Annotated in this window: 59 protein-coding genes and 1 pseudogene (1 of these 60 cut by a window edge); 59 read left to right on the top strand and 1 reads right to left on the bottom strand. The window is 62.6% G+C overall.

Annotated features, from left to right (window positions below; translation table 11 throughout):
* Positions 1–60: 60 nt before the first annotated feature.
* The 43 genes and pseudogenes from ACGHIZ_RS07245 to ACGHIZ_RS07035 all read left to right on the top strand — a co-directional run bounded on the left by ACGHIZ_RS07245 (position 61) and on the right by ACGHIZ_RS07035 (position 38,349).
* Positions 61–519 (top strand): hypothetical protein, encoded by a 459-nt coding sequence (locus ACGHIZ_RS07245; protein ID WP_271737997.1) that lies wholly within the window; start codon positions 61–63, stop codon positions 517–519.
* A 25-nt stretch (positions 520–544) separates the two neighbouring features.
* The gene (locus ACGHIZ_RS07240) at positions 545–1,432 is read left to right on the top strand and encodes a phage major capsid protein (protein ID WP_195234083.1); all 888 of its coding nucleotides are present in this window, start codon (positions 545–547) and stop codon (positions 1,430–1,432) included.
* A gap of 11 nt (positions 1,433–1,443) precedes the next feature.
* Positions 1,444–1,641, top strand: coding sequence for a hypothetical protein (locus tag ACGHIZ_RS07235; RefSeq protein ID WP_273378167.1), 198 nt, complete (start codon positions 1,444–1,446; stop codon positions 1,639–1,641).
* Positions 1,642–1,643: 2 nt separating this feature from the next.
* On the top strand, positions 1,644–2,039 hold the full coding sequence (locus ACGHIZ_RS07230) for a Gp19/Gp15/Gp42 family protein (protein WP_390447126.1): 396 nt from the start codon (positions 1,644–1,646) through the stop codon (positions 2,037–2,039).
* Positions 2,036–2,377: a hypothetical protein gene (locus ACGHIZ_RS07225; protein WP_390447123.1), complete on the top strand. Its 342-nt coding sequence runs from the start codon at positions 2,036–2,038 to the stop codon at positions 2,375–2,377. The genes ACGHIZ_RS07230 and ACGHIZ_RS07225 overlap by 4 nt, the downstream gene beginning before the upstream one ends.
* Positions 2,370–2,660 carry a hypothetical protein gene (locus ACGHIZ_RS07220; protein ID WP_390447120.1) on the top strand — a complete coding sequence of 97 codons (291 nt, stop codon included), beginning with the start codon at positions 2,370–2,372 and terminating at the stop codon, positions 2,658–2,660. Before ACGHIZ_RS07225 ends, ACGHIZ_RS07220 begins: the two co-directional genes overlap by 8 nt.
* Positions 2,660–3,001, top strand: coding sequence for a hypothetical protein (locus ACGHIZ_RS07215; protein WP_368142581.1), 342 nt, complete (start codon positions 2,660–2,662; stop codon positions 2,999–3,001). Before ACGHIZ_RS07220 ends, ACGHIZ_RS07215 begins: the two co-directional genes overlap by 1 nt.
* Before the next feature lie 9 nt (positions 3,002–3,010).
* A complete protein-coding gene (locus tag ACGHIZ_RS07210) occupies positions 3,011–3,613 on the top strand; it encodes a hypothetical protein (protein WP_368142580.1) in 603 nt (200 codons plus the stop codon).
* Positions 3,613–3,906, top strand: a complete 294-nt coding sequence (locus ACGHIZ_RS07205; protein WP_271759476.1) for a hypothetical protein — start codon at positions 3,613–3,615, stop codon at positions 3,904–3,906. The genes ACGHIZ_RS07210 and ACGHIZ_RS07205 overlap by 1 nt, the downstream gene beginning before the upstream one ends.
* A 116-nt stretch (positions 3,907–4,022) precedes the next feature.
* Positions 4,023–4,256, top strand: a complete 234-nt coding sequence (locus ACGHIZ_RS07200) for a hypothetical protein (RefSeq protein ID WP_118205769.1) — start codon at positions 4,023–4,025, stop codon at positions 4,254–4,256.
* On the top strand, positions 4,246–6,717 hold the full coding sequence (locus tag ACGHIZ_RS07195) for a hypothetical protein (protein ID WP_390447115.1): 2,472 nt from the start codon (positions 4,246–4,248) through the stop codon (positions 6,715–6,717). The genes ACGHIZ_RS07200 and ACGHIZ_RS07195 overlap by 11 nt, the downstream gene beginning before the upstream one ends.
* Positions 6,714–7,412 carry a distal tail protein Dit gene (locus ACGHIZ_RS07190; protein ID WP_390447112.1) on the top strand — a complete coding sequence of 233 codons (699 nt, stop codon included), beginning with the start codon at positions 6,714–6,716 and terminating at the stop codon, positions 7,410–7,412. Before ACGHIZ_RS07195 ends, ACGHIZ_RS07190 begins: the two co-directional genes overlap by 4 nt.
* The gene (locus ACGHIZ_RS07185) at positions 7,413–10,676 is read left to right on the top strand and encodes a phage tail protein (RefSeq protein WP_390447109.1); all 3,264 of its coding nucleotides are present in this window, start codon (positions 7,413–7,415) and stop codon (positions 10,674–10,676) included.
* A 21-nt stretch (positions 10,677–10,697) separates the two neighbouring features.
* The gene (locus ACGHIZ_RS07180; protein WP_368134995.1) at positions 10,698–11,096 is read left to right on the top strand and encodes a hypothetical protein; all 399 of its coding nucleotides are present in this window, start codon (positions 10,698–10,700) and stop codon (positions 11,094–11,096) included.
* Positions 11,093–11,830: a hypothetical protein gene (locus tag ACGHIZ_RS07175; protein ID WP_390447106.1), complete on the top strand. Its 738-nt coding sequence runs from the start codon at positions 11,093–11,095 to the stop codon at positions 11,828–11,830. Before ACGHIZ_RS07180 ends, ACGHIZ_RS07175 begins: the two co-directional genes overlap by 4 nt.
* A 9-nt stretch (positions 11,831–11,839) precedes the next feature.
* The gene (locus ACGHIZ_RS07170) at positions 11,840–12,748 is read left to right on the top strand and encodes a DUF6273 domain-containing protein (protein ID WP_390447103.1); all 909 of its coding nucleotides are present in this window, start codon (positions 11,840–11,842) and stop codon (positions 12,746–12,748) included.
* 104 nt (positions 12,749–12,852) lie between these two features.
* Complete coding sequence (locus ACGHIZ_RS07165; RefSeq protein WP_390447100.1) at positions 12,853–13,323, top strand: hypothetical protein; 471 nt, start codon at positions 12,853–12,855, stop codon at positions 13,321–13,323.
* A gap of 52 nt (positions 13,324–13,375) precedes the next feature.
* The gene (locus ACGHIZ_RS07160; protein WP_006235543.1) at positions 13,376–13,495 is read left to right on the top strand and encodes a hypothetical protein; all 120 of its coding nucleotides are present in this window, start codon (positions 13,376–13,378) and stop codon (positions 13,493–13,495) included.
* 192 nt (positions 13,496–13,687) lie between these two features.
* The gene (locus ACGHIZ_RS07155; RefSeq protein ID WP_390447097.1) at positions 13,688–14,923 is read left to right on the top strand and encodes an RNA-directed DNA polymerase; all 1,236 of its coding nucleotides are present in this window, start codon (positions 13,688–13,690) and stop codon (positions 14,921–14,923) included.
* Positions 14,924–15,041: 118 nt separating this feature from the next.
* Positions 15,042–15,368, top strand: a complete 327-nt coding sequence (locus tag ACGHIZ_RS07150) for a hypothetical protein (protein WP_161160238.1) — start codon at positions 15,042–15,044, stop codon at positions 15,366–15,368.
* Between the two features lie 92 nt (positions 15,369–15,460).
* Positions 15,461–15,535 (top strand): annotated as a pseudogene (locus tag ACGHIZ_RS07145) (XkdX family protein); the annotation flags it as partial.
* Between the two features lie 20 nt (positions 15,536–15,555).
* Positions 15,556–15,969 (top strand): hypothetical protein, encoded by a 414-nt coding sequence (locus ACGHIZ_RS07140; RefSeq protein WP_161160240.1) that lies wholly within the window; start codon positions 15,556–15,558, stop codon positions 15,967–15,969.
* Between the two features lie 10 nt (positions 15,970–15,979).
* Positions 15,980–16,285, top strand: a complete 306-nt coding sequence (locus tag ACGHIZ_RS07135) for a hypothetical protein (protein ID WP_161160241.1) — start codon at positions 15,980–15,982, stop codon at positions 16,283–16,285.
* The gene (locus tag ACGHIZ_RS07130) at positions 16,285–17,349 is read left to right on the top strand and encodes an N-acetylmuramoyl-L-alanine amidase (protein ID WP_368134990.1); all 1,065 of its coding nucleotides are present in this window, start codon (positions 16,285–16,287) and stop codon (positions 17,347–17,349) included. The genes ACGHIZ_RS07135 and ACGHIZ_RS07130 overlap by 1 nt, the downstream gene beginning before the upstream one ends.
* A gap of 304 nt (positions 17,350–17,653) precedes the next feature.
* Entirely contained in the window at positions 17,654–20,371 is a 2,718-nt protein-coding gene (locus tag ACGHIZ_RS07125) for an HAD-IC family P-type ATPase (RefSeq protein WP_390447093.1), read from the top strand.
* A 101-nt stretch (positions 20,372–20,472) separates the two neighbouring features.
* Positions 20,473–21,630 (top strand): zinc ribbon domain-containing protein, encoded by a 1,158-nt coding sequence (locus tag ACGHIZ_RS07120; protein WP_390447090.1) that lies wholly within the window; start codon positions 20,473–20,475, stop codon positions 21,628–21,630.
* Between the two features lie 91 nt (positions 21,631–21,721).
* Positions 21,722–22,264: a peptidylprolyl isomerase gene (locus tag ACGHIZ_RS07115; protein WP_006236059.1), complete on the top strand. Its 543-nt coding sequence runs from the start codon at positions 21,722–21,724 to the stop codon at positions 22,262–22,264.
* Between the two features lie 11 nt (positions 22,265–22,275).
* Complete coding sequence (locus ACGHIZ_RS07110; RefSeq protein WP_229107788.1) at positions 22,276–23,580, top strand: tetratricopeptide repeat protein; 1,305 nt, start codon at positions 22,276–22,278, stop codon at positions 23,578–23,580.
* Between the two features lie 127 nt (positions 23,581–23,707).
* Complete coding sequence (locus ACGHIZ_RS07105) at positions 23,708–24,739, top strand: rod shape-determining protein (protein WP_006236061.1); 1,032 nt, start codon at positions 23,708–23,710, stop codon at positions 24,737–24,739.
* A 78-nt stretch (positions 24,740–24,817) separates the two neighbouring features.
* Positions 24,818–25,759, top strand: coding sequence for a rod shape-determining protein MreC (gene mreC / locus ACGHIZ_RS07100; protein WP_195568698.1), 942 nt, complete (start codon positions 24,818–24,820; stop codon positions 25,757–25,759).
* An 11-nt stretch (positions 25,760–25,770) separates the two neighbouring features.
* A complete protein-coding gene (locus ACGHIZ_RS07095) occupies positions 25,771–26,337 on the top strand; it encodes a rod shape-determining protein MreD (protein WP_022094761.1) in 567 nt (188 codons plus the stop codon).
* 13 nt (positions 26,338–26,350) lie between these two features.
* Complete coding sequence (gene mrdA / locus ACGHIZ_RS07090) at positions 26,351–28,420, top strand: penicillin-binding protein 2 (protein ID WP_195568687.1); 2,070 nt, start codon at positions 26,351–26,353, stop codon at positions 28,418–28,420.
* Between the two features lie 9 nt (positions 28,421–28,429).
* Positions 28,430–29,656, top strand: coding sequence for an FtsW/RodA/SpoVE family cell cycle protein (locus ACGHIZ_RS07085; RefSeq protein ID WP_195568686.1), 1,227 nt, complete (start codon positions 28,430–28,432; stop codon positions 29,654–29,656).
* Positions 29,657–29,674: 18 nt separating this feature from the next.
* The gene (locus ACGHIZ_RS07080; RefSeq protein ID WP_035138588.1) at positions 29,675–30,604 is read left to right on the top strand and encodes a YcjF family protein; all 930 of its coding nucleotides are present in this window, start codon (positions 29,675–29,677) and stop codon (positions 30,602–30,604) included.
* A 10-nt stretch (positions 30,605–30,614) separates the two neighbouring features.
* A complete protein-coding gene (locus ACGHIZ_RS07075) occupies positions 30,615–32,492 on the top strand; it encodes a TIGR03960 family B12-binding radical SAM protein (RefSeq protein WP_161144681.1) in 1,878 nt (625 codons plus the stop codon).
* Positions 32,489–33,301 carry a TIGR03936 family radical SAM-associated protein gene (locus ACGHIZ_RS07070; RefSeq protein ID WP_117745946.1) on the top strand — a complete coding sequence of 271 codons (813 nt, stop codon included), beginning with the start codon at positions 32,489–32,491 and terminating at the stop codon, positions 33,299–33,301. The genes ACGHIZ_RS07075 and ACGHIZ_RS07070 overlap by 4 nt, the downstream gene beginning before the upstream one ends.
* 67 nt (positions 33,302–33,368) lie before the next feature.
* Positions 33,369–33,743, top strand: coding sequence for a 50S ribosomal protein L21 (gene rplU / locus ACGHIZ_RS07065; protein WP_035138585.1), 375 nt, complete (start codon positions 33,369–33,371; stop codon positions 33,741–33,743).
* A 33-nt stretch (positions 33,744–33,776) separates the two neighbouring features.
* Complete coding sequence (gene rpmA / locus ACGHIZ_RS07060) at positions 33,777–34,034, top strand: 50S ribosomal protein L27 (protein ID WP_006236075.1); 258 nt, start codon at positions 33,777–33,779, stop codon at positions 34,032–34,034.
* An 85-nt stretch (positions 34,035–34,119) separates the two neighbouring features.
* A complete protein-coding gene (gene obgE / locus ACGHIZ_RS07055) occupies positions 34,120–35,586 on the top strand; it encodes a GTPase ObgE (RefSeq protein WP_195568685.1) in 1,467 nt (488 codons plus the stop codon).
* Positions 35,587–35,589: 3 nt separating this feature from the next.
* Positions 35,590–36,267, top strand: a complete 678-nt coding sequence (gene nadD, locus ACGHIZ_RS07050; protein WP_089573445.1) for a nicotinate-nucleotide adenylyltransferase — start codon at positions 35,590–35,592, stop codon at positions 36,265–36,267.
* An 87-nt stretch (positions 36,268–36,354) separates the two neighbouring features.
* Complete coding sequence (gene yqeK / locus ACGHIZ_RS07045) at positions 36,355–36,888, top strand: bis(5'-nucleosyl)-tetraphosphatase (symmetrical) YqeK (protein WP_192923881.1); 534 nt, start codon at positions 36,355–36,357, stop codon at positions 36,886–36,888.
* Positions 36,889–36,916: 28 nt separating this feature from the next.
* Positions 36,917–37,372 (top strand): ribosome silencing factor, encoded by a 456-nt coding sequence (gene rsfS / locus ACGHIZ_RS07040; RefSeq protein WP_138374982.1) that lies wholly within the window; start codon positions 36,917–36,919, stop codon positions 37,370–37,372.
* A 227-nt stretch (positions 37,373–37,599) separates the two neighbouring features.
* Positions 37,600–38,349 carry a transposase gene (locus ACGHIZ_RS07035; protein ID WP_390447080.1) on the top strand — a complete coding sequence of 250 codons (750 nt, stop codon included), beginning with the start codon at positions 37,600–37,602 and terminating at the stop codon, positions 38,347–38,349.
* 218 nt (positions 38,350–38,567) lie between these two features.
* On the opposite strand, the gene dinB is transcribed toward ACGHIZ_RS07035, so the two are convergent.
* Positions 38,568–39,821, bottom strand: a complete 1,254-nt coding sequence (dinB, locus tag ACGHIZ_RS07030; protein WP_390447077.1) for a DNA polymerase IV — start codon at positions 39,819–39,821, stop codon at positions 38,568–38,570.
* A 201-nt stretch (positions 39,822–40,022) separates the two neighbouring features.
* On the opposite strand from dinB, the gene rpsP reads away from it, so the two are divergent.
* The 16 genes from rpsP to ACGHIZ_RS06950 form a co-directional block, all read left to right on the top strand.
* Positions 40,023–40,364 carry a 30S ribosomal protein S16 gene (rpsP, locus tag ACGHIZ_RS07025; protein ID WP_022094749.1) on the top strand — a complete coding sequence of 114 codons (342 nt, stop codon included), beginning with the start codon at positions 40,023–40,025 and terminating at the stop codon, positions 40,362–40,364.
* Positions 40,365–40,406: 42 nt separating this feature from the next.
* The gene (locus ACGHIZ_RS07020; RefSeq protein ID WP_171021534.1) at positions 40,407–40,652 is read left to right on the top strand and encodes a KH domain-containing protein; all 246 of its coding nucleotides are present in this window, start codon (positions 40,407–40,409) and stop codon (positions 40,650–40,652) included.
* Positions 40,653–40,686: 34 nt separating this feature from the next.
* Positions 40,687–41,178, top strand: a complete 492-nt coding sequence (rimM, locus tag ACGHIZ_RS07015) for a ribosome maturation factor RimM (protein WP_226812527.1) — start codon at positions 40,687–40,689, stop codon at positions 41,176–41,178.
* A 10-nt stretch (positions 41,179–41,188) separates the two neighbouring features.
* Positions 41,189–41,947: a tRNA (guanosine(37)-N1)-methyltransferase TrmD gene (gene trmD, locus ACGHIZ_RS07010; protein WP_390447072.1), complete on the top strand. Its 759-nt coding sequence runs from the start codon at positions 41,189–41,191 to the stop codon at positions 41,945–41,947.
* Between the two features lie 2 nt (positions 41,948–41,949).
* Positions 41,950–42,513 (top strand): signal peptidase I, encoded by a 564-nt coding sequence (gene lepB / locus ACGHIZ_RS07005; protein ID WP_390447069.1) that lies wholly within the window; start codon positions 41,950–41,952, stop codon positions 42,511–42,513.
* Positions 42,514–42,572: 59 nt separating this feature from the next.
* Positions 42,573–43,484, top strand: coding sequence for a glycine--tRNA ligase subunit alpha (locus ACGHIZ_RS07000; protein WP_390447068.1), 912 nt, complete (start codon positions 42,573–42,575; stop codon positions 43,482–43,484).
* 3 nt (positions 43,485–43,487) lie between these two features.
* Entirely contained in the window at positions 43,488–45,584 is a 2,097-nt protein-coding gene (gene glyS / locus ACGHIZ_RS06995; RefSeq protein ID WP_390447066.1) for a glycine--tRNA ligase subunit beta, read from the top strand.
* A 34-nt stretch (positions 45,585–45,618) separates the two neighbouring features.
* The gene (locus ACGHIZ_RS06990) at positions 45,619–46,494 is read left to right on the top strand and encodes a pyruvate, water dikinase regulatory protein (protein WP_390447063.1); all 876 of its coding nucleotides are present in this window, start codon (positions 45,619–45,621) and stop codon (positions 46,492–46,494) included.
* 342 nt (positions 46,495–46,836) lie between these two features.
* Positions 46,837–49,587: a pyruvate, phosphate dikinase gene (ppdK, locus tag ACGHIZ_RS06985; RefSeq protein WP_138374167.1), complete on the top strand. Its 2,751-nt coding sequence runs from the start codon at positions 46,837–46,839 to the stop codon at positions 49,585–49,587.
* A 209-nt stretch (positions 49,588–49,796) separates the two neighbouring features.
* The gene (gene rplS / locus ACGHIZ_RS06980) at positions 49,797–50,138 is read left to right on the top strand and encodes a 50S ribosomal protein L19 (protein WP_006236098.1); all 342 of its coding nucleotides are present in this window, start codon (positions 49,797–49,799) and stop codon (positions 50,136–50,138) included.
* Positions 50,139–50,231: 93 nt separating this feature from the next.
* On the top strand, positions 50,232–51,020 hold the full coding sequence (locus ACGHIZ_RS06975) for a ribonuclease HII (protein ID WP_138374168.1): 789 nt from the start codon (positions 50,232–50,234) through the stop codon (positions 51,018–51,020).
* Between the two features lie 189 nt (positions 51,021–51,209).
* On the top strand, positions 51,210–51,695 hold the full coding sequence (locus ACGHIZ_RS06970; protein ID WP_055285132.1) for a YraN family protein: 486 nt from the start codon (positions 51,210–51,212) through the stop codon (positions 51,693–51,695).
* Positions 51,695–53,218, top strand: coding sequence for a YifB family Mg chelatase-like AAA ATPase (locus ACGHIZ_RS06965; protein ID WP_138374169.1), 1,524 nt, complete (start codon positions 51,695–51,697; stop codon positions 53,216–53,218). The genes ACGHIZ_RS06970 and ACGHIZ_RS06965 overlap by 1 nt, the downstream gene beginning before the upstream one ends.
* Positions 53,215–54,150 (top strand): DNA-processing protein DprA, encoded by a 936-nt coding sequence (locus ACGHIZ_RS06960; RefSeq protein WP_349110276.1) that lies wholly within the window; start codon positions 53,215–53,217, stop codon positions 54,148–54,150. The genes ACGHIZ_RS06965 and ACGHIZ_RS06960 overlap by 4 nt, the downstream gene beginning before the upstream one ends.
* A gap of 14 nt (positions 54,151–54,164) precedes the next feature.
* Positions 54,165–55,502, top strand: coding sequence for a methylenetetrahydrofolate--tRNA-(uracil(54)-C(5))-methyltransferase (FADH(2)-oxidizing) TrmFO (gene trmFO / locus ACGHIZ_RS06955; protein WP_195239256.1), 1,338 nt, complete (start codon positions 54,165–54,167; stop codon positions 55,500–55,502).
* 74 nt (positions 55,503–55,576) lie between these two features.
* Positions 55,577–56,256 carry the 5' portion of a tyrosine recombinase gene (locus tag ACGHIZ_RS06950; RefSeq protein WP_390447058.1) on the top strand. 163 nt of this gene lie beyond the right edge of the window, so 680 of the gene's 843 nt are visible here — the first part of the coding sequence; it begins with the start codon at positions 55,577–55,579; the stop codon falls past the right edge of the window.

Genomic DNA, 56,256 nt, shown 5'->3' with positions numbered 1-56,256 from the left:
CTAAGGGGCTCGGCCGCACGGCTGGCCCGACGGGCCGCACGGTCCGGGAAAGGACGCGACATGGCAGCAGAGACCAACACGGAGCCCACGGGCGGTACGGAGCCGACCGGGGGCGAGGAGCCCGATTACAAGGCGCTCTACGAGGCCGAGAAGGCGCACTCCCGCAAGTGGGAGAAGCAGGCCAAGGCCAACAAGAGCGCGGCAAGCGCACTCGACGAGGCCAACCAGGCGAAGAAGACCGCCGACGAGAAGGTCGCGGAGCTCGAGAAGCGACTCGACGCCAAGGAGAAGGCCGAGGCGCGAGCCAAGACCGCCGCCAAGGTCGCGCAGGAGAAGGGAGTCCCCGCCGAGCTCATCGTCGGCGAGGACGAGGAGAGCATGGCCGCATGGTGCGACAAGATGCTCGCCGCATTCAAGACAAAGCCCGCGCCGCGAGTGGAGAAGCCCGGCAGCTTCGACAAGGGCGGCAAGGGCGGGGACGAGGCGCTGCGAGACTTCGCCAAGCGCCTCCTGAAGTAAGCCAAACCCGAAGAAAGGCACAGAAATGGCTGCAAACGACACCCAGAAAATCAAGCTGCCGTCCAGCGTGGTCTCCACCATCATCGGCAAGGTGAAGGACACCTCCACCATCGCCACGCTGAGCCCCAGCACGCCGCAGAAGTTCGCCGACACGACCTATCTCGTGTTCAACCCGACCGCAGAGGCCGAGGTCGTCGCCGAGGGCGGCAAGAAGTCCGGCTCCGAGATCTCCACCGACCCCGTGGTCGCAAAGCGCGCCAAGATCGTCACGACCACGCGCGTCTCCGACGAGCTGAAGTGGGCCGACGAGGACAACCAGCTGGAGATCATCTCCAACATCATCGCCGACCAGACCGCCGCCGCGGGCCGCGCGCTCGACTACATCGTCTACCACGCCATCAACCCCAAGACCGGCCTCGGCCTCACGGGCTACACTGCCCTGACCGCTGACAAGGACGTCCACAGCGTCGCCAAGACCGACTCCCCGGTCGACGACATTGACTCCCTCTCTGACGCCCTGCTCGACTACGGCATCAACGGCATCGCCATGAGCCGCCAGTTCGCCTCCGAGCTGCGTAAGCTGCGCGTGCCCGCCACCGGGCAGCGCCTGTACCCCGAGGTGCCGCTGTCCCTCAACGTGGGCAACCTCGACGGCATCCCCGCCTCCGTGTCCGGCACCGTGAACGGCCGTCTCGCCAAGACCCCGACCAAGGTCTCCGCGATCATGGGCGACTTCTCCGCCATCAAGTGGGGCATGGTCCGCGACATCACCGCCGAGGTCATCGAGTACGGCGACCCCGACAACACCGGTCAGGACCTGAAGGGTTACAACCAGATCGCCTACCGCACCGAGGCCGTCCTCGCATACGCGGTACTCGACCCGAAGGCCTTCGCCGTCCTCAAGAGCGCCTAGGGGGTACCGAGATGGCTCATCTAGTCCAGAAGTTCATCGTGGAGGACGCTGGCAAGGCGTCCAGCATCCTCCCGCAGCACGTTGCGCTCGTCTCGCCCGACGGCAAGCCGCTCGTGCTGCCCAAGAAGGTCGCCAACCCCGGCGCCGGCCCGACCGTCGCGAAGGTCGTTCAGGCCCTCGTCGACGCCGGGATCATGGAGGCCGAGTAGCCATGGCCGCGCTCGCCAGCGTGGACGACTACAAGGCCCGCTACGGCGAGCCCGCGGACGAGGCCCGCACCGGGGTGCTGCTGCAGGACGCATCGGACCTGATGCTCGCGGCATTCGAGGACCGAATCGGCGAGTACACCGAGGGGGCGTGCCCGGCGTTCGACCGCGCCGCGCCCGCCGTGTGCTGCCTGCTCGTCAACCGCGTGCTCTCCGCCCCCGCCGCCATGACGGGGGCCACCCAGTACAGCCAGGGGGCGGGCGGATACACGGCATCGGTGACCTACGGCTCGGCGCTCGGCGAGATGTACCTCGGGAAGAGCGACCTCAGGCGTCTCGGCCTCACCGGTCAGGCGCTCGGGGCGCTCACGCCTCTGGAGAGGGGAGGGGTGGCCGAATGACGTGCCTCATCTCCGGCGAGACCGTGACCGTGCGCAGTGCGGCCCAGTCGTTCGACGAGCTGGGAGAGCCGACCGGCGAGACGGTGACCGAGACGGCGGTCGAAAACGTCGTGGTCTGCCCCGGCGCGACCGCCGACCTCGACTCGACGCGCCCCAATGGCGTGACGGTCGCCTACACGCTCTGCTTCCCGAAGGGCGCGGACGTTGACCTCAAGGACGCGACGGTCACGGTGCGCGGCACCGACTACAAGGTGATCGGCGACCCCAAGCGATACACCGCGGCCAACACGCCCGGCCCCTGGGACCTCACCTGCGAGGTGACCCGAACCGATGGCTAAGGCGAAGTGCGAGGTCAAGATCAAGTGGAAGGGCTGGAACCGCGGCGGATACGCCGAGGTCATGAACGGCGGGGGCGTGCAGACCATGCTCACCGAGAAGGCCAACGCCGCCGCGGCCGCATGCAACTCCACGTTCACGCCGAAGTACGGCGAGAACGGCTACAGCACCGCGGTCGCAGGCGGTTCGCTTGCGAGGGGCCGCGTCGTCTACACGGATAGCAAGCACGCCAACGTGAGCGAGCGCAAGCACAACCGCCTGCAATCCGTCTTCGGGGGTGACTGATGGACATCGAGAGGGTAGTGGCCCAGCGCCTTATGCACGCGACCGGCATCAAGTGCGTGCCGGACGTTCCGCGCGAGAGACCCGATGAGTTCGTCCAGGTCACCCTCGCAGCCACGAGCGCGACGCGGTTCATCCAGTCGCCGCGCGTGCTCGCCACGTCGTGGGCGAAGACCCGCAGGCGCGCACGCGAGATCGCCGAGGCCGTCGAGCGGGCGTGCTCCGCCATCGAGGACGAGCCGAACGTGTTCTCCGCCGTGCCCGACGGCACCTACCGATGGGACGACCCCGACACGGGGACTCCCAGATACCAGACGAACATCAACCTGACCATCTGCGAATAAGGAGCAATCATGGCAGAAAGCAACAAAAACAACGTCGCCAACGTCTCCAGCGCCAAGGGAGTCAAGGGCGGCTACATCTTCACCGCTCCCGTCGGAACGGCGCTGCCGACCGACTACACGACCGCGCTGCCCGAGGCGTGGAAGTGCCTCGGCTACATCAGCGAGGACGGCTACGTCGAGACGCTCGACACCGACTCCGAGGACATCAAGGACATGAACGGCGACCTCATGGCGTCGCCGCAGACCTCTCGCGTCGAGAGCGCGCAGCTCACGCTCGCCGAGATCAAGGCCGCGACCCTCAAGGTCATGTACGGCTCCGGCAACGTCAAGGACGAGGCCGGCATGATCACCGTCAAGCACAACGGCGACTCCACCGAGACGTGGCCCGCCGTGCTAGAGCTCGTGCTCAAGGACGGCCGCCGCTGGCGCAAGGTCGTGCCGCTCGCCCAGTCCTCCGAGCTGGACGACCTCACCCTCGCCGTGGGCGAGCTCGCCGCGCGCGCCCTCACGGTCAAGTACCTCACCGACGATGCCGGCAACACCTGCTACGACTACATCCAGTCCACCGAGACCGCGACCGCCAAGGCCGCTGAGACCGCGGAGGGCAAGTAATGACCGAGCTCACATTCACCATCCCCGGCATCGACGGCGAGTTCACCGCCGACCTCGACGAGCTGCTCAGCTACAAGACGAACAAGCAGTTCGCCAAGAGCGAGACCGAGCCCGCCGGGATGTTCGAGGCCTTCGAGCGCGTCTTCGCGGGCCGCGACGAGGAGTACATGGAGCGCCTCGGCGGCTCCGTCGAGTCCACGGGCGTGCTCATGCAGGCCGCATTCGAGGCGGCGAAGGCAAAAAACTCCCAGGATTCGTCCTCGAGCTCGAAGGGCACCGCTCAGAAGTCGTAGCGGACTTCCGCCAGTACTACGGCATCGACCTCCCGCTCGAGGGCGGACCGGACGACCTCCGGCGCGCCGCCCTCCTGTGGGAGCAGCTGCCGAAGGAGTCGAGGTGCGCGCGCCGCATGTACCCGGAGCTCAAGTGGAGCGAGGAGACGTACATGCTCTGGCGCATCGAGCACCAGCTCAGGAGCCTCGCGTGGGGGCTGAGCGACAAGAAGCACCGGCCGCCGCAGGAGCCGCAGCCGCTCAAGACGCCCGGGCAGCTCGCAGAGCTCAAGAGGCACCAGCGCAACGCCCTCGCGAACAGGGCGGAAATCGACGAGATTCTAGGATTAGGAGGACGGGATGGCGACTAGCGTAGGCTCGGCATGCATTACGCTCATGCCGTCCATGAAGGGCTTCGCCGGCAGCATCTGCTCGGAGTTCGGCGACACGGGCTCCAAGGCCGGAAAGTCATTCGGCGACTCGATGACCTCCGGCGTGGACGGCGGGGTCAAGCGCTCCAGCGGGCTGCTGAGCGGGCTCGGCACCGTCGCCAGGGGCGTGGGCACCGTCGCCGCGGCTGGCATGGGCGCGCTCACCACGGCGGTGACCGCAATCGGCGGCGCTGCGGTATCCGCATACGCCGACTACGAGCAGCTGGTCGGCGGCGTCGACACGCTCTTCGGCTCCGCGTCCGGCAAACTGCAGGGATACGCCGCGGAAGCGTACAAGACGTGCGGCATGAGCGCAAACCAATACATGACCCAGGCGACCAGCTTCGCCGCATCGCTCGTGAGCTCGTGCGGCGGCGACGTGGCGAAGGCCGCCGAGTCCGCCAACACGGCGATGGGCGACATGGCGGACAACGTCAACAAGATGGGCTCGGACATGGCCGACGTCCAGAACGCCTACCAAGGTTTTGCCAAGCAAAACTACACGATGCTGGACAACCTGAAGCTGGGCTACGGCGGCACGAAGTCCGAGATGGAGCGACTCATCGCGGACGCCAACAAGCTGCGCGCGGCGCAGGGCAAGACCGCCGACCTCACCATCGACAGCTACGCCGACGTGGTCGAGGCTATCCACACCGTGCAGTCCGAGATGGGCATCACCGGCACGACCTCCAAGGAGGCCGCGACGACCATCTCCGGCTCCATCGGCATGGCCAAGGCATCATGGGAGAACTTCCTCACCGGTCTGGGCCGAGACGACGTGGACTTCTCGCAGCTCACCGAGCAGCTGCTCACGTCCGTCGGCGCGGTCGCCAAGAACATCGCGCCGCGCGTCGCGCAGATCGGGCAGGGCATCATCAAGGCGCTCCCCGCGGCGCTCTCCGGCATCGCGTCGGTGCTCACGCCCATCGTGTCCGAGGCGCTCGCCACGGCGTGGAACATCGCCGTCGGGGCGCTCGCCGGCATCGGTATCAAGCTGCCGAAGCTGGACTCCTCGCAGATCTGCTCGGCGCTTCAGGCCATCCTTGGCGTGGCCACGTCCGTCGGTAACGGCATCAAGGCGGCAATCGGGTTCATCGCGCCGCTCATCGCGCCAATCGGCACGGCGCTGCTCAACATCGCGCAGGCCGTGCTGCCGGTGCTCTCCACCGGCATACAGGTGGTGCTCGGCATCGTGCAGGCGCTGTCGCCGGTCATCGGCTTCCTGGTCGGTGTCATCGCGGACGTAATGACGACCGTCTCGCAGCTCGTCGCAATCGCCATGCCCGCCGTGCAGTCCGTGCTGTCCGCCGTGCTGGCGGCGATGCCGCTCATCCAGGGCGCGATTCAGGTGGCGATGGGCATCATCTCCGCCGTCTGGAACGCGGTCTGGTCTGCGATCTCCGCTGTCCTGACTGGCGTGATGGGCGCAATCTCCACTGCCGTTCAGGTCGCGATGGCCGTGGTGCAGACAGTCATCTCCACGGTCACCGCCGCGATAAGCGGCGACTGGGATACGGTCTGGAACACCATCAAGTCGGTAGCCGAGCTCGTCTGGTCGCAGATAGAGTTCGCCGTGCGGGCGGCCATAGGAATCGTCGAGTCCGTGATAACGTCCGCGCTCGATGGAATCAGCTCGATTTGGTCAAGCGTGTGGGGCACCGTCCGTGATTTCGCCGAGGTGGTCTGGGGACGCATCAAGTTCGCCGTCAACTCTGCGATAAATCAGGTCAGCGGCGTGATCGGCTCCGTGCTCAACAGCATCAGCTCCACGTGGTCGAGCATGTGGGGGAGCATCAAGAGCGCCTGCTCGTCCATCTGGGAGGGCATCAAGAGCGCGGCGTCCAACGGAATCAACTCCGTCTACAGGACCGTCACGAGCATCAAGGGCAAGATCACCGGGTTCTTCTCGGGCGCGCGCAACTGGCTCTTCAACTCCGGCAAGTCGATACTCAACGGCCTGAAGGACGGCATCATGTCCGCTATCGGCTCGGTGACCTCGGCGGTCTCCGGTGTAGTCTCCAGAATCCGCTCCTTCTTCCCGTTCTCGCCGGCAAAGGTCGGCCCCTTCTCCGGGCACGGCTACACGACCTTCTCGGGCAAGGCCCTCATGCAGGGCTGGGCGCAGGGCATCGGCTCCGGCACCGGCACCGTGGTCTCCGCCATCAGCGGCGCCATGGACACCGCGCAGGGGATGCTCTCGACGGGCCTGACCGTCGCGCCGTCCGCTGTCTACACTCCGGCGCGTCCCGAGGAGGATTCCGACGACGCCCTCGCCGGCATCCTGTCCGTCCTCGAGCAGATCAGGGACAAGGACGGAAACCTGTACATCGACTCGGAGCGCGTCTCCTCCGCCATCGCGATGCGCGGCAGGCACACGCTCGCCGCAAGGGGGTTCGCATGATATTCGGCGGAATCGACCTAACGCCGTACCTGCTGGTGACCAAGGTCACGAGACCGATTGTCCCCAAGGTGCGGCTCGATGAGACCGAGGTCCCCGGCATGGACGGCACACACGTTCGCGCCACGGGCCTCGAGCCCGTCGAGATAGCGGTCGACTGCAACATCGTCGGCGGCTCCCTCGACGAGGTCGCCGAGGCAAGGGCCGTGCTCGCCTCGGCGCTGTCCGGCGGCGAGAAGGCCCTCGTGCTCGACGACGCTCCCGAGCGCTACATGCTCGCGCGCTACAGGGGAGGGGCGGAGCAGGGGCGCAACGCGCACATGCCGAATCTCACGCTCGGGTTCTACTGTGCAGACCCCGCCGCCTACGGGCAGCGGCGCTCCGAGCAGGTGTCGGCATCCCAGCGCGCCGTCGCCGCCGGGGGCAACTACAGGGCCTACCCTACGGTCACGTGCAAGCCCCCGGCAGGCTCGAGCTGGACAATCACCAACGTATCGACCGGGCAGTTCGTCCGCGTCGAGGCGTCGTTCACGGGCGCACAGACCGTCGTGCTGGACATGCGCGCCGAGCGCTGCACAGTCAACGGCGCGGACTGGCCCGTGACCGTCGCGAGCGACTTCTTCTCGCTTGACGGCGTGCAGCAGATTAAGACGAGCGGCGGCACCGCGACGCTCGAATGGGAGGAGAGGTGGCTCTAGGTGCGAATTGACGTATACACGTGGCAGGACGCCTACGTATCGACAATCGGCCCCGAGGAGCTGCTCTCCCTCACCCATACCGACGAGCTCAACGGCGAGGACAGCGTGGACATCGTCACGACCTTCGCGCTCAAGCAGGGCTACCGCCTCGTGTGGGTCGACCGCCTCGGCAAGGTCCACGAGCACGTCTGCCAAGACCCCAAGGGCCTCCACGCCGGAGGCGATACGGTCTACACGGACACGGCGATCAACTCAATCTGCGAGACGTACGGCGACTATATCGAGGACAAGAGGCCCTACGGCTACGGCTTCCTCCAGGCGCTGAACGTCTGCCTGGAGCCGACCCGCTGGACCGCCGGAACTGTCGACCAGCCCGGTACCGTCGACAAGGGCCTGACCTTCTACCATACCAACTCACGCGAGTCGCTCAAGTCCATCCTGGAGTGCGGCGGCGAGCTGGAGACGGAGATCGCGGTATCCGGCGGCAAGGTGTCCTCTCGCAAAGTGGGCGTCCGCTCGCATCGCGGCGCGAAGGGCGGTCACCGCCGATTCACCTACACCAAGGACCTCGCGTCAGTCTCGCGCACCGAGCACTACGGCGCGATAACAGCCTGCTATGGTTACGGCAAGGGAATTGAGACGGATGCTGGCGGCTACGGCCGCAAGCTGACCTTCGGCGAAATCAACAACGGCAAGAACTACGTGGAGGACGCGACCGCGCTCAAGCTCTACGGTCGACCCGACGGCAGGGGCGGTCACGCCCACGTCTTCGGGCAGTATGAGAACTCGAACTGCGAGGACGCGGCGACCCTGCTCGCCGAGACCCGCGCATATCTCGACTCCCATAAGGAGCCGGGAATGACCTATGAGGCCGACGCCGTCGACCTCGTGCAGTTCGGCCGCGACTGGGAGGGCGTGACCGTCGGCGACGACGTCCAGATCGTCGACATGTGCTTCAGCCCGGCGCTGCGCTGCGAGGGCCGCGTGACCAAGCTCGTGACCGACGAGCTGGGCGGCGCCATGCGCGTGACGCTCGGCAACATAACCGAGACCATGACGGACATGTGGCTGGCGCAGCAGAAGCAGGTTTCCAGCCTGTCGCGGCGCTCGTCCAGCTGGGACGTGGCGGCATCCACGCCGCCGTCGTACCTCCAGCAGGTCATGGACGCGATGAACAACCAGTTCAACATGTCCGGCAGCAGCTACACCTTCACTAGCTTCGAGCAGGGGACAATCTACGCGTCCGTCCCGATGGACGCGAACGGCCGCTCGACCACGGGCAAGGGCAGCGCCATGCAGCTGTGCTCGCAGGGCTTCCGCATCGCCTCCGGCTGCAAGGCCGACGGCTCGTGGGACTGGCGCACCTTCGGCACCGGCGCGGGCTTCACAGCCGACCTCATCACGGTCGGTACGCTCATGGGCGACCTGATCAAGGCCGGCACGATTCAGGACAGGGCGGGCAAGAACTACTGGAACCTCGACGAGAGCAAACTGCATATCGGCCCCGGCGCGAAGCTCGGCGACAAGGACATCGCCACGACCGACGCCGTCATCGCGTCTGTCGATGTTGAGTACGCGCAGGGCTCATCGCGCGTCACCGAGCCGCAGGGCGGTTGGCAGACCACCGCTCCTCAATGGGTGTCCGGCAAGTACATCTGGACGCGCACCAAGACCATCATGCAGTCTGGCGATATTGAATGCAGCGAGCCCGTGTGTATCAGCGGCAGGGACGGCATCGATGGTGCCAAGGGGGACAAGGGCTCCACCGGCACCGGCGTGAAGGGCATCGTCGAGCAGTACTACCTCTCCACGAGCTTCACGGCGCAGTCCGGCGGCAGCTGGTCGGAGGCGCAGCCCGCGTGGGCGAAGGGCAGGTACATCTGGACGCGCAGCAAGGTCACATGGACGGACGGCTCGACCACATATACCGCGCCGTGCCTCGCCAAGGCCATCAACGGCAGCAACCAGATGGCCGGCAGCGCCATCGCGGCGCGCGTGAAGCTCTACGCCAAGAATCAATCGGACAGCGTGCCGCCGATTAACGCGCAGAACCCCGAGCTGGGGTGGTCCGAGGACCTCCCGCAATGGTCGAACGGATACTTCGTCTGGTCGATGGAGCGCGTCACCTACGGCGATGGCTCCGTGACCCACACGGCGCCGGTGCTGGAGGCCGCGTACAACAAGGCCTACCAGAGCGCGCACGACCTGACGGGCTCGCTCAACGGCCTCGACACGACGGTGCAGGACCTCGCAAGGGACGGTGTGGTGACCGAAGCGGAGAAGGCCGCGGTCAAGAAGGCCAAGCAGGACGTGGACAAGGAGCGCGAGGAGCTCACGAGCCAGTACAACGCGCTGAAGTCGAACAAGGCCCTCAGCGCCCAGTTCCTCTCGTCCGTCCTCGGCCCCCGCTACACCAAGGCCTTCGGCACGACCGACGAGGGCGGCACGTACGGCTCCTACGCCGACAAGGTCGACAAGGTGCTCCAGTGCAAGACCGCCGAGGAGCTCAAGGCGGCGATGTACGAGTACGACGCCGCATTCGGAGCCTACTCGACCGCCGTGAAGGACTACGCCGAGGCGGCCACCAGAGCCCGCCACGCCATCGAGCAGCAGAACGCATCGGACTACGCCGACGGCATCCTGAGCGCCTACGACGAGCAGATGGACCAGAAGGCCATCTTCGACCGCCTGACGAACGGCGGCGCAGACCAGGGGCTCTACATGAGCAACAACAGGGTCTACGTCAACGCGACATACATCGCAACCGGGACTCTCGCGGACGCAAAGGGGCGCAACTCGTGGAACCTCAAGGAAGGCGTGCTGACGACCAACTACATGACGGCGAAGAACATCACGGCGACCGGAAGCTTCACCGGTGGAAACCGCAGCAGCGGGTACGCCATGGAACTCGACTCGAGCGGGAAGCTGGCTGGGTTCAAGGACGGCACGCAGTACGGATACATCGAATGCTCCTCAACGTCACATGACATCGACAATCCGTCGATTATCTACCACGGACTGCAGCTGCAGGGACAGGGCGTCGTGCGAGTCTCGACACCGAGGCTCAGCGTGAGCGGCAGCGCCGACACGAGCGTCACGACGTGGTCAGGCCTGACGACCAAGGTCGGAGCGGCATACCACCCGCTTTACACGGAGAACGGCAAGAAATATTTCAACGACCAGTCCCAGACATCGTCGGTGCTCGAGTTCAGGAACGGCCTGCTGATCGGCGTGTCGACCATGCCGTCCGGGTGGAGCGGATAAGAGATGAAAGGACAAGAAGGAATGGAAGCAAGCAAGAAGATCGTCGTGGGCTATGCCGTCCACGACATCATCGGAAACAACGAACAGTGCCTGACGGAGTACGACCCGGAGGTGCTCCAGAGCGCCGAGGACGCCGGCCTCGTGTTCGTCGCCCAGTACGACGACGGCACGCGCGAGGTCGTCAAGGCCGCAGACGTCCGCAAGCCCGACCCCACGGTCAACGGCATCCCACTGGCGACCGCCGGGTACGTCGATGAGCGCACCGCCGCCACGGTCGCCGTGTTCGACGCGCTCTCGGCCATCGTCGACCCGCAGCCGGCCATGGCGGACGAGACGGAGGAGGGGGCCAAGGCCGTCGACCCGGTCGAGGCCTTCAAGGCCGCGCTCGCCGTCCTCAAGGCGTTGGAGGCCAAGGAATGATCAACCACGGGATAGCGCTCGACATGCGCAAGCGCCCGGGCACAGTCCCGCAGCGTGTCACCGTGCGCAGGGGTGAGACGCAGACCCAGAAGATAACGGCGTCGCTCACCGTGGACGGCACCGCCTATACGCCGACCTACCAGTCCGCGCGCCTGTGCGTGCTCCACGCCGATGGAACGTGGGCTCGCTGCGCCGCCACCGTCGGCACGGCATCGGTGAGCGCCACGCTGGCGCCGGAGGTCGTCAACGGGGTGGAGAAGTGCCGCCTGGCCTACTTCGAGTTCTACAACGCCAACGGGGCCTCCGAGACTACCGAGGACTTCGCGCTCGTAATTCTGGGAAATGTGGACGGGACAACAGGGCCTGCCGTCAGCTACGACCAGGAGCTCGACGAGCTCTACAGGAAGTGGAGCACTGAGCTATCTAGGCTCGGTCAATCCGCGTACGATGCGGCATCCGCCGCTAGCGGTGCGACGTCGAGGGCCGATGCGGCGGCAAGCGCGGCATTGCAGATCGCGAACGCGGCGGCGCAGGGCGCCGCCGGCGAGTCCGACATCGCCGAGCTGCGCCGCCAGAACGGCCAGCTCGCGACGATGCTCGCCGACGCGACAGACAAGTTCATCTACATGGACGGCACAGTCTACTGCCCTGCCGGCAAGGCGTCGGTATCCGGGGACACGGTGACGTTCGGCAGCACGTGCTCGGTATCGGGCAGCACGGTAACCCTTTCCTAAGGAGGATAAATGGCAAATGCAAAGACGCTGGTCGTAGGCGGCCAGCCGCTCAACGTCATCGACGATACCGCGCGCAGCAACGCGCAGACGGCACTCAACAACGCCGAGTACAACCGCCAGAGCCTCATCGGCAAGTACGGCGGGCAGAACATCGCCACCATCCTGGCGGGAGAGATCGGCAGCGGCAGCGTGTACGACGCGCTGCACAAGCGAGCCGCCAACGGCAACTTCGCGGGCCTGCGCGTGGGAGACTACATCGACGTGCCGCTGGTAAGCGCGTCGGGCGTGGCGGCCCAGCAGTCCGTGCGCTTCCTCCTGGCGCACTTCGACCCGTACTACCGCTGCGGCGACAGCTCCAAAGGCCACCATATCGCGTTCGTGGCCTCCGCGCCCATCGCCGTGGCCAAGACCGTGACCGGCGTGGCAAACGACAGCTTCCTGATGTGGAACACCACCAACACGAACCAGGGCACCGCCGACCAGAAATGCCCCTACCCCAACAGCAACCTCAAGGCGTGGGAGACGGCCTTCGAGGCGTGCCTGCCCGAGGGGCTGACCAAGTACCTGCTTACCCAGCGCGTGCTGCTTGAGGAGCGGTACAGCGCCGGCGGCGCGCTCAACGACTCCAACTCGTGGAGCTGGCAGGATATCGGCAAGGTGTTCTCGCTGTCGGAGATGGAGGTGTACGGCTGCCCCGTGTGGGGGACGAAGGGCTACAGCGTGGGCTTCGACTGCCAGTTTGACCTGTTCCGAGACACGGCGCACCGAGTCAACGGAAATCGGTGCGGTTGGTGGCTGCGTTCCGTCATGGGTGGCTCGTCGTCCGACGTGTGCTACGTCAACGGCGACGGCACTGCCGGCTACAACTCGGCGGCGGACGTCTGGGTTCGCCCCCGCCCCGGCTTCCTCGTCGGCTAGCCAGCCGAGTGCTCTATACTCTGCTTTTAGGCGACCGCCTTGCGCGGTCGCCTCCTGCCCGCGAAGCGGGCCGGTTTTTCCGCCAGTTTCCCCAGGAGGTGCACGTGAGCGGCGTCTACCAGCGCAACCGCGAGGTTTCCGAGTACAAGTTCTTCACGCAGGCCATCGCCATCCGCGTGGAGGTCAACAAGCTGATGGCGTCGTCCTCCGTGGTTCCGAAGACCTATCGTCTGCTGAACGCGGTGCCGACCGTGGAGACGGCGCGCAGCATCGTGTACAACGTCAACCGCGCCGACTGCTTCTATCCCAACAGCTCGTTCAACGCGCTGGAGAGGAAACGCTACCTGACGCTGGCCATAGCGGACTGCGAGCAGCTGATGCTGGACATGCAGTGCCTCATGGATATCGGCCTGCCGGTGAACGCCAACCGCTTCGAGGAGCTGGCGGCCATGGTCGAGGAGGAGATCAGGCTGCTGAAGGGCGCACGCAAGAACGTGCGGGTGACCGGCAAGAAATCCGCCGAGGAGCGCATAGCCGAGGCCGAGGCCGAGCTAGAGCGCCTGCGTTCGCTATAATGGGCGGCGGTCGCGCCTTGTTTATCGGTACAATTGGTGGCTGCGTTCCGTCATGGGTGGCTCGTCGTCCAACGTGTGCTACGTCAACAACAACGGCAATGCCAACTACAACTCGGCGACGAACGTCTGGGTTCGCCCCCGCCCCGGATTCCCTTACTGCCAGACCGAGTAGGCCCCAGAGCCGAAAGCAGAGCGCGAAGAGGAAGGAAGGCGCGACCGTCGGGCTCACGCCCGTAAATACGCACCCCGCGAGGGTGGCCGGACGCTGCTTGCATGGCGCGGCGCTCCGTGGCTTCGCCGCGTTTCATGGCCATACCTCAAGCGGCTGCCAGAGCCACATTGAAAGCCGTGCGGGGTGCCTCCTGTGAACTCCGAGCAAAGGCGGGCGGCGCGCCGGAAGCGCCGCGAGGAGAAGCGGGCCAAGGCCAAGGCCGAGCGCGTCAAGGCGTGCACGCTTGAGACCGTGGCCGACCTCAACAGCCTGTGCAAGGCTTCCAAGCAGGCCGCGCGCGGCGTGATGTGGAAGGCGTCCACGCAGCGGTACATGAAGGACTACCTGCGCAACGCCGTCCTGTCCCGCCGCGACCTTTTGGAGGGCCGCGACATATGCCGGGGCTTCATCCGCTTCGACCTATGGGAGCGCGGCAAGCTGCGCCACATCAGCGCCGTGCACTTTCCCGAGCGCGTGGTGCAGAAGTCGCTGTCGCAGAACGCGCTCGTGCCCGCGATCGTGCCCACCCTCATAGCCGCGAACTCCGCGAACATAAAGGGGCGCGGCACCGACTACGCCCTGAAGCTGCTCAAGCGCCACCTGGCCGACCACTGGAGGCGGCACGGCCGCGAGGGCTACATACTGCTCGGCGACTTCTCCGACTACTTCGCGCGCATAGCGCACCAACCCGTCAAAGACCAGGTGGCCTCCGCGCTGCTAGATCCGCGCGTGGTCGCCTTGGAGCACCGCCTGATAGACGCGCAGGGCGATGTGGGCCTGGGGCTGGGCAGCGAGCCGAACCAGATATGCGCCGTCGCGCACCCCAACCGCATTGATCACTACGCAATCGAGATGCTGCGCCCCGAGGCCTACGGTCGATATATGGACGACTTCTACCTGATACACGAGTCCAAGGACTACCTGCAGGTGTGCCTGCTGCTCATAGAGCGCAAATGCGCCGAGCTGGGCATCGAGCTGAACCCGCGCAAGACCCGCGTGGTGAAGCTCACGCGCGGGTTCACGTGGCTGAAGAAGCGCATCTTCTACACGGACACGGGCCGCATAGTCGTGAAGCCGTGCCGAGACTCCATAACGCGGGAGCGCCGCAAGCTCAAGAAGATGGCCCGCATGGTCGCCGATGGCATCATGACCCCCGAGCAGGTGGAGCAGAGCTACCAGAGCTGGCGCGGAGGCATGAAGCGGCTGGACGCGCACCGCAGCGTGCGGGCCATGGACGCGCTGTACCGAAGCCTGTTCGGAAATCTCGCGCAGGGGGGGGGTGCTCAATGCAGGCCAACCAGAGGGACGATTCAAGCGGAAGCAAGCCCTCGCAATAGCGGAGAACCGGCAACTCAAAGCAGCGGCCTAAGCGAAGCGGCTGCGAAATAACAGAAACATCGAAGGCGTGCCGCGGCGCGCCTTCTTCCTTTGCGCCCATCAAAGCGGCTCGGCATTCTCACGGCGCCAATACGATGGCGGCACATTCCCCGACAAGAGAGGAGTCCGCATGGACACTGAGGAAGACACGCCGCGCCCCAACGATCTTCAAGATGGCACCATGGCCGAGGTCAACGCCCTGCGCGATCTGCTGTCGCAAATCGGCGACCCCGACGCGGCGCACGACGCGGGCGTTATCGACGATGACGAGTACGCTGAGCGGAAGGCGCGAAAGCTCGCCTACACCGCGGCGCTCGCCGCCTACGACAGTGGCGAGACGCTCGACGTGTCGGCGCTGATCGACCAGATGCGCGAGCGGGCGTCGCAGCCGACGCAGACCGAACAGAACACGGCGAACATCGACTACCTGCTCATGACGGTCGGAGGTGACCAGTAACGCCAACGAAGAAAACCGACGAGCATTCCAAGCACTTCGCGCTCGTCAAGAAGTACTACGACCGACCTCTTTGGAGTAAGGCGCGAGTACACAAGGCCGTCGAGTGCAAGTGGATCACCGCCGACGAGTACAAGGAGATCACCGGCGAGGAGTACACGGCCGAATAGGCGGAAGGAGGGCGCCCAGGATGGAAGTGCTCAAACTTTTTGCGCCTTACGGACCGGCTTGGCTTGGCGGCGTGCTCCTGACGCTCGTTGCGTTCTACTTCGGGAAACAATTTCTTGAGGAGTACAAACGCCAAAACCAGCGGAAGGGCGAGCTCGACCTTAAGCGCGAGGAGCGCAAGCAGGCCGAAGTCGACGAGCGCGCGCAGCGGGACCGCGAGCGCTCGCAGATGGAGGGCCGCATCGCCGCGCAGATGGAGCGCAGCAACAGCCTCATGGAGGCGATGAAGACGCTCATGGAGTCCGTCGTGGCGTCCAACGAGGTCTTGCACGCGGACTTGGCGCACAGCCAGGCGAGGAGCCAGGGGATGGCCGAGAAGGTCGACCACATCTGCGACCGCGTCGACCTTATCTACAGCAAGGAATCCGACAGATAGGAGCAATCGAATGAATGAGATCCAGGCGGGCCTCACGGTGTGCACGGTCCTGGTCGTGCCGTACATCGTGCAGGCGATCAAGACGAAGGCGATGACGGGCAACGTCGCCCGCTGGACGGCAATCGCCGTCTCGGCGGGATGCGGCGCCCTCACGGCCATGTCGGGCGGCGTCCCGACCGAACCCTCGGCATGGGTTACGTCCATCTTCGCCGCGGTAGGCGGCGTTCAGGTGGCCTACGCGGCCTTCAAATCGGTCGGCATCACGGACAAATGGCTGGACGCCCTGCTGGCGCTCGGCGACATCAAGGAGGACTAATGGCAGACTTCGCAAACGTCCAGCCGGACGAGTACAAGCTTCTGGGGCGCAACTTCTCGGCGGGCCGTCCGTTCGGCATCAAGGGCGTCACGATCCACCACATGGCGGGCGACCTCAACGCCGGCCAGTGCAACGGCATCTGGGGCGCCAACGGCTGCTCGGCGCACTACTCGGTCGACCGCAACGGCTACATCGTGCAGCACGTCAACGATCTCGACCGCGCCTACGCCTGCGGCGACGGAATCGGCACTGGACGCGGCAACGATACGACCATCTCCATCGAGCACGCCAACAGCGGCAGCAACCCGTGGACGGTCCACGAGAAGGCAATCGAGAGCGGCGCACACCTTGTCGCGGCCCTGTGCCTGTACTACGGCCTCGGTCGCCCCGAGTGGTGCAAGAACGTGTTCCCGCACCGCTACTGGAGCGCCACGGCTTGCCCCGGCGAGCTTGCGGGCTCCCAGCGCGACCATTACATGCAGCGCGCCCAGGCGTGGTACGACGCGATGAAGGGCGGCAAGGCGCCCGCCCCCTCCGCCGCCGCTAAGCCTGCCGCGGCAAAGCCCTCTCAGGCGGCATCCGGCGGCTTCACGAAGGCATCTGGCAAGCGCATCCCCGTCCACTACTCCCTCCACCTCAAGGGCGGCGGCTGGCTGGACGAGGTGACCGACTTCGGCGCCGGGGACAACGGCTTCGCGGGCTACCCGTGCCGACAGCACGACCTCCTTTGCGCCCGAGTCGATCGCGGCACGCTCAAGTATCAGGTCCACACCATCGAGGACGGCTGGCTTGACTATGTTTCCAAGGGCGACCGCAACGATACCGTGAACGGTTGCGCCGGCATCGCCGGCCACACCATCGACGGTGTACGCATGTACTACGTGACCCCGGGCGGCGAGGAGTACAAGCAGGCGTGGTATCGCTCGCAGACCACCGCGCGCGCCGGATGGCTCGACACCGTGTGCGACGACGGCTCCACCTACGGCGGCGACGACTACGCCGGTTTCTACGGCGAGCCGCTCGACCGACTCCAAGTCTGCGTCACCGACGGCAACCCGTACTAGCATGATCGCGCTGGCTTTCGTCCTCGGCGCGCTCTTCGGCGGCACCGTGGCGACAATCGGCCTGTGCCTCGTGAGCATCAACGGGCGCTAGCCGCGGCCCGCTCGGGTTATCCCGGGCGGGTTTTTTCTCGAGAAAAGGTGTTGCTACGCCGCCCGTGGTATCCTGAGCAGCACGACGGTCCCAACGGCGCAGATCTCGGTTCTAGAATCTAGGCAGACGGGGCACCATCGAACGTAAGACCGTCCGAACCTCGCATGGTCCGGGCGGTTTTTCTTATACCGACGCGACGTGATGGGACGTGGTATGGCAGCAACGGATATCGAGCGCGGACTCTCGACCGCCGAGGTCGAGGAGCGCATTGCCGCCGGTAAGATCAACCGCAACATGGAGCTCAAGACCAAGTCGGTCAAAGAGCTCATCATCGAGAACCTCTGCACGCTGTTCAATTTGATCAACGTGATCTTGGCGTTCCTGGTCATTTTGACCGGTTCGTTTAAGAATCTGACGTTCCTGTTCGTGGTGTTCTTGAACACCGCTATCGGCGTCATTCAGTCCATGCGTTCCAAGAAGATGGTCGATAAGCTCACGCTGCTGACCTCCAAGAAGGCCATCGCGGTGCGCGACGGCGCCGAGGTGGAGCTCGACCTGGACCAGATCGTGCTCGACGACATCATCCGCCTGGGGCGCGGCGACCAGATTCCCGCTGACGCCGTGGTGGTTTCGGGCGAGGCGCTCGTGAACGAGAGCCTGCTGACGGGCGAGAGCGACCCTATTAAGAAACAGCCCGGTTCCGAGCTCATGAGCGGCAGCTTTATCGACTCGGGCCTGCTGCGCGCCCGCGTGATCCATGTCGGCGCCGACAACTACGTAGCCAAAATTAATAACGAGGCCAAGTACGTCAAAAAGGTCAATTCCGAGATCATGAACGCGCTGAACGCCATCGTGCGCTTTGCGAGCATCATCATGATCCCGCTCGGTTTGGCGTTGTTTGCCTCGAGCGTGAGCGAGCTGTGGGATGCCGCGGGAACCCCGGGCGATAGCGCGCTTTCGTGGTGCTTCTCCGAGCTGCTGGCCGGCCGCGTGCCCTCGTCGGCGCTGCTGTCCACGGTGGGCGCCCTGCTGGGCATGATCCCACAAGGCCTGGTGCTGCTGACCTCGTCGGTGCTCGCCATCGCCACGGTGCGCCTGGCCCGCCGCAAGGTGCTGGCGCAGCAGCTCTACTGCATCGAGACGCTCGCTCGCGTCGACGTGCTGTGCCTGGACAAGACGGGCACCATCACGTCGGGCCGCATGGAGGTCGAGGGCACGTATCCGCTGCCGGTCGAGGGTATGGGTGCGGGGGAGGGCGACGCCGCCGTTCCCGTCGATACCACGGTGCTCGATTTTGCGCTGGCTAACGTGGCGCGTGCGACTTCGGCCGATGCCAATGAGACCTGCCAGGCGCTGCTCAACTATTACGCCGATCGCCCGGTCGAGGTGTCCGAGCCGCTGTCGGTTATTCCGTTCTCGTCGTCCAAAAAGTGGAGCGGCGCCTCGTTTGCGCATGGCTCCTATGTGATGGGTGCGGCTCAGTTTGTGCTCTCCGATCGTGCGTTTGCCCAGGTCGAGAACCGTGTTGCCGAGCTTGCCGATACCTGCCGCGTGCTCGTGGTGGCGCGCGTTGACGGCTTTACGCCCGACGGCGATATGGTGGGCGAGGCCGAGCCCGTGGGCTTTGTGACCATCCGCGATGAGATTCGTACCTCGGCCGCCGAGACCATCGGCTACTTTAACGAGCAGGGCGTGACGCTCAACGTGATCAGTGGCGACGACCCGCGTACGGTGTCGTCGATCGCGCGCGTGGTGGGCGTGCCGGGGGCGGACGCTTATGTGGACGCCACGACGCTCGATACGCCGGCCAAGCTCGATGCCGCAGTGGACCGCTACCATGTCTTTGGTCGTGTGACCCCGCAGCAGAAGCGCGAGCTCGTGCAGGCACTCAAGCGCCGCGAGCACACCGTGGCCATGACGGGCGACGGCGTCAACGACGTGCTGGCGCTCAAGGAGGCCGACTGCTCCGTGGCCATGGCGGCCGGCTCCGATGCCGCGCGCAACGTGGCCGAGATCGTACTCGTCGACAACGACTTTGCCTCGATGCCCGCCGTGGTGGCCGAGGGCCGTCGCTCCATCAACAACCTGCAGCGTTCGGCCTCACTGTTCCTGACCAAGACGCTGTTCTCGATGGGCCTGGCGGCGCTGTGCATCGCGCTGCCGCCGTACCCATTCGAGCCCATCCAGATGACGCTCATCAACTTCTTCTGCATCGGCGCGCCGGGCTTTGTGTTGGGCCTGGAGCCCAACAATGCTCGCGTGAAGGGTGCGTTTTTGAGCAACGTACTCAAGCGTGCACTGCCGGCGTCGATTGCGGTCATTTTGGCTGCGGCGCTTGATATCTTTGTGGCGCGCGTGTTTGGCTTTAGCCAGCTCACGCTGTCTACGATGTGCCTGCTTACGTCGTGCGCGGCGAGCGTCAGCCTGATCTGGCGGATCTCGCAGCCTCTCACGCCCTTACGTGTGGTGCTCTTTGTGTTTGTAGTCGCCGGCATCCTGGTGGGCGTTATCGGATTCCCAGAGCTGCTGTCTATTGCCAACCTGTCGATGGGCCAGATGGTTATCTTGGCTGTCATCGTGGTCTTTACCTGCTCGGTGTTCTTTAAGCTCGCCACGATGATGGATTCGCTCAAGCCGCGTCGTCGTCATGCTGCAACTGGTTTTGGCCGCGGTGTGCGCGTCCACCTGGGTCGCGGTGGCGGCAAGGTGAGCTCGACGGGTTCGACGGCCGAGCGTTTTGCCAAGCGCTTCGCCGCCGACATGGCGCAGCGCCGCGAAGATCGCACCGCTCGCGAGGCCGAGGCCCGCGCACTCGAGGGCGTGGCCCAGGCCCAGCCCAAGAAAAAGAAGAGTACCGGAGCCAAGCGCTCTCGCGTGACCAAGTCCGCCCAAGGCATCAAAGTTTCGATGCCAAGCAAAAAGAAGAAGTAACTACGCCCTGGCGATGTTGAATTGGTGCCTTGCTCCTGTGGGGCCGTGGCGATGTTATGCTCTAACCTCGATTGTTTGAATTGCTTCGAAAAGAGGATGCCGTGATCTGCCCGCATTGCCTTAAGACTATCGAGGACGGCGCCTCGTTCTGCCCCTACTGCAACGCCTATGTGGGTCCGGGCGATGGCCCCGAGCACACCGAGTTCGTGTTCTGTGAGGGCTGCGGTGCCCGTCTTTCTCCGCATGATCGTACGTGCCCCAAATGCGGACGCCCCGCTCCGGGTATCCTCTCCGAGGACGCGGCCGCATCCGACTTGGCTGCGGGCCGCACGGCGGGTTTTCCGCGCCTAACGCAAGAGCAGATCGATACCGAGGTGCCGCATGCGCCGGCCTCTGCCGCTGCGGTGCTTTCGGACGCCGCCGATCCTAACGAGACCTGCGTGCTGCCGGCTTTCGATAAGGATTTCGGTATTCCCAAGGTCGATATTCCCACGCCGGTTTCCCGCCACGACGATGCTCAAAAACCCAAGCGCAAGGTGCATCCCGACGAGGACGCCTATCACAAGCACAAGCGTCATATCCCTAAGCCGCTCATCGTCATCGCGATCCTTGCCTTTGTGTGCGGTGGTGCCTATTGGTTCGTGACGACCGATCCCATGGGTGTCATGCCTGGCTTCTATGACCAGTTTGGCCAAGCCGCGCAGACGACCTTCCCCACGCGCCAAAAGGGCGAGGCGACTGAGGACGATACCAAGCAGGACGATTCTGCCGAGGTGGTCCAGGAAGAAACCGTGCTGACCGATGATCAGCTCTATACCAGGCTCGACGGTCTGTATCAGACCATCGTGTCCTACGGCGACGAGGACCAGATCGGCGAGGTCATCGATTCCTTTAACAACGGTTATCTCCGAACGCCGCTGTCCACCCGTCAGGAGCTGTCGCAGAGTGCCTACGCCCTGCGCGACCAGATCAAAAAGACGCAAGATGAGCTTAACAACCTTAAGTATCAGGACGATACGGTCTATGCGGACGACATCGCCCACTTAAAGCAGCTTGCCGAGTGGATGTACGAGCGTGTCGACGTGATCTGCCAGAGCTGGGATATCTCGCTGGCCATTCCCGATGGCGAGTCGATGAGTTCCCACCAAAGCGAGATCCTGGCGCCCATCGCACAGGGCGGCAACAGCGCGCTGAACCAGTACGACGCCAATGTGGGCTCCTGGAAGCCGCAGCAGCGTCCCAAAATTAGTTCGCCATAGTCGGCATAACCTACGTGCGCAATTGATGTAAGCGCATGCTTATTGCTACAATTCGTACAAATATGCTTTAAACGCACGAGGAAGGAACCACATGTTTGGTTTTAAGAAAGAGCTCTACACGCCCGAGTATCAGCTTGCCGGCGACGAGTGCGCCGTTATCGAGACGTCGAAGGGTACCATCAAGGTCAAGTTTGACGGCGAGGGCGCTCCCATTCATGTCGCGAACTTCTGCGAGCTTTCCACGATGGGCTTCTATGATGGCCTTAAGTTCCATCGCTATGTGCCCGGTTTTGTCATCCAGGGCGGCGACCCCAATACCCGCGATATGTCCGGCGCCGACGTCGCCGCTGGTCTTGAGGGCCCCGACGGCATGCCCGGTACCGGTGGCCCCGGCTACTGCATCAAGGGCGAGTTTGCCACCAATCCGCGCAACAGCCATGTCGATGGTGCCCTTGCCATGGCACGCTCCATGGACCCCGATTCCGCGGGTTCGCAGTTCTACTTCTGCCTGGGCGCCCAGCATAACCTCGATTCCGGTTACACCGTCTTTGGTACCACGGTCGAGGGTCTCGATGTGATTTCGCAGCTGCGTGCCGGCGACGAGATCGTCCATGTCGAGATCGTTCACGAGTAAAGGGGACTTCCTTGAATAGCCAGCTGATCCAACAGGGCCGCGCCGCTTACCGCGCGGGTGATTTTTCCGCTGCAGCCCAGATGCTTGGGGCGGCAAAGACTCCCGATGAGATTATGGGCGAGGCCGATCACCTTCGTGGCAACGCCTTGATGCACCTGGGCATGTATGCCGAGGCCGCCGAGGCTTATGCTGCCGCCCTCAACGACGGCACCTACGGCAAGCGCGGCGCGCTGCTCACCAACCGCGGCAAGGCGCTCGCCGCCGTGGGCGACTACACGACGGCCGCCCAGGCGTTCTCTGCTGCTACGCAGGATGCTTCCTATGCGACGCCGTTCAAGGCCTATCTGGGCCTGGGCAATGCGCTGTTCCAGTCGGGCGATTATGCCAACGCGGGTACTGCCTTCCGTCAGGCTGCCATCGACGGCGCCAATCCGGCTCCTGCCGCCGCACTCGGCGAGCTCGGTCGTTGCTTCATTAAGCTCGGCCGTCCGGCGGATGCCGTGGAGACCTACCGCACGGCTATCGACTTTGCCGGCCCCCGCGACGACACGCGTGCGCTCAATGCCGGCATGGGTCAGGCGCTTTCTGCCGCCGGCCGTCCCTCCGACGCACTCGACGCCTTTAACGCCGCTACTGCCGATGGCATCTACCAGCTCACTTCCGAGCAGGCCGATGAGCTTGCCCGCGTGCATGATTCGCTTGCCGCACTGTCTGCCCAGACGGCTATGGCCACGGCTCCGGCGCCCGCGATGGACGCTCCCGCCGTCGATCCGCTCGATCCTACGGGCGCGACCGGTCAGTTTATGCCCGATCCCTCGGACACCGGCTTCTTTACACTGTCCGAGTCCGAGATGGTCCAGCAGGACCGTCAGGATCGTAAGCAGGCCAAGGTCCGTCGCCGCCATCGCCACGCGGGTCTCAAAGTCTTCATTGTGCTGCTTCTGCTCATTTTGATTGCCGCGGGCGGTCTGGGCTTTGCCTACACGCGCGGCTTTGGCTTCCCGTCTCAGGAATCTGTGGTTACCGATCTGTTCCAGGCTGCCGGCGACGGCGACACCGCAAAGGCCGAGTCTTGCCTGGCCTCGAGTTTGTCCGAGGACGCTAAGTCGATGATCATCTCCTCGATTCCGCAGGGTGCTACCGTGTCCGTCGAGGGCATGGACCAGTCCATGACCGAGACGACCGCCAAGGTCAAGGCGTCGCTGTCCAAGGGCGGCGAGCAGGAGTACACCGTCAAATTCGTGCGCTCCGACAATCATATCGGCTGGGCCGTTTCCTCGCTCGATATGGATTTCTCGGCTGCTGACAACCAGTAGTGACCTTATGGGATTTAGCTTTGCCCGGCGCTTCACCGCAAGTGAGGTGCCGGGCTTGCGCTAGTATCATGAGCTAGTAGTTTTCCAGCAATCATCCAACACATCAGGAGTTGCGTTGTTTTCTTTGATGGATATGTTCTTCGGTAGCTATGCGGGCGATCTTGCCATCGACCTCGGCACCGCAAATACGCTTGTCTCCGTGCGCGGCAAGGGCATCGTCATTCGCGAGCCCTCTGTCGTCGCCATCGACAAGAACGACGAGCGCATCCTGGCGGTCGGTATCGAGGCAAAGCGCATGCTCGGCCGTACGCCCGGCAACATCGTGGCCGTTCGTCCCCTGAAGGACGGCGTCATCGCTGACTTCGATGTTACCGAGGCTATGCTTCGCTACTTTATCGACAAGGCGTCCGAGAAGCGCTATCCGTGGACCCCGCGTCCGCGCGTTGTCGTCTGCGTTCCCTCCGGCGTCACGTCGGTCGAGAAGCGTGCTGTCTTTGAGGCCACGATCCAGGCTGGCGCTCGCCAGGCCTACCTGATCGAGGAGCCCATGGCCGCCGCTATCGGCGCCGATCTGCCCGTCGAGGAACCCACCGGCTCCATGGTCATCGACATCGGCGGCGGTACCACCGAGGTTGCCGTTATTGCTATGGGCGGCATCGTCGTCTCGCAGTCCATCCGTATTGCCGGCGACGAGTTCGATCAGGCTATCCTCACGCACGTTCGAGATGCCTACAACCTGGCCATCGGCGAGCGTACGGCAGAGGACATCAAGATCAAGGTCGGTTCCGCCGTGCCGCTCAAGGACGAGCTCGACGTCGAGGTCAACGGCCGCGACGTGATCACCGGTCTGCCCAAGACCGTACGCATCGAGAGCGAGGAGATTCGTCGCGCACTCAACAAGCCGCTCGACGAGATGGCCAAGGCCGTCAAGGACGCACTCGATGCCACGCCGCCCGATCTTGCCTCGGACCTTATGTACTACGGCATTTTGCTGACTGGTGGCGGCGCGCTGCTGCGCGGTCTCGACGTGCGCCTGCGCGATGAGACCGGCGTTTCGGTCAACGTCAGCCCCACGGCGCTCGATAACGTCGTTAACGGCTGTGCCCGCGTGCTCGAGGCCAATGCGTTTGATGGCGGCTTCGTCCAGACCAATGCTTAATTTCCAAAAGGTGGATTCCATTTGGCACGATCTTCGGGTTTCTCCACAAATCTGAATACCAAGCGACAATCAACGGGTATGCGCCCGTTGATTGTTTTCAGCCTGATTTCGGTGTTGCTGCTCACGTTTTACATCCGCGAGGGCGAGGCAGGACCGATTCATGCCGTGCGTTCGGGCGTAACGACGATTACCTCGCCGGTGCGCTTTGTGGGCTCGGCTGTGGCGGCTCCCTTCAATGCGATCGGCAACGTGTTCTCTAACCTTACGGCGTCGCAGGACACGCTTGACGATCTTAAGAAGCAAAACGAGGAACTGACCTCTAAGGTTGCTGAGCTCTCCGAGGCTCAAAAGACCGCCGAGCGTCTGGAGGGGCTGGTCGGCCTGCAGTCGACCTATAACCTCAAATCGACCGCAGCTCGTATTGTTGGTGCCTCGGGCGATGCCTGGACCTCGACCGTCACCATCGACAAGGGCTCTGCCGACGGCCTTACCATCAACATGCCTGTGACGAGTTCGGCCGGTGTTATCGGCCAGATCATCGAAGTCTCGGCCAAGACGTCCACCGTGCGCCTGATTGGCGACGAGAACTCGGGCGTGTCCGCTATGGTGCAGGACACGCGCGCCCAAGGCATGCTGCAGGGTCAGGCTGACGGCACGCTGCGTCTTGAGTACGTGAGCGTCGACTCCGATGTTAAGGTTGGCGACATCATCGTGACCTCGGGCATTGGCGGTGTGTTCCCCAAGGGTCTACCGCTCGGCACCGTCTCGTCGGTCGAGAAATCGGCAAACGACGTGTACTACACCATTGTGGTGCGCGCCCAGACCACGGCCGAGAACAACGAGGAAGTGCTGGTCATCACCTCGCTGACCGACGAACAGTCGGCCTCGGATGAGGACGTGAGCACGGCCAACAGCACGCCGCAGGGAACGTCGCGCGATGCTGCGACCAAGACGATGGACGAGAGCTCGGATGACAGTTCCGACACGTCCGAGACGACCGATTCCGGCTCGAACGAATAGGGGGCATGTCCATGGATCTACACGAGCAGGGGATGAGCTCCCGCACGTTTGTAATCGCCGCCATCGTGTGCGTGCTGCTGCAGGCAGGCCTGGCACCGCAGATCTCCATTGCGGGCGGTCGCGTCAACTTCATGATTATCCTGGTGTGCCTAAGCGTGTTCTCGGGCGACCCGACCCGTGCCGTCGTGTGCGGTTTTTGCAGCGGCTTGTTCTATGACCTGTCCGCTGCCGTGCCGGTGGGCGTTATGTCGCTCCTGCTGACCGTGGGTTCTTTTGCCCTGGTGCACAGCGCCGTCGGTCAGACGGGCGGTACCCCGAGTGCGCGCGGCGTCACTGTGGGCGCCTTTGCGCTCGTCATTAATGTGATTTACAGCATCATCTTGCTGTTTATGGGTTTGGAGACGAGCTTTGTCGTGGCGATCTTCGGCCATGCGCTGCCGTCCTCGATCCTGACGGGTCTGGTTGCCATTCCGTTTTTGATGTCCGGCGTCGTGCCGCAGTCCGGCTATGGATTCTCCGCACGTGGCGGACGCCAGACGGGTATGCGCTTTAAGCCCAAGACCCGCAAGCTCAAATAGGGGAGGCCCGTAGATGTCTTCCCAGTTGACGGTTATTATCGCTGGTATCGTGCTGGTTGTGGCCATCGTGGTCGCGCTGGTCATCATGCGTCGTGGCGATTCCCGTTTTACCTACGATACGCAGCATGGAACGGCCCCACGCGCCACCGAGGGCGAGGGCAATACCGCGGCGACCGCCTTTAAGGGCCGCTTTTCCATCCTCACCACGGGTGTGGGCGCGATGTTTGCGGCGCTCGCCGTCAAGCTGTGGGGCATGCAGATGGTCTCGTCGGACTATTACGAGAAGCAGGCTAATAGCAATCAGACTCGCACCGTTACCACTCCCGCTGTACGCGGCCGCATCCTCGACCGCAATGGCGTGGCGCTTGTCCAGAACCGTCCCTCACTTGCTGTCGTGGCCTACCGCGACCTTGCCGAGGATGAGGTTCTGGTTCGCCATCTTGCCAACGTGCTTGGAATGCCTTACGTGGCGGTCCTTCGCAATATTCAGGACAATACAGAGGGCGCTCAGAGCCTGCATACCATCGCGACGGACGTCCGTCGCTCCACGGTTGCCTATATCAAGGAACACGCCGGCGAGTTCCCGGGCGTCAAGATTGCCGAGCGTACCGAGCGCCAGTATCCATATGGCGAGACGGCATGCCATATCTTGGGCTATACCGGCACCATTACCTCCGAGCAGCTCGAGGCCCAGAATAAGAAAACCTCTGGCGATGATGATGCTTCTGCTGGCAAGATTACGTACCAGTCGGGCGATATCGTGGGCCAGGCGGGCGTTGAGAGCTACTACGAAAACCTGCTGCAGGGTATTCGTGGCGAGCAGACCGTCAAGGTCGATGCCTCGGGCAATGTGACCGGTCAGGCCGGTGCCGTGCCTGCGAAGGCCGGCTCCGACATTAAGCTCACGCTCGACCTTAAGATCCAGCAGGCCTGCGAGACGGCGCTGGCGAGCGCTATCGAGCTTGCCAAGACCACTGGCTACAGCAATGCCGGCAACGGCGCTGTGGTGTGTCTCGATCCCAACAATGGCGAGATCCTGGGCATGGCGAGCCAGCCCAAGTTCGATCCGTCTGTCTTTATCGGCGGCGTCTCAAATGACGTGTGGACCGAGCTCAATGATGACAAGGGTTCGCACCCGCTGCTCAACCGCGCCATTAGCGGACAGTACATGTCGGCCTCGACCATCAAGCCGCTCTCGGCACTGGCCGGTCTTGAGTTTGGAACCTACACGTCGGGGCAGACGACCAACTGCACGGGCTATTGGACGGGTCTGGGCAAGTCGTGGGGCAAGTACTGCTGGTTGCATTCCGGCCACGGCACCATGACGCTGCAGTCGGGTATCGCCAACTCGTGCGACCCTGTCTTCTACGACATGGGCAAGGCGTTCTTTTATGACGAGCAACATCCCGAGGGCTTGCAGGAGGTCTTTCGTCGCTGGGGCCTAGGCAAGACCTGCGGTATCGATCTGCCGAGTGAGGGCGCGGGCCGTATTCCCGATGCCGAGTGGAAAGAGTCGTACTTCACCGACGCCTCTGCCGAGGACCGCAAGTGGAATGCCGGCGATATGACCAACATCGCCATCGGCCAGGGCGATATCCTGGTGACGCCCCTGCAGATGGCGTGCGCCTATATGGGTCTTGCCAACGGCGGCAAACAGTACGTGCCTCACGTGTTTTTGTCTGCCGTGTCGCGCGATGGCGACGGCGATGCCTATAAGTACAACGGCAAGGGCAAGAAGAAGCGCCTGGAGGCCAAGATCAACAGCGATTCGGATTTGGCTCTTGTTCGCAACGGTATGCACGACGTGATTTACACGGCATCGACGTCCCTGGCGGCGCACTTTGGCACCCTGACGCCGCAGGTATACGGCAAGTCGGGCACGGGCGAGAAAAGTGGCGAGGACGAATACGCGTGGTTCTGCGCCTATGCGCCGGCCGATGACCCCAAGTATGTCATCGCTACTGTCCTGGAGCAGGGCGGCGGCGGCTCAGATACCGCGATGCATGTCGTGCGCGACGTGCTCGGCGTGATTTATGACGAGCCCGATACCTCTTCGGCCTCGGGCGATTCTTCGGTTCGATAGGAGGTTGCGATGGATTTTTCTCCGGCGGATCTGTTCCGTTCAACCAAGACCGGCTCTCGCAGCAGCCTGGACCGCGTCAACAAGCAACTTTCGGCCTCGCGCGGCACGTTTCGCCAAAAGGTGCATATCGGTGTGCTCGTGGCTACTGTGGCGCTCGTCGCCTACGGTGCCATCATCATCTGGTCGGCTTCGCAGTTTAAGGCCGATGCCTCGTTCTCACGCCATCTGCTGGGAATCGGCATCGGGGCGGTGCTGGCGGTGCTGGTCTGGCGCTCCGACCTGCGCGGTATTTCCAATTTCTCGACGGCGTTGCTCGTCATCGACCTGATCGTGATCCTCTCGCCCAAGATTCCGGGTCTGTCCTATACGGGCGGTCTGGGCATGACGGGCTGGATCAAGATTCCCGGTATCGGCTTGACATTCCAGCCGGTTGAGCTTGCCAAGCTCATCACCATCTTCTTTATTGCTACGCTTGGCTCGCAGTATAACGGTCGCATCGATACCGTTCGCGACTACGTCAAGCTCTGCGGCATGCTGTCCATTCCGTTTTTGGCCGTCGTTGCCATGGGCGACCTGGGATCGGGCCTGGTCGTGCTGGTTTCGGGCGCCATCGTCATTTGTATGAGCGGTGCACGCCGCGAATGGGTGCTGTCGACCCTGGCCCTGCTCGTGGGCTTGGTGGCCCTCGTTCTGGCGCTCGATTCGGTCTTTGATTCGTTGCTCGGCCACGATGTGCTCATCAAGCAGTATCAGATGAACCGTCTGACGGTCTTTATCGACCCCGATAATGCCGATTCGGACGATGCCTACAACCTGCAGCAGTCGCTTATCGCCGTTGGCTCGGGCGGCTTCTTTGGTAAGGGTTTGGGCCATGCGACGCAGTCGGCCGGCGGCTTTCTGCCTGAGTTCCACACCGACTTCGTCTTCGCCTTTTTGTCCGAGACCTTTGGTTTTTGCGGTTCCTTTTTTCTCTTGTGCCTCTACGTGCTGCTGATCTTTTCGACGATTCGCGTCGCCTTTAAGTGTGAGTCGCTGTTCCTGCGTCTGTCGTGCGTAGGTATCGTCGGCATGTGGGCATTCCAGACCTTCGAGAACATCGGCATGTGCATCGGCATGATGCCGATTACCGGTATTCCGCTACCGTTTATTAGCTTCGGTTCGTCTTCGATGATGATCCAGCTGCTGACGGTGGGTATCGTACAATCCATATGGCGGCATCGTTCGGGCGCCGCGTAACCGCTGGAGGGGTTTGCTATGAAAATTCCCGTAGATAAGCTGACCCGCGCTTTTAAGATGGGCGCGTCCGTTAAGAAGGATTCCGATACGCCGGTGCGCGTCTCGGTCTATCTGGATTCGTCCGCCTCGCGCTTTCTGGCCGAGACGGTGCGTGACGCCTTTGTGCCGCAGACGACCTCGGGCATTGTGCGCGTCGAGCGTCTGGGGGAGGAGCGAATTGCTCCAAAGACCGATACCGATGTGGTGCTGGTGCTCTCGTGTGGTTCCGACCGCTTGGAGAGTGCCGTGCAGGAGCTCGTGATCGCCGGCGCGCCCGTGTGCGTGCTTGCCGAGTCTGCTGTGGAGGTGCCGTTTATCGAGGAGTCCACGCCCATGCTCGGTGTGGTGGCGGCAACCGATAAGACGTATCTGCTCGAGACGCTTGCCCGCTGGATTCTCGATCGCACCGACAAGGAAACGGCTTTTGCGGCGAACTTTGCCTTCATGCGCATCGCGGCGGCCAATCGTATCATCACCTCGTGTGCGCTCACCAATATGGCGACCGGGGCTTTGGTGTTTTTGCCGGGCACCGATTATCCCGTTATGGCGCTGGCGCAGGTGGGCATGCTCTTTGAGCTCGCTGCCGTCTTTGGACGCGGCATTAAGCCTGAGCGCGGCTACGAGGTCGCGGGCGTGCTTGCCGGCGGTCTTGTGATCCGCGCGGTCACCCGCGCGCTCGTCAAGCAGACGCCGCATATTGGGTTTGCCGTCAAGGCGCTCGCTGCTGCCGCGGGCACCTATGGCATGGGCCGTGCGCTCGTTTCGCTCTACGAGCGCGATGTCGACTACAGCCGTGCTAACGAGGTGGTCACTGCCACGTTTTCCCGCGTTCGCGATCTGGTGACTGCGGTCGCGGGCGCTACCCGTCCTATGGCGTCCTATCAGGACGCATCAGATCTCGCTGCTTAGGGGTTTTCCGTTGCGCGTTGCATACCAAGACTGTTTTCATTTAATTGAGCCGTTGCTCGCCAAGGTCGAGAAGCCGAGTCGCTATATCGATCACGAGTGGGGCACGCTTTCCAAGGCCGATGCCGACTACCGTTGCTGCCTGATCTACCCGGATGTGTACGAGGTCGGTCTGCCCAACCAGGGCATCGCCATCCTCTACAACATCCTTAACCAGGCCGAGGGCATCTCCTGCGAGCGCGGCTATGTGCCGTGGCCCGATATGGGTGACGCCATGCGCGAGGCAGGCATTCCGCTGCTGTCGCTCGAGGGTGCAGCGCCGGTCGCTTCGTTTGATATCGTCGGCCTGCATGTGCCGCACGAGATGGCGGTGACGAACTTCCTCGAGGCACTCGACCTCGCTGGTATTCCGCTGTTAGCGGCTGACCGCACCGAGGACGACCCCATTATCATCGCCGGCGGCCCCTCGGTGTACAACCCCGAGCCGTACGCGGCCTTCTTCGATGTTATCCTCATCGGCGAGGGCGAGGAATCGCTGCTCGAGACCTGCCAGTTGCATCGCCGTCTGCGTGACGAAGGAGTCCCGCGCGCGCAGATTGTCGAGCAGCTTGCATCCATTGCCGGCAACTACGTGCCGTCGCTCTATGAGGTTTGTCACGACGAGCCCTGCTCGCCGCATGGCTACACCGTGCCGCGTGAGGGCAAGGATGCGCCGACCGTGGTCTACAAGCGCGTCGTCGAGGATTTCGGCGCCACGAATCCGCTGTCGCAGTCGTGCGTGCCCTATGCGCAGCTGGTCCACGACCGCCTGTCTATCGAGATCCTGCGCGGCTGCGCCCGCGGCTGTCGTTTTTGCCAGGCCGGCATGACGTATCGCCCGGTGCGTGAGCGCTCGGCCGACCAGATCGTCTCGTCGGTGATTCAGGGTCTGGAAAAGACCGGCTATGACGAGGTGTCGCTGACCTCGCTCTCCACGACCGACCACTCCTGCATTCGCGATGTGCTCGGCAGGCTCAACCATCGCCTGGAGGATACGGGTATTCGCGTGTCTATTCCGTCGCAGCGCCTGGATTCGTTTGGCGTGGATATGGCCGAGTCGGTCGCCGGCGAAAAGAAGGGCGGACTGACGTTCGCGCCCGAGGCCGGCAGCCAGCGCATGCGCGACATCATTAACAAGAACGTGACCGAGGAGGACCTGGACCGTGCGGCCAAGGCGGCCTTCGAGGCCGGTTGGAACCGCATGAAGCTCTACTTTATGATGGGCCTTCCCGGCGAGCGCGACGAGGACATCGTGGCCATCGCCAATCTGGCCGATCACGTGCTGGAGCTCGGTCGTTCCGTGGTGCCCAAGGCTCGTCGCGGCTCGATCTCGGTGTCGATCTCGGTTTCGGTCTTTATCCCCAAGGCTGCCACGCCGTTCCAGTGGTGCCCGCAGCTCGACTACGACGACGTCAAGCGTCGCCAGAAGCTGCTCATCACGAGCGTTCGCAACCGTGCCGTCCGCGTTCATTACCACGATGCCGAGACCTCGCTCATCGAGGCTGCGCTGTCCCGCGCCGGTCGTGACATGACGCCCGTCATCATCGACGCTTGGCGCTCGGGCTCTCGCTTTGACGCCTGGGTAGAGCATTTCTCGCTCGATAACTGGAAGGAAGCTGCTGCCAAAAACGGCATCGACCTCAATGAGCTCGTGCACCTGCCCTACGAGTTGGACTGGCGCCTGCCGTGGGAGCACGTGAGCCCCGGCTGCACGCGCGGCTTCCTCGAGCGCGAGTACCGTCGCTCGCTCGAGGGCGTCACGACTCCCGACTGCACCCGCACGTCGTGCACCGGCTGCGGAATCTGCCCCACGCTCCACGCCAAGAATGTATTGATGGGTGATCGCGCATGAGTGAGCGCCTGACCGACAACCCCACGCTCTTTAGACTTCGTGTTCGCTATGGCAAGCGCGATCGCCTTAAGTACCTGGGCCATCTCGAAGTGATCCATACCATTGAGCGCATCGTGCGCCGTGCGGGACTTCCCTATGCCGTCACGCAGGGCTTCTCTCCGCACATGCGCGTGGGCTTCTCTTCGGCGCTACCGGTTGGTACGTCGTCGACCTGCGAGTGGTATGACCTGTTTATGACCGAGTTCGTGGCGCTCGACGAGGCGTTTGAGCGCCTGGCTGCGGCGTCTCCGGCCGATCTGGCGCCCATCGAGGCGGCGTACATCGACGTGCGCACGCCGGCATTGACGGCGCAGCTCACGCGCCTGTCGTATCGCATCGACTTACACCTGGATCCCGAGGCGCCCGTAAGCGCCGACGAGGTGCGTCGTGCGATCGACACGCTGCGCGCGGATCATGGCATCGACTACGCGCGCGGCAAAAAGAGCAAGCGCTTGGATTTGGATCACACGCTCGTTGGCTATGAGCTCACGGCGGGGGAGCGCCCGGACCATTTGGTTCTCATGCTCGACACCCATGCCGACAACGAGGGCTCTATGCGTCCGGAAATTTTGCTTTCTGCTGCTGATGTTTTGTTGCAGGGCTTGACCCCGGGCGTGGATGCACCTATTGTTTCCACCGGTATGCAAGACCTCGTGACCATCTGCTCCTACGATGTCGAGCGTCAGAATCAAGCATGCGAGGACGACGAGGGCCGACTCGTCAGCCCCATACCTGTGCGAACTTGTGGATTTGCTCCACATACTCGTTGACGGGGGTATTTTCGCCTGCTACTATATTCGGCTGTTGCACTAACTGATGCATGAAGGGCAAGTAAACATGTACGCAATCGTTAACACGGGCGGCAAGCAGTACAAGGTCGCCACCGACGATGTCATCACCGTCGAGAAGATCGAGGGCAATGAGGGCGACAAGGTCACCCTGCCGGTTATCTTCCTCAACGATGGTAAGAAGATCGTCACCGATCCCGACAAGCTGGCCAAGGCCAAGGTTACCGCTCAGATCGTTGAGCAGTTCAAGGGCGAGAAGCAGCTGGTCTTCAAGTTCCACAAGCGTAAGCGCTATCGTCGTCTGAAGGGTCACCGTCAGCAGCTCACCAAGCTGAAGATCGTGAAGGTCCAGGCTACGTCCCGCGCCAAGAAGGCTGTCAAGGCAGAGGCCGAGGCTGTTGCCGAGGCTCCCGTCGCCGAGTAGATTACACTCGTAACGAAAGAGTAGGTATACACAATGGCACACAAAAAAGGACTCGGTTCCTCCCGTAATGGCCGTGACTCCCGCGGTCAGCGCCTTGGCACGAAGCGCTATGCCGGCCAGACGGTAACCACGGGCACGATTCTCGTCCGTCAGCACGGCACGCACATCCACCCGGGTGAGAACGTTGGCCGTGGTAAGGACGACACGCTGTTCGCGCTGGTCGACGGTACCGTTGAGTTCCACAAGGGTATCAAGCACAGGGTCAGCGTACGCCCGCTCGCGAACGCGTAATTCACCCTTCATAGAGCACATATGTGGGAGGCACTTGAGTTTTAGGATTCAAGGGTCTCCCTCTTTTTTGTAGGAGGCGATTCTGTTGTCACAGTTCACCGATATCAGCCGCATTAACGTGTGCGGCGGCGACGGCGGAGCCGGATGCATGTCGTTTAGGCGCGAGGCATTTGTCCCCAAGGGCGGCCCCGATGGCGGCGACGGCGGTCGTGGCGGCAATGTCGTCATCCAGGCCGATGCTCAGCTGTCTTCGCTGATCGATTACCGCTTTAAGCATCACTTCCGCGCCGAGCGCGGCACGCACGGGCAGGGTGCCCGTCGTAACGGCAAGAGCGGCGAGGACCTGATTCTCAAGGTCCCTATGGGTACCGTGGTGCGCGAGCTCGATCCCGAGACGCAGACCCCGATGTTCGAGATCGCCGACCTGGTGCACGACGGCGAGCGCGTCGTCGTGGCGCCCGGCGGTGCCGGCGGTCTGGGCAACACACACTTTGTGACGTCGGTGCGTCGCGCTCCGGCCTTTGCCCAGCTCGGCGAGCCTGCCGAGGAACACTGGATCGAGCTCGAGATGAAGCTTATGGCCGATGCCGCGCTTGTGGGCTTTCCCTCGGTGGGTAAGTCATCGCTCATTGCGCGCATGAGTGCCGCCCGCCCCAAGATTGCTGACTACCCGTTTACCACGCTCGTGCCGAACCTCGGCATGGTGCGTGCCGGCGAATATTCTTACGTCGTTGCTGACGTCCCCGGTCTCATCGAGGGCGCGAGCGAGGGCCGTGGCCTGGGTCACCAGTTCCTGCGCCACATTGAGCGTACGGCACTCATCATGCACGTCGTCGATATGACGGGTGGTTTTGAGGATCGCGATCCGGTCGAGGACTATCGCATCATCAACCGCGAGCTCGAGCAGTATGGCGCCGAGCTTTCGGAGCGTCCGCAGATCGTCATTGCCAACAAGTGTGATGCGCCGGGCACGGCCGACAAGATTGCCGACCTTAAGCGTGCGGCGCTCGACGATGGCCATATGTTCTTTGCCGTGTCTGCTGTTACGGGCGCCGGCCTCAACACGCTGATGCTTGCCGTGGGCGAGCAGGTGGCTAAGCTTCGCGCCGAGCTGGCGGTCTCTGATGAGCCGGTCGATCTGCGCGACGAGGAGTGGGAGCGTCGCCGCCTGCAGCGCGAGAAGCGTTTCCGCATTGTCCAGGAAGAGCCCGGTGCCTTCCGCGTGGTCGGTCGTGCCATCGAGCGCATGGTCATCCAGACCGACTGGGAAAACGAGGAAGCCGTCATTTACCTGCAGCATAAGTTTGCGCGTATGGGTGTTGACGACGCGCTCGAGAAGGCCGGTTGCCGTGCGGGCGACGAGGTCCGCATTTGCCAGCGCGCTTTTGACTTTGAGGGCGCCGAGGACTTCTCGGAGTACGAAGAGCTCGAGGATGCTGGCGAGGACGTTGCCGTCGAGGCCATTGACGTGGCCGATGCTGCGGATGAGGGCGTCGAGGTTGTCGATGCGGCGGATGCCGAGGACGATGCCGAGACCTCGGAGGGCGAGTAAGCCATGTCGCTGCGCGGTGGAATCGGTCTGCCCGAGCTTCCTCTAGAGGACGGGCAGGAGTTTAGGCTCGGCATTATGGGTGGCACCTTTGATCCCATCCATTACGGGCACCTGGTGACCGCTGAGCAGGCGCGTGAGTCCCTCGACTTGGATGCCGTGCTCTTTATGCCGGCGGGCACGCCTGCCTTTAAGCTTGACAAGCCGGTGACGCCTGCCGAGGATCGTTATGCCATGACGGTCCTCGCCACCGCCGCGAACCCGGCCTTTTTGGCGAGCCGGTTCGAGATCGACCGCCCGGGCGTAACCTATACGGCTGATACGCTTCATGCCCTTCGCGACTTTTACCCGCCGCAGGTAAAGCTCTACTTTATTACGGGCGCCGATGCGATTATCGATATCGTGACCTGGCATGATGCCGAACGAATCGCTGAGCTTGCTACCTTTATTGCGGCGACACGACCGGGCTTTGATATCGATACAGCGCGTGCCCGAATCAAAGAGTCGGGGCTGCCGTTCGACGTGCGCTATATTCAGATTCCGGCGCTGGCGATCAGCTCGACGAACATTCGTAAGCGAGTTGCCCGCGGCATGAGCGTGCGCTATCTTACGAGCGAGTCCGTGCTCGGCTACATTCGCAAACGCAGGCTATATGCCGATTTGGGCCAAGAAGATTTTGAGTGATGGGGGTCTACGTTGTCGGTAGAGGATCAGTTTGAGGGCGATGAGCGCGCACTGCTCAAGCGCATTCAAGAGCTGCTCGATGTTCGCATGAAGGATAAGCGCAAGCGCTATGTGCATTCGCTGGGTGTTGCCGAGACCGCACTTCATCTGGCCGAGGTCTACGGCGTTGACCGCTTTGATGCCGCTGCCGCCGGCTTGATCCACGACTGGGACAAGGTGCTTTCCGATGACGAGCTCGTGGCCCGCGCGCTTCACTATGGCATCAAGGTTGCCGGCTCTCCTTCGGCCGCGACACCGCTGCTGCATGGCCCAGTTGCCGCCTATGAGCTTCCGCAGCTTTTTCCCGGGCTGTCGCCGGCGGTCTTTCAGGCTGTCGACCGTCACACCGTGGGAGCTTGCGACATGACGCCGCTCGATATGGTGGTCTTTGTGGCCGATGCCATCGAGCCCAACCGCCACGGCGATTATGCCCACGCGCTGCGCAAGATGGTGGGGGAGTCGACGCTCGATGAGTTGTTCTTCTCCTGTTTTGCGCAGGGTTTGGTCTATGTGATCCAGTCCGGGCGTTATCTTTATCCCACGGCTATTACGATTTACAACCATTACGCCCAGCTACGCTAGCTCGGGTGCGTCTAGAAAGAGGTATTCCATGGCCGACGAGACCATGACTGACGAGCAGATTCTCAAGGATGTGGAGCACAAGAGCTTCGCCGCCACGTCCGACCGCACCGCCGCCTCGCTGTCCGCGAGCGGTGTCGCCGCCGAGGATGTCGCCCGCGCCGCCGCGCAGGCCGCCTACGACAAGAAGGGCGAGGACGTTCAGGTGCTCGACCTGACTGAGCTTTCCGATGTGTGCGACTACTTTGTCCTTGCTACCGGCACCAACAACCGCCAGGTTGATTCGATCGTCGACGAGATTGAGGAGAAGGTCGCCGAGGCTTGCGGCGAGCATCCGTTCTCCATCGAGGGCCGCGAGCAGAAGACTTGGATGCTCATGGACTACGGTTCGGTTGTCGTCCACGTCTTCACTCCCGAAGCCCGCGACTTCTACCGCCTCGAGAAACTCTGGGGAGACGCCCCCCAGCTCCCCCTCAATCTCCTCTAGAGCTTTGCTTGGGCCAGGGCTTTTTTAGCTACCCTTATCCGTTTGCCGGGCAGTTGCACCATTTGCAGCTGCCCGGCTTTCTTTTGCCCAAAAGTAGCTAATTTGGGACGGGGCTTTTTTAGCTACCACCTACCGTTCGCCGAACAACGCGATTTGTCGCACCCAGTACGTTTTTTTCTGCTCTGGCTCGGGTAACGTAATTCTTATCTGTAGAGGAGGGAATGCGTATGACTCGGACTGCGCGAGAAATCTCTGAATATGGCTTTTACCATGTCGTTCAAAAGGGGTGTGGTGGTCAGCTGATATTTGAGGATGAGGATGATCGACTCTATTTGATTCGGCTGATTGCTTCGAAATGCCAGAAGTTCAAAGTTGATGTCATCGCGTGGTGCCTTATGGATAACCATATTCATCTTCTGCTTGACGATGAGCATGCTCATCTGAGTGATTGCATGCATTCGATTACGACGGCGTATGCCATGTATTTCAATTCTAAGACAGGCAGAAATGGTCCACTCTTCCAGGATCGATTTAAGAGCGTGCCGATTCTTGATGATGATCAGCTGCTCAGCTGCGTTCGTTACATTCACGATAACCCTGCGAAAGCCAGAATTGACACTGCTTCGCTCTATCGCTGGAGCAGCTTTAGCGAGTATATGGGCTATCCGGGTATTTGTAAGACTGATTGCGTGCTCGAGTTGCTCGGGAATTCTCAGAGGTTTTTTGCATTTAGCACCTCGGGCGAGCCCAATGGCTATTGCTTCCGTTATGGCGCTCACGTGAGTGATGCTGACGCGCTTGAGTTTGCGCAGGCGTTGCTCAAACCTTACGAGCCTCACCATCTCAAAGCTCTGCCAAAGGGCGTGCGTGATGACTGTATCCGCAAGCTCAAAAGCGAGGGCTTTTCGATCAAGCAGATCGTGCGCCTCACGGGCATCGGCCACTGCACGATTCAAAAAGTCAAAGTTGAAAAGTAGCTCATTTCAGGCGGGGTAATTTTGCTACGGCCACCAAACCGGGCATCCGGGGTAGTCAATTTGGGACGGGGCTATTTTAGCTACCCTTTGGCTGACGGTGAATGAATTAGGCCGAATGAATCTCAACCGATATATAGGGGTAGCTAAAATAGCCCCGTCCCAAATTGACTACCAATGCCGTGTCGGACGGAAGGCAGCAACCCCCCGTCCAAAAAAGACTAGTTATTGAAGCGGGATTGGCGGCCGAAGGAAAGGGCGGTGTCGCCGAATTTGTCTCGGACGGCGTCGATGGCGACGGAGAGGTCGCGGCGGTCGCTGGATTGGGCTCCGCGGTCGTCGACTTCGCAGAACAGGTCGGTCTGGATGCCGCCTTGGTGGTCGAAGTCGCTCATGCTGATGCCCGCTAAGCGAACATGCATGCCTTCCTGCCAGATGTTGTCGAGCAGCTCGAGCGCAACCGCCACGAAGATGTTCTCATCGTCGGTCGGATGAGGCAGCCGGCGCTGTGCCGTACGCCCGCTTCCATACGAATACTTGAGCTTGAGCGTTACCGTGGCACCCGTCAGCCCCTGACGGCGCAGGCGGCGTCCCACTGACTCTCCCAACAGCGCAATTGCCGCCTCAATATCCCCACGCTCAGTCAGATCTTTAGCAAAGGTGCGTTCATTGCTGACCGACTTGATCTCTCGCTCTTCATCGAGGCTCGTGACTTCGGAGATTTCGAGTCCCAGCGCACGCTGACGCATGCGCTCGCCATTGACGCCAAAAATATAGGCCAAGGTGGATTCCGGTGCACGTGATAGCTCGCCGAGGGTGTAGATGCGCATGCGGCGCAGTCGCTCCTCGGCCGAGCGCCCGATGCCGCTCATTGCAGATACCGGCAGTGCGGCCAAAAAGCGCTGCTCGGTTCCGGGGCGCACGATGGTCAGCGCAAACGGCTTATCCCGCTCGCTTGCGATCTTTGCGACCGTCTTGTTGCAGCCCACGCCAATGGAGCAGGTCACTCCCAGCGCTGCCACGCGGTCGCTTATACGCCGCGCAACCAGCAGCGGGTCTTCGGGCGCAAAGCGACCCGGTGTGATATCGATAAAGGCTTCGTCGATGGATACGCGCTCAACACGCGGGGTCTCGTCGGCGAGAATCGCCATGACCTGTGCGCTCACCTCGCGGTAGCGATCAAAGTGCCCGTGCGTCCAAATGGCTTGCGGGCACAGGCGCCGCGCCTCGGCCGAGGCCATGGCAGAGTGCACGCCAAAGCGACGCGCCTCATACGAACACGTGGATACGACGCCGCGAGAATCGGCATCGCCACCCACGATGAGCGGCTTTCCGCGCCATTCGGGATGATCGAGCATCTCCACGCTCGCAAAAAACGCATCGAGGTCCATCAGGCCCACCGCCGGACCCGTCCAGGGAGGCGGCGTGACGCCCATGGCATCCTCATAACCGTATGTATGTTCGCGTCTTTCCATGTCATGAGTATACCGCGCAGCTCATGTGGGGTGCGTGTATGTGCTTGCAAATCCCGAATTCTTGTCTAAGATATGGATTTGCCCTCGACTACACCGAAGAAGTTGGTCTCACGGACTTCACCTGCCCGCGTCGATGGCGTATTATGTTCAACTGTTTGTTTGTAGTTGCAGCCTAAAGCTGCTTGGTTGGAGGAGTTTCCTTTGGCAGTCAAGATTCGCCTTGCTCGTCACGGCGCTAAGAAGCGTCCGTACTACCGTGTCGTCGTCGCCGATTCCCGCGCCCCGCGTGACGGTCGTATCATCGAGGAGGTTGGCCGCTACAACCCGATGACCGCCCCCAAGACCATCAACCTCGACCTCGAGAAGATCGCCGACTGGCAGTCCAAGGGCGCTCAGCTCACCGACGCCGTCGCCGCTCTGGTCAAGGCCGCCAACGAGGGCGAGAAGACCGAGACCGTCGTCAAGAAGTCCAAGAAGCAGCTCGCCAAAGAGGCCGAGGCCGCTAAGGCTGCCGCTGAGGCCGCTGAGGGCGCCGAGGAGTAAATCGTGCCTGAGGTTGACGCTGCACAGCTCGAGGGTGAGGCAATGCTCTCAGATCGCATCGCCGATCTCGTCGAATATCTCGTTGTTCAGATCGTCGACGACCCGGATTCCGTGAGCCTTGAGGTCATCGATGGTGACGACGCCTCTACGATTGAGGTTTCGGTCGCCGAGGATGACGTCGCTAAGGTCATCGGCCGTCGTGGCCGTACCATCAAGGCCATTCGCACGCTCGCCCGTGCACTGGCCGCTCGCCTCGACACTGCTGTCGAGGTAGAGGTTCTGGGCTAGGACCTTGAGGTCCCAGTACAAAAACATCGCCCGTGTGGTCAAGCCGCACGGAAGGAAGGGGGAGGTCCTCGCGCAGCCGCTGCGGGGGCTTCCTTCTGTATTAGAGCCGGGTATGCGCGTCGCCCTGACGCCGCCGGCGCTCAAGCGCGACCGCTTCTGCACGGTCGTGTCCGTCACCGATACGGGCGATGGCGATCTGGTCTCGTTTGAGGGCATTGACGACTTGACGGCCGCCGAGGGCATCACGGGATGCTACGTGCTGGCAAATCGTGACGACTTTGAGCTCGATTCGCTCGACGCCGCCTATACCGACCTGATGGGTCGCGAGGTGGTCGACGAGCGCTTCGGTTCGCTCGGCACGATCGTCGAGATCATGTCGACGCCCGCTAACGATGTTTGGGTTGTCGAGGGCGATCGGTACGGCGAGGTACTGATTCCCGTGATCGAGCAGGTTGTGCTCGATCTTCCCGACACAGGAACAATTTCCGTCCACGTTATGGACGGCTTGATCGATATGGACAAGTAGGGAGGACAACATGCTGATTGAGACCCTTTCGGTCTTTCCCGAGATGTTTGAGCCCGTCATGTCCACATCGATTTTGGGCCGCGCCCGCAAGGCCGGCCTTTTTGATTTTAAGGCGTATAACCTGCGCGACTGGACGCACGACCGCCATCGCACCGTCGATGACGAGCCGTACGGCGGCGGACAGGGCATGCTCATGAAGGTCGAGCCTATTGCCGAGGCCATCGAGGCCATTAGCGCAGAGGGTCCCAAGCCCACTGTGGTGTTCTTTACCCCCTGTGGCGAGCCCTTTACGCAGCATGTGTCTGAGCGCCTGCTCAAAAGCGAGCGCCTGCTGTTTGTGTGCAGCCGTTACGAGGGCGTCGACGAGCGCGCGTATGCGTATGCCGACGAGCGTCTGTCGATCGGCGACTACGTGCTCACGGGCGGCGAGCTTCCCGCTATGGTCGTTGCCGATGCCGTCGTGCGTCTGATTCCCGGCGCCCTGGGCGACGAGATGAGCAATGTGGACGAGTCCTTCTCGACCGCCGAGGACGGTGGCCTGCTCGAGTACGCGCAGTACACCCGCCCCGCCGAGTTCAATGGCGAGGGCGTGCCTCCAGTGCTCGTAAGTGGCGATCACGCCAAAGTTGACGCCTGGCGTCGCAAGAACGCCATCGAGCGCACCTGCCGCTGGCGTCCCGACCTGATCGAGACAGCGCGGCTCACGCCCGAGGAGCGCGCTTACGCGCAGGAGATCCTTGACGCTTCGTATTCGCAGAGCGAGGAGTGAGTATGGTTCCTACGCAACATTCCGCGTTGAGGGGCGCTTTTGAGTGGATCGCGGTCATCGTGATCGCACTGGTCGCTACCTTCCTGATCCGCACCTTTGTGGTCGAGCCCTTTGTGGTGCCCACCGGCTCTATGGAGGACACGATCGAGATTGGCGACCAGATCCTGGCACAAAAGGTGAGCCTCGAGCTCGGTCAGCCCGTCAGCCAAGGCGACATCGTGGTATTCCACAACCCCGATGGCACCTCCGAGCATGATGTTCTTGTCAAGCGTGTTATTGCCACGGCCGGCCAGACGGTCGACCTGCAGGATGGCAAGGTGGTCGTTGACGGCCAAGCGCTCGACGAGGACTATACGACGGGCATGAGCTGGCCGCTTTCGGTCCAAGCGCCCGGCGCTCAGGTAAGCTATCCCTACACCGTCCCCGACGGGTGCGTGTGGGTGATGGGCGACAACCGCGAAAACTCTGCCGACTCACGCTACTTTGGCCCCGTCGATCGCTCTGATTTGATCGCCGTGGCGCTTGTGCGCTACTGGCCGCTCAACCGTATCGGCGCTATCGACTAAAAACCGCTATAGTACAGTACCTAACCGTGTAATCGTTTCGACGAGGGGATATTAGAGGCATGAACGCTTCATCGCTTTCCTTCCAAGACATCATCCTGCGCCTCCAGCAGTACTGGGGCGAGCAGGGCTGCGTCATTATGCAGCCCTATGACTCCGAGGTCGGTGCCGGTACCTTCCACACCGCGACCACGCTGCGCTCGCTCGGTCCCGCCGAGTGGCGCACCTGCTATGCGCAGCCTTGCCGCCGTCCCGCCGACGGCCGCTACGGCGAGAACCCCAACCGCATGCAGCACTACTATCAGTTCCAGGTTCTCATCAAGCCGTCGCCGGTCAACGCCCAGGAGCTCTACCTGGGGTCTCTTGCCGCCATTGGCCTGGACCCCAATGACCATGACGTCCGTTTTGTCGAGGACGACTGGGAGAGCCCGACGCTGGGCGCCTGGGGCCTTGGCTGGGAGGTCTGGCTCAACGGCATGGAGGTCACGCAGTTTACGTACTTCCAGCAGGTGGGCGGCATCGAGGTCGACCCCGTGCCCGTCGAGATCACCTATGGCCTGGAGCGTATCGCCATGTACGCCCAGGGCGTCAACTCGGTCTACGACCTGGTGTGGAGCTACCTGCCCGACGGCGCGCCCATGACCTATGGCGACGTGTTCCTCGAGAACGAGCGCGAGTTCAGTGCCTATAACTTTGAGGTCGCCAACGTCGAGATGATGCGTCAGAAGTTTGACGACTACGAGGCCGAGTGCCATGCCTGCCTGGAGCGCAAGCTTCCGCTGCCGGCGTACGATTGCGTCATGAAGTGCAGCCATGCCTTCAACCTGCTCGATGCCCGCGGTGCGCTGTCCGCAGTCGAGCGTGCCAACTACATCCTGCGCGTCCGTGCCGTCGCCAAGGCGTGCTGCGAGGCCTATATGGCCGAGGTCGCCGGAGTCAACGAGAATGCCGACCAGGAAGGCGAGGTGGCGTAAACCATGGCAGACGCTAAAGATTTCCTGTTTGAGATCGGTACGGAGGAAATGCCCTCCGCACCGCTGAACAATGCCGTCAAGCAGCTTGGCACCATGATCGCCAAGGGTCTCGACGAGGCCGGTCTGGCCCACGGCGAGGTCCGCGTGATCTCGAGCCCGCGCCGTCTTGCCGCGCTCGTGGCTAATGTCGCCACCGCGACCGACGAGGTTCACGAAGTCAAGCGCGGCCCTGCGGCAAACATTGCCTTCGATGCCGACGGCAACGCCACTAAGGCCGCCCAGGGCTTTGCCCGCAAGTGCGGTGTGGCTGCCGAGGACCTGGTCCGTCGCGAGGACACCGACGGTCGCGAGTATGTCTTTGCCGAGAAGAACATTCCCTCCGCACCGGCCACCCCGATCCTGACGGCCCTGTGCGAGAAGACCATCGCCGGCCTGCAGTGGCCCAACTACCGCTCTCAGCGCTGGGGTCACGAGCATGCGACCTTTGTTCGTCCGGTCCGTTGGATCTGCTGCCTTCTGGGCGAGGATGTCGTGCCCGTGTCGTTTGCCGACGTGACGAGTGGCAACACCACGCGCGGTCATCGCGTGCTTGGCCCCGGTGACCACGTTGTCGCCAGCCCCGCCGCCTACGAGCAGGTGCTCGAGGACGCCGGCGTGCTCTCTGCCGAGCGCCGTCGCGAGGCCATCCTCGCCGGTATCGCCGAGGTCGAGGCCGCCCGTCCCGGCTGCCATGTCGATACGCCCAAGAAGGTCTTCGAGGAGGTCATCAACCTCTGCGAGTGGCCGACGGTGCTCGTCGGTACCTTCGACGAGGAGTTCCTCAAGGTCCCGCACGAGATCATCTGCGAGTCCATGCTCACCAACCAGCGTTACTTCCCGATCTATGACGGCGAGGGCAAGCTGACGCGTGAGTTCGTGGTCGTCTCCAACAGCAAGCCCGAGAATGCCGAGCGCGTGATCGACGGCAACGAGCGCGTCGTGCGCGCCCGTCTGGACGACGCCAAGTTCTTCTACGAGGAGGATCTGAAGATCTCCCTCGACGAGTTCCGTGAGCGTCTGGCCAAGGTCGCCTTCCAGGAGAAGCTCGGCAGCGTGCTCGCCAAGTCCGAGCGCATCGAGCAGCTCGCGCTCGCTATTGCCCGTGAGGCACACCTGGGTGCTCATCTGGCAGCCGACGCCGGCCGTGCCGCGCACCTGTGCAAGGCCGACCTGGTGTCCAACGCCGTCGTCGAGTTTACGAGCCAGCAGGGCGTGATGGGCGGTTACTACGCCACCGCGATGGGGGAGAACGACGAGGTCGCCCACGCCATTCGAGATCACTATCGTCCCCGCTTTGCCGGTGACGAGCTGCCCGAGGGCACCGCTGGCTGCATCGTGGCCTGCGCCGACAAGCTCGATACCATTGCCGGTATCTTTGCCATCGGCGAGCCCCCGACCGGCTCCTCCGACCCCTATGCGCTGCGTCGTGCCGCTATCGGCATCATCAACATCCTGCGCGACCGTCTGCTGATCGACCCCACGTCGCTCATCGACTTCGCCCTCGAGCTCTACAGTGAGCAGGGCATTGAGTTCGACGCCGCCGAGGTCGCCCAGCAGGTCCGTGACTTCTTCCACGGCCGCCTGGTGAGCATGGCCCGCGACGAGAAGATTCCTGCCGATACCGTTGCCGCCGTCTCCGCGGTGCACATCATCGCCCCGTCCGTCTTCTTCGCCCGCTGCGCCGCCCTCGACGAGGCCCGCAAGAACGACGCTGAGACGTTCGACAACCTGGCGACCGCCTATGCCCGCGCCGCGCACATCTCCAAGCCCGAGCTGGGTGCGGAGTACGACCGCAGCCTGATGGGCGAGGCCGAGCTCGCGCTTGCCGACGCCTCCGAGGCTGCTCAGACTGCTGTCGACGTCGCCCTTACTGCCGAGGATTACCCGGCCGCATTTGCCGCCCTTGCCGCCCTGCGTGCTCCCATCGACCGTTTCTTCGATGAGGTCATGGTCATGGACAAGGACGAGCAGCTCCGCGATAATCGCCTTAAGCTGCTCAACCGCTTCGAGGCCGTTTTCTCCGGCATCGCAAACATCGGTGAGCTTGCCCGCAAAAAGTAAGCCAGCCTGCGCGTAAGCGCAAAAGGAGCCCCGCATGGATTGCCCGGTCACCGCTCGTCCCACCGTTATCGTTATCTCCGACTCGCTCGGCGATACCGCTTGTGAGGTGGTGCTTGCGGCGTCCGGGCAATTTGATGAAGGGACTTTTCATCTCTTGCGCCTGCCTAAGGTGACCTCGGTGGAGCAGGTTAAGTCGTTTGTGGGATCTCGCGTCGATGCCGACCATCGCGATATTGCCGTGTTCCATACCATTGTCGATCCGGCGCTTCGCGCCCGTGTGCTCGATTACCTGGGTATGTTGCATATTCGCTCGGTCGACCTGATCGGCCCGACGCTTGCCGTGCTGTCGTCGCTCATCGGTGTGCCGCCCAAGGGCGTTGCGGGCGTGATTCACAGGACCGATGACCGCTATTTCCATCGTATCGAGGCCATGGAGTATTTCGTTGAGCACGATGACGGGCGCGGCTGCGACGATCTGTCGGGTGCCGATATCGTGCTGCTGGGCGTATCGCGCACGTCCAAGACGCCGCTGTCGATGTATTTGGCCTATCAGGGTTACAAGGTTGCCAATGTTCCGTTGGCCCATGGCGTGGAGCCGCCGAAGTCGATTTACGAGGTTGACCCGATGCGCCTGTTCGGCCTGATTTCGACCGTCGATGTGATTTCCGAAATTCGCGATAGCCGCTTGGGCGATGATTACGCTCGTGCCGTTGCCGGCTCCTATGCCGAGCCCGAGAGCGTGCACAGCGAGCTCGAGGAAGCCCGTGCCCTCATGAAGCGCCTAGGCTGCTTTGTGGTGCGTACCGACGGCAAGGCCATCGAGGAAAGCGCTGCCGAGATCATTAGCCACTTGGAGGAAATCCAAGAAGCCCGTGCCCGCCGCGCCGCCCGTCGAGCCCAACAAAAGTAGCTAATTTGGGACGGGGCTTTTTTAGCTACCCCGACTGAGGCCGCGAGCTTTTTGGCCGATTGCCGACGGGGGCAGCTAAAAAAGCCCCGTCCCAAATTAGCTACTTATGGTAAAGCGATTTAGCAAATACATTGCATCTGACCTGTATTTTCTTGTAGTGGTATCTTCATAAGGTGACCACCTTTACCTACCGTTTACCGCCAGTTTTAGCACGTTTACCAAACCGCGCATCCTCTGCTTAAGCCCGCTCAAAACCCGCCGTATAGTTCCCTCACGGCCCGCATCTGGCGGGTCGATTCGTTACCACGGTCGTGCGCGTAAGTGCATGGAAGGGGAAGTATCGTGAGCGATTGCAAGAGGGTTTACCGTTTTGGAACCGACGCCCAGGGCACCTGTGTCACCGAGGGCGACAAGTCCATGAACTTCGCGCTTGGCGGCAAAGGCGCTAACCTTGCCGAGATGAGCCGTATCGGCCTGCCGGTTCCCGGTGGCTTTACTATTACCTGCCAGACTTGCGTCGAGTACTCCGGTGCCGGCAACGTGTGGCCCGAGGGTGCACTCGATGAGATCGTTGCTGCCGAGGCGGACCTCGAGGCCCGCTGCGGCAAGAAGCTCGGCGACGCCTCCGATCCGCTGCTCGTGTCGGTTCGTTCGGGCGCTCCGTTCTCCATGCCCGGCATGATGGACACGGTCCTCAACTTAGGCCTCAACGACGACTCCGTTCAGGGGCTCATCGCCCAGACGCAAAATCCGCGTTTTGCTTGGGATAGCTACCGCCGCTTTATTCAGATGTTCTCCAACGTCGTTATGGGCGTTGACGCCGACCTGTTCGAGAACGCGCTGACCCAGGCACGCCTGGTCGCCGGCGTCCGCGTCGACTCCGAGCTTTCGGCCGAGGATCTGCAGGAGCTCGTCGAGACCTTTAAGGGCATCTTCTCCGAGAACGTCGATGCCTCCCTGTATCCCGAGCTCGAGGTCGCTGACGGCAAGCCCGTTTTCCCGCACGACCCGGAGCTTCAGCTACGCCTTGCAATTCAGGCCGTCTTTGGCAGCTGGATGAACGAGCGTGCCTGCATCTACCGCAAGCAGCATGGCATTTCCGACGAACTCGGCACCGCCGTCAACGTACAGGCCATGGCCTTTGGCAACAAGGGCGAGACATCTGCGACCGGCGTTGCCTTCACGCGCAATCCGGCCGACGGCACCAAGGAGTTCTACGGTGATTTTTTGGTTAATGCCCAAGGCGAGGACGTCGTCGCCGGTATCCGCAACACCGAGCCCATCGCCGACCTCAAGGCCACCCCGGGCCTCGAGTCCGCAGGCAAGGAGCTCGAGCGCGTCTTCCTGACGCTCGAGGATCACTATCGCGACATGTGCGACATTGAGTTCACCATCGAGCAGGGCAAGCTCTGGATGCTCCAGACCCGCGTGGGCAAGCGAACTGCCACCGCCGCCCTGCGCATCGCCATCGAGATGGTCGAGGAGGGTCTGATCACCCGCGATGAGGCTGTGAGCCGCATCGATCCCGCGCAGCTCGACCAGCTCCTGCACCCACAGTTCGACGCCTCCAAGAAGTACGAGGCTCTCGCCAGCGGTCTTAATGCCAGCCCCGGTGCCGCCGTGGGCGAGGTCATGTTCTCGAGCGACGACGCCGTCGCGCGCGCCAACGAGGGCCACAAGGTCATTCTGGTTCGTTGGGAGACCAACCCCGACGACCTGAAGGGCATGGTCGCCGCCGAGGGCATTCTGACCAGCCACGGTGGCAAGACGAGCCATGCCGCCGTTATCGCCCGCGGCATGGGTACGCCCTGCGTCTGCGGCGTTGAGCGCTTCCATATCGACGCCGCCGAGAAGGTCGTGCGCATCGAGGGCAGCGACCGCGTGCTGCATGAGGGCGATGTCATCTCCATCGACGGCACCCAGGGTATCGTCGTCGACGGCGCCGTTGATCTGGTTTCGGCCGAGCTCACCGGCGACCTGGACACCATCCTGTCCTGGGCCGACGAGATTCGCCTGGACGAGACCGGCGGCCACGCCAACCATGTGCGCGTCAACGCCGACAACCCCGAGGATGCCGCGCTCGCGCTCGAGTTTGGCGCCGAGGCCATCGGCCTGTGCCGCACCGAGCACATGTTCCTGGGCGACCGCAAGAACATCATCCAGAGCTTCATCCTCTCCGATGATGAGGCCGTGAAGCAGCAGGCCCTGGCGGACCTGCTTAAGGTTCAGACCGAGGACTTCCTGGCGATGTTCAAGACCATGTCCGGTCGCGACGTAGTTGTTCGCCTGCTCGATCCGCCGCTTCATGAGTTCCTGGATAATCCTCGCGAGCTCGAGGTCGCCATCACCAAGAAGGAAGCCGCTGGCGCCAGCGAGGAAGAGCTTGCCGTCCTGCGTGCCCGCCTGCGCCGTATCGATGGCATGGTCGAGTCGAACCCCATGCTCGGCCTGCGCGGCGTGCGCCTGTCCGTTGTCTTTAGCGATCTGCCACTCATGCAGGTTCGCGCCGTCGCCACGGCTGCCGCTCGCCTCATCAAGGAGGGCGTCGATCCGCGTCCCGAGATCATGGTTCCGCTCGTCTCCATCACGGCGGAGCATGTCCAGACCCGCGAGGTCATCGAGCGCGTGATCGCCGAGGTTTCCGTCGAGGAGGGCGTCGAGCTCAATATTCCCGTGGGCACGATGCTCGAGCTGCCGCGTGCCTGCATGGTTGCCGACGAGATCGCCCATCATGCTGACTTCTTCTGCTTTGGCACCAATGACCTCACCCAGACGACCTTCGGCTTCTCTCGTGACGATGCCGAGGCCAAGTTCATCCCGCTGTACATGCACAAGAAGATCTTGAAGGACAACCCCTTCGAGACCATCGACTCGGCGGTGCTGGAGCTCGTGCGCATGGCCGTCGAGAAGGGTCGCGCCACCAACCCCGACATGCACTTTGGCGTGTGCGGCGAGCACGGCGGCGACCCCAAATCCATTAAGGGCCTGTTCAACGTGGCCGATGTGGACTACGTGTCCTGCTCGCCCTATCGCGTGCCCCTCGCGCGCCTGGCGGCCGCTCAGGCCAAGCTCGAGGCGAAGCGCTCCGCCTAACGTTTTGGGTTTAGACGCCTAGCGTAGCCCCCTTCATGCCGCCCGTCTCATTCGCGAGGCGGGCGGTTATCATGTGCGGGTTTTGTCTTTTTGTCTGCGTAAAAAATTGTTCTTGCAGCAGAAACCCGCGCGTGTATACTCGAATACGTTTGTTCAACTACGTGCCGGCCAAGGTGGTACGGCACCTCTAGAAGAGTAAGGAATTGCACATGGATTACATCCGCGCAATCGAGCGTCAGCAGATCCGCGAGGACATTCCTCAGGTTCGCGTCGCCGACAACGTCAAGGTTCACTACCGCATTAAGGAAGGCGACCGCGAGCGCATCCAGGTCTTCCAGGGCGACGTCATCCGCATGGCCGGCGCCGGTGCCCGCGAGACCTTCACTGTCCGCAAGATGTCCTTCGGTGTCGGTGTTGAGCGTACCTTCCCGCTTCACAGCCCCAAGATCGCCAAGCTCGAGGTCGTTCGTCATGGTCGCGTCCGTCGCGCCAAACTGTACTACCTCCGCGACAAGGTGGGCAAGGCTGCTCGCATCCCCGAGAAGCGCTAAGAAGATCGCAGCGTCTGTCCACTCGTTTGGACGTAAGGGTCACCTTCGGGTGGCCCTTCTTTTTATCTGATTTGCATGCAAGGAGGGCCTGGTATGGCCAATATGACGAGCTCGGTTTCGGCATCGCAGGTTGCCGGCGAGCTGGCGAGTGCCACGTTCGAGGAGATTCCCGCCCTCGTGGAGCATTATCGCGAGGATCCGCGCCAGCAGGTGATCAAGGCTTGCGAGCGTGCCCTTAAGCGCCATGCCAAGGAGCTTGCCGAGCGCGAGCGCGTCAACGGCATGTACGAGCTTATGCATGAGCTCGGCGGTGATGGCGTGGTCGTGGGCGTCGACGAGGTGGGCCGTGGCTCGGTAGCGGGGCCCTTGACCGTGTGTGCCGTGTGCCTTCCGATGGAGCCGCGCATCTGGGGCATCAACGATTCCAAAAAGCTCACGCCGGCGCGCCGCGAGCTGCTCTCGGTTAAGATTGCCGAGGTGGCGACTGCTATCGGCTTTTGCCATATCGCTCCTGCAGATATCGATGAGATGGGTATGGCCCGCGCCATCCGCGCTGCCGTTGCGGGTGCGGTGGCCGATACGGGACTTGAACCCGACTGCGTCCTCATGGATGGCAACCCCTTGGGCGCCGTTCCCAATGAGCGCGACGTGGTGAAGGGCGATGCCAAGATCGCCTGTATCGCCGCGGCATCCATCATGGCAAAGGTCACGCGTGACGAGATGATGGTCGAGTACGACGCCGAGTACCCCGAGTACCATCTGGCCGAATCGAAGGGCTATGCGAGCCCCGAGCACATCGAGGCCATTCGAAAACATGGACTTTGTCCACTGCATCGTGTGAGCTTTTGCGGAAACTTTCTGCAGACTGAGCGCCTTTTCTAGGTCAATTGTGGAGACAGGGACCTCTAGGGTTTTATAAACCTGCTGGTAGCGGGCCGTATGCAACAGCATTGCTGCGTACGGCCCTTTTTTTGACGGCATTTGGTCAGCTTTTGGTTTGCTTCCTGTACTTACCCGCATGAAAGGTGCCCTCATCATCGGGGCAATGCAGTGTGCGGGAAAGGAGACCCCATGAGTGCCGCAAGCAAAAAGAGCAAGACGCAGCAGCTCAAGGAGCGTTGGGAAAACGGCGAGCTCGACTGCGGGGCGATGACGCCCGAGTTTATCAAGGGACTCAGTCCCCGTGAGCTGGGCATGCTGGGCGAGCTGATCACCATCGACTACTTTAACGAGCGCGGCTACACCTTGCTGGAGCAGGGTTATCGTTGCACCGAGGGCGAGGCCGATCTGGTGCTGCTCGATGAGCTTGACGATGTCGTGGTGATGGCCGAGGTCAAGACCAGGCGCGTCGCCCTGGATTGCACCACGCGGGTCTTTCCCGAGGAGGCCGTGGATGCCCAAAAGCAGCGTCGGTATCGCCGTATCGCAAGTTGCTATCTCATGGAGCACTATCCGCTCAAGGCGATCCGCTTCGATGCAGTGGGTGTCACCATTCGCGGCGGGCATATCGCCGAGATCGAGCATCAGTACAACGCGTTCGATTGGCAGGTGTCGTGATGGCGTTCGAGACGTTTGCCGTTCACGCGGCCTGCATCCGCGGCGTCGAGGCGATTCACGTCACGGTCGAGGTCTCGCTTGCCGGCGGCGTTCCGGGCATTCAGATGCTCGGCATCCCGAGTATGGAGGTGATGGAGTCACGCGGTCGTATTCGCTGCGCGATGCGCTCCGCCGGGTTCGAGATCCCGCGCTCGGGCATTACCGTTAACCTGGCACCCGGCGATATCCGCAAGACCGGTAGCGGCTTTGACCTGCCCATCGCCATCGCGGTTCTAGCGGCCGATGAGCAGATTCCCCGTGACAACCTCGATCGCTGCCTTATCGCAGGTGAGCTTGGTCTGGACGGTACGGTGCTTCCCGTCAAGGGCGAGGTGGCGTTTCAGCTATTGGCTCGCGACATGGGGCTGTCTTTTATCGCCGGCAGGTCCGACCAGCATGTGCCACTCGCGGGCGTAGATTGCGGCTTTATCGACCATCTGTCTCAGCTTGCTCACGGCATGGGCGATGCCGCACGGCACTACTTGGATTCCGAGGGTGTCGAGGCGACCTTTGAGCCCGAGCTCGACTATGCAGACGTGCTGGGGCAGGAAGTCGCTAAACGCGGCATGGCGCTTGCGGCGGCAGGAGAACTCGGCTTGCTCATGATCGGGTCTCCGGGATCGGGCAAGACGATGCTCGCACGCCGTATGACCGGCATCCTGCCCGAGCTTTCCGTTGAGGATCAGCAGGAGGCACTGTGCATCCATTCGGTTTTGGGTGAGAACATTGATGGCTTGTTGGCGGGGCACCGCCCCTTCCGCAGTCCCCACCACAGTATTTCGACCGCAGGCCTTATCGGCGGCGGGCGCCCGGTGCACCCGGGTGAGATCAGCCTTGCTCATGGCGGCGTGCTCTTTTTGGACGAGCTTGCCGAGTTTCCCACTGGCGTGCTGCAGACGCTGCGTCAGCCCATCGAGCGCGGCTACGTGAGGATCGTACGCGTCGACGGGGCTTTTACCTTCCCGTCGCGCTTTCAGCTGCTGGCTGCGAGCAATCCCTGCCCCTGCGGCTTTTTGGGCGATCGCGAGGTACCGTGTCGCTGCTCGGCGGCGATGGTCGAGCGCTATCGGTCTAAACTGCGCGGTCCCTTGGCCGACCGTATCGACATGATGATCGATGTGACCCGTCCCGACCCTCAAGTGATTATCGAGGGTGCGGAGGGTATGTCGTCGGCCGAGTTACGTGACTACGTTGTGCGCGGTCGTGCCTTTCGCGCCTGGCGCGAGTTCCGTATGGACGATGCGGATGCCGAGGCCGAGGATGACGAGACGCGGTCTATTGACGGCGTCGTTTCGACCTTCGAGCTCGATGATGCTGCCGAGAAATGCGTACTTGGCCTATCCAAACGCACGCATCTCACGGGCCGCGGCATCGTACGCCTGGTGCGTATCGCGCGTACAATCGCTGACGTCGCCGAGAGCGAGCAAGTGACGCAGGACCACGTGCTCGAGGCGGCGATGTACCAGGGAAGGAGGGACCAATGATAGCTGAGGGGACCTTCGAGCTGCATCCAGGTGATGCGTTGTATCCCGAGAGCGTTTTGGAGCTATCTGATGTACCCCAGACGCTCTATGTGCGCGGCAACCCCGAGGTGCTTTCGACGCCCGCGCTCTCCATCATCGGTGCGCGAAAGGCCTCGCCGTATGGTCTTGCCGTGGCAGAGCTTGCGGCGAAGGTGGCGGTTGAGGCGGGAGTGACGGTAGTTTCGGGCGGTGCGGTCGGTTGTGACCAGGCCTCGGGTTGGGCTGCGGTCAACGCCGGCGGCAAACACGTCGTGGTGCTGGGGACGGGCGCCGACGTGGTCTACCCGCGTTCGAGCGCGGGGCTTATTACGCGCACGCTCGATACGGGCGGCGCGGTCGTGTCGATCTCTCCGTGGGGTATGGGTCCGCGCAAGTTTGCCTTTCCGCGTCGCAATCGCGTGATCGCGGCCCTGTCGCAAGCCCTCTTTGTATCCGAGGCGGGTATGCCTTCCGGGACGTTTTCTACAGCCGAGGCTGCTATGGATTTGGGGCGCGAACTTCTTGCCGTGCCGGGGTCGATCCTATCGCCCGAGTCGCGTGGCACGAATTACCTCATTGCGAACGGTGCCTGCTGCATTGTCGACGAGGAGTCCATCGAGATGGCTATCTCTCGCATATACGGCACCCTGCGCTACTCGCGCCCCGATGCTCCCGGCATTGCCGACCTGAATCCAACACAGCAGACCGTGATGCATGCGCTCATCGCCTCTCCGCTCAAGGTCGACGACATCGCGGCGCTCGTCTCACTCGATGCTGTCGGCGTACTCAAACTCTTGGGTTCGCTTGAACTCGAGGGCCTTATCGAGCGCATGATGGATGGAAGGTATGCGCCCTCCAAGTTTGCCCTTCACGCCCAGACGCCCTTCGGTCACAATGGAAAACGTGTCAATTAGAAAGGTGTTTGCAGATGCAGTTCGATCAGGTGACGGTTATCGGTGGCGGTCTGGCGGGTTCGGAATGCGCGATCCAGCTGGCAGACCGCGGGTTTGCCGTAAAGCTGTGCGAGATGCGCCCCCAGGTGAGCTCCCCGGCTCACCATACCGATCACCTGGCAGAGCTCGTCTGCTCCAATTCGTTTAAGTCGACCCGTCCGGATTCCGCGGCTGGTTTGCTGAAGGCCGAGCTTGAGCGCATGGGTTCAGTCCTGCTCGACTGCGCCCATCGCGCTGCTGTTCCCGCTGGTGGCGCCCTGGCGGTCGACCGTGTTACATTCTCCGAGCTCGTCGAGGCTGAGGTTGCCGCCCGCCCCAATATCGAGGTCGTTCACGGCGAGGTCACCCAGATCCCCGAGGGCCACGTGGTCATTGCCGCGGGCCCGCTGTGTTCACCGGCGCTGAGCGAAGAGGTCATGAAGCTCGTCGGTGGCGACGCCCTTGCGTTCTTCGATGCCGCGGCGCCGATCGTCGATGCCTCCACGCTCGATATGGACGTGCTGTTTTCGCAGTCGCGCTACGAGGAGCAGGGGAGCGGCGACTATCTCAACGCTCCGCTCAACAAGGAGGAGTACGAGGCCTTTATCGAGGCGCTCACCACGGCCGACCGCGTGGTGCTCAAGGACTTTGAGGGCGGCGATCTGTTCCAGGCCTGCCAGCCTGCCGAGGAGGTTGCGCGCACCGGCAAGGACGCCATTCGCTTTGGCGCCATGAAGCCCGTCGGCCTCACCGACCCGCGTACCGGACGTCGCCCTTGGGCGGCGATTCAGCTGCGTGCCGAGAACAAGGAGAAGACCGCCTATAACCTGGTGGGCTTCCAGACCAACCTGACCTTTGGCGAGCAGAAGCGCGTCTTCCATATGGTGCCGGGCCTGGAGAACGCTGAGTTCTTCCGCTACGGTGTCATGCACCGCAATACCTTTGTCGACGCCCCGCACGTGCTCGATGGCACCTTTGCCGTGCCCGGTACCGGCGTGCGCCTGGCCGGTCAGATCACCGGCACCGAGGGGTACATGGAAGCCGTGGCGACCGGTCTGCTCGCGGCGCTCAACACCTATGCAGAGGCTATCGGCGCCGATTCCGTCGAGTTGCCCCGCGTGGGCGCCCTGGGTGCGCTCGTGGGCTATGCGACCGATCCTGCCACCGTGGGCTATCAGCCCATGCATGTCAACTTTGGCCTGGTGCCGCCGCTCGAGGACGGTAAGCGCCGCAGCAAGCGCGACCGCTATCAGGCCTATGCGGACCGTGCGCTCGAGGCCCTCGATGCCTACTTGGCCACGCGTTCCGACTTGTTTGGAGGCGACCGGTCATAGCCTTTGACCTGTACGACACCGTCGACTCTTTTATCGCCTATATCGCACGCGTTGAGGGGCTTTCTCCCAACACGGTGACGGCCTATGGCTCGAGACTGGAGCGCTTTGCTGCCTGGTGCGAGCGCGAGGATATTGATGCTTTCGCTGCCGACGTGCGCACCATTCGTCGCTATCTTGCTGAGCTTTCGCGTGAGCAGGTGGCTCCCCGAACGCTTGCGGCGCACCTGTCGGCTATCCGATCTCTCTATCGCTGGATGGCTGCCGAGGGGATTGTCGAGGGCGATGCGGTCTCGGCGATCGCGTCGCCCAAGCTGCCGCGTGACCTGCCGGGCGTCCTTACGACCCAGCAGGTCGAGGCGCTGCTCAAGACGCCTGATACCTCAACACCCGCGGGACTGCGCGATGCGGCGATGCTCGAGTTGCTCTATGCCTCGGGTGCCCGCATCTCAGAGCTTGCGGCGCTCAATGTGGAATCCATCTCATGGTCCGAGCGCACGCTGCGCCTGTGGGGCAAGGGGAGCAAGGAGCGTATCGTCCCTCTGTATCGTCGTGCGCTCGATGTGACGCGTCTCTATATTGAAGAGGGGAGGCCGGAGTTGCTCGCTCGGGCAAAGCGCCGCGACCTCGCTACCGGGCCGCATCCGCTGCTTATATCGGCGCGCGGCAATCGCATGAGCTCCGCGATGCTCCGGCGGCGGTTCCATACGCTGGCGACGCTCGCCGGCATTCCGGCTGACATCGCCCCGCATGCGAT

This window comes from Collinsella sp. i05-0019-G5 (genome assembly GCF_042851345.1).
Classification (GTDB): domain Bacteria; phylum Actinomycetota; class Coriobacteriia; order Coriobacteriales; family Coriobacteriaceae; genus Collinsella.
This window is presented reverse-complemented; position numbering and strand designations above follow the sequence as displayed.

What these genes read in the sequence shown, in the direction of transcription:
- ACGHIZ_RS07245 (WP_271737997.1), top strand. Translation starts at nt 61, where the DNA reads ATGGCAGCAGAGACCAACACGGAGCCCACGGGCGGTACGGAGCCGACC.
- ACGHIZ_RS07240 (WP_195234083.1), top strand. Translation starts at nt 545, where the DNA reads ATGGCTGCAAACGACACCCAGAAAATCAAGCTGCCGTCCAGCGTGGTC.
- ACGHIZ_RS07235 (WP_273378167.1), top strand. Translation starts at nt 1,444, where the DNA reads ATGGCTCATCTAGTCCAGAAGTTCATCGTGGAGGACGCTGGCAAGGCG.
- ACGHIZ_RS07230 (WP_390447126.1), top strand. Translation starts at nt 1,644, where the DNA reads ATGGCCGCGCTCGCCAGCGTGGACGACTACAAGGCCCGCTACGGCGAG.
- ACGHIZ_RS07225 (WP_390447123.1), top strand. Translation starts at nt 2,036, where the DNA reads ATGACGTGCCTCATCTCCGGCGAGACCGTGACCGTGCGCAGTGCGGCC.
- ACGHIZ_RS07220 (WP_390447120.1), top strand. Translation starts at nt 2,370, where the DNA reads ATGGCTAAGGCGAAGTGCGAGGTCAAGATCAAGTGGAAGGGCTGGAAC.
- ACGHIZ_RS07215 (WP_368142581.1), top strand. Translation starts at nt 2,660, where the DNA reads ATGGACATCGAGAGGGTAGTGGCCCAGCGCCTTATGCACGCGACCGGC.
- ACGHIZ_RS07210 (WP_368142580.1), top strand. Translation starts at nt 3,011, where the DNA reads ATGGCAGAAAGCAACAAAAACAACGTCGCCAACGTCTCCAGCGCCAAG.
- ACGHIZ_RS07205 (WP_271759476.1), top strand. Translation starts at nt 3,613, where the DNA reads ATGACCGAGCTCACATTCACCATCCCCGGCATCGACGGCGAGTTCACC.
- ACGHIZ_RS07200 (WP_118205769.1), top strand. Translation starts at nt 4,023, where the DNA reads ATGTACCCGGAGCTCAAGTGGAGCGAGGAGACGTACATGCTCTGGCGC.
- ACGHIZ_RS07195 (WP_390447115.1), top strand. Translation starts at nt 4,246, where the DNA reads ATGGCGACTAGCGTAGGCTCGGCATGCATTACGCTCATGCCGTCCATG.
- ACGHIZ_RS07190 (WP_390447112.1), top strand. Translation starts at nt 6,714, where the DNA reads ATGATATTCGGCGGAATCGACCTAACGCCGTACCTGCTGGTGACCAAG.
- ACGHIZ_RS07180 (WP_368134995.1), top strand. Translation starts at nt 10,698, where the DNA reads ATGGAAGCAAGCAAGAAGATCGTCGTGGGCTATGCCGTCCACGACATC.
- ACGHIZ_RS07175 (WP_390447106.1), top strand. Translation starts at nt 11,093, where the DNA reads ATGATCAACCACGGGATAGCGCTCGACATGCGCAAGCGCCCGGGCACA.
- ACGHIZ_RS07170 (WP_390447103.1), top strand. Translation starts at nt 11,840, where the DNA reads ATGGCAAATGCAAAGACGCTGGTCGTAGGCGGCCAGCCGCTCAACGTC.
- ACGHIZ_RS07160 (WP_006235543.1), top strand. Translation starts at nt 13,376, where the DNA reads ATGGGTGGCTCGTCGTCCAACGTGTGCTACGTCAACAACAACGGCAAT.
- ACGHIZ_RS07150 (WP_161160238.1), top strand. Translation starts at nt 15,042, where the DNA reads ATGGACACTGAGGAAGACACGCCGCGCCCCAACGATCTTCAAGATGGC.
- ACGHIZ_RS07140 (WP_161160240.1), top strand. Translation starts at nt 15,556, where the DNA reads ATGGAAGTGCTCAAACTTTTTGCGCCTTACGGACCGGCTTGGCTTGGC.
- ACGHIZ_RS07135 (WP_161160241.1), top strand. Translation starts at nt 15,980, where the DNA reads ATGAATGAGATCCAGGCGGGCCTCACGGTGTGCACGGTCCTGGTCGTG.
- ACGHIZ_RS07130 (WP_368134990.1), top strand. Translation starts at nt 16,285, where the DNA reads ATGGCAGACTTCGCAAACGTCCAGCCGGACGAGTACAAGCTTCTGGGG.
- ACGHIZ_RS07125 (WP_390447093.1), top strand. Translation starts at nt 17,654, where the DNA reads ATGGCAGCAACGGATATCGAGCGCGGACTCTCGACCGCCGAGGTCGAG.
- ACGHIZ_RS07115 (WP_006236059.1), top strand. Translation starts at nt 21,722, where the DNA reads ATGTTTGGTTTTAAGAAAGAGCTCTACACGCCCGAGTATCAGCTTGCC.
- ACGHIZ_RS07105 (WP_006236061.1), top strand. Translation starts at nt 23,708, where the DNA reads ATGGATATGTTCTTCGGTAGCTATGCGGGCGATCTTGCCATCGACCTC.
- mreC (WP_195568698.1), top strand. Translation starts at nt 24,818, where the DNA reads ATGCGCCCGTTGATTGTTTTCAGCCTGATTTCGGTGTTGCTGCTCACG.
- ACGHIZ_RS07095 (WP_022094761.1), top strand. Translation starts at nt 25,771, where the DNA reads ATGGATCTACACGAGCAGGGGATGAGCTCCCGCACGTTTGTAATCGCC.
- mrdA (WP_195568687.1), top strand. Translation starts at nt 26,351, where the DNA reads ATGTCTTCCCAGTTGACGGTTATTATCGCTGGTATCGTGCTGGTTGTG.
- ACGHIZ_RS07085 (WP_195568686.1), top strand. Translation starts at nt 28,430, where the DNA reads ATGGATTTTTCTCCGGCGGATCTGTTCCGTTCAACCAAGACCGGCTCT.
- ACGHIZ_RS07080 (WP_035138588.1), top strand. Translation starts at nt 29,675, where the DNA reads ATGAAAATTCCCGTAGATAAGCTGACCCGCGCTTTTAAGATGGGCGCG.
- ACGHIZ_RS07070 (WP_117745946.1), top strand. Translation starts at nt 32,489, where the DNA reads ATGAGTGAGCGCCTGACCGACAACCCCACGCTCTTTAGACTTCGTGTT.
- rplU (WP_035138585.1), top strand. Translation starts at nt 33,369, where the DNA reads ATGTACGCAATCGTTAACACGGGCGGCAAGCAGTACAAGGTCGCCACC.
- rpmA (WP_006236075.1), top strand. Translation starts at nt 33,777, where the DNA reads ATGGCACACAAAAAAGGACTCGGTTCCTCCCGTAATGGCCGTGACTCC.
- nadD (WP_089573445.1), top strand. Translation starts at nt 35,590, where the DNA reads ATGTCGCTGCGCGGTGGAATCGGTCTGCCCGAGCTTCCTCTAGAGGAC.
- yqeK (WP_192923881.1), top strand. Translation starts at nt 36,355, where the DNA reads ATGAAGGATAAGCGCAAGCGCTATGTGCATTCGCTGGGTGTTGCCGAG.
- rsfS (WP_138374982.1), top strand. Translation starts at nt 36,917, where the DNA reads ATGGCCGACGAGACCATGACTGACGAGCAGATTCTCAAGGATGTGGAG.
- ACGHIZ_RS07035 (WP_390447080.1), top strand. Translation starts at nt 37,600, where the DNA reads ATGACTCGGACTGCGCGAGAAATCTCTGAATATGGCTTTTACCATGTC.
- dinB (WP_390447077.1), bottom strand. Translation starts at nt 39,821, where the DNA reads ATGGAAAGACGCGAACATACATACGGTTATGAGGATGCCATGGGCGTC.
- ACGHIZ_RS07020 (WP_171021534.1), top strand. Translation starts at nt 40,407, where the DNA reads ATGCTCTCAGATCGCATCGCCGATCTCGTCGAATATCTCGTTGTTCAG.
- trmD (WP_390447072.1), top strand. Translation starts at nt 41,189, where the DNA reads ATGCTGATTGAGACCCTTTCGGTCTTTCCCGAGATGTTTGAGCCCGTC.
- lepB (WP_390447069.1), top strand. Translation starts at nt 41,950, where the DNA reads ATGGTTCCTACGCAACATTCCGCGTTGAGGGGCGCTTTTGAGTGGATC.
- ACGHIZ_RS07000 (WP_390447068.1), top strand. Translation starts at nt 42,573, where the DNA reads ATGAACGCTTCATCGCTTTCCTTCCAAGACATCATCCTGCGCCTCCAG.
- glyS (WP_390447066.1), top strand. Translation starts at nt 43,488, where the DNA reads ATGGCAGACGCTAAAGATTTCCTGTTTGAGATCGGTACGGAGGAAATG.
- ACGHIZ_RS06990 (WP_390447063.1), top strand. Translation starts at nt 45,619, where the DNA reads ATGGATTGCCCGGTCACCGCTCGTCCCACCGTTATCGTTATCTCCGAC.
- rplS (WP_006236098.1), top strand. Translation starts at nt 49,797, where the DNA reads ATGGATTACATCCGCGCAATCGAGCGTCAGCAGATCCGCGAGGACATT.
- ACGHIZ_RS06975 (WP_138374168.1), top strand. Translation starts at nt 50,232, where the DNA reads ATGGCCAATATGACGAGCTCGGTTTCGGCATCGCAGGTTGCCGGCGAG.
- ACGHIZ_RS06970 (WP_055285132.1), top strand. Translation starts at nt 51,210, where the DNA reads ATGAGTGCCGCAAGCAAAAAGAGCAAGACGCAGCAGCTCAAGGAGCGT.
- ACGHIZ_RS06965 (WP_138374169.1), top strand. Translation starts at nt 51,695, where the DNA reads ATGGCGTTCGAGACGTTTGCCGTTCACGCGGCCTGCATCCGCGGCGTC.
- ACGHIZ_RS06960 (WP_349110276.1), top strand. Translation starts at nt 53,215, where the DNA reads ATGATAGCTGAGGGGACCTTCGAGCTGCATCCAGGTGATGCGTTGTAT.
- trmFO (WP_195239256.1), top strand. Translation starts at nt 54,165, where the DNA reads ATGCAGTTCGATCAGGTGACGGTTATCGGTGGCGGTCTGGCGGGTTCG.